Origin of the sequence: Exiguobacterium algae (assembly GCF_018617875.1) — a bacterium.
GTDB classification, from domain to species: domain Bacteria; phylum Bacillota; class Bacilli; order Exiguobacteriales; family Exiguobacteriaceae; genus Exiguobacterium; species Exiguobacterium algae.
The window spans coordinates 54617-110805 of record NZ_JACSKZ010000005.1 but is presented as its reverse complement, the minus strand read 5'-3'; the positions used below and the strand labels follow the sequence as shown (position 1 = coordinate 110805).

Sequence of the window (56189 nt, the reverse complement as noted above, 5' to 3'; positions counted from 1 at the left end):
AACATAAAAAAAGCACCCTTCCTCAAAGAAGGATGCTTGAATCTTATGCTTCGTTACGCTCGTCGATGGCTTGAGCCGCTGTGATGAGCGTCAACTTGTAGACGTCTTCTTCGTTACAGCCACGTGATAAGTCGTTCACCGGTTTGTTGAGACCTTGAAGAATCGGACCAATCGCTTCGAATCCACCAAAGCGTTGGACCATCTTGTACCCGATGTTCCCTGCTTCGAGACTCGGGAAGACAAATACGTTTGCGTTCCCCGCAACGTCAGAACCTGGTGCTTTTTTCGCCGCTACGCTAGGGACGAATGCCGCATCAAACTGGAGTTCCCCATCGATTGGGAGGTTCGGTGACTTTTCTTTTGCAAGGCGAGTCGCTTCGACGACCTTCTCTGTTTCAGGTGATTTTGCTGAACCTTTTGTCGAGAAGCTGAGTAAGGCAACTTGTGGATCGATTCCGAACGTTTTTGCCGTTGCCGCTGATAAGAATGCATTTTCAGCGAGATCGGCTGCGTCCGGAGCGATGTTGATTGCGCAGTCTGAGAAGACATACTGCTCATCATCACGGACCATGATGAAAACGCCCGATGTTTTTTTGATGCCTGGTTGCATCTTGATGATTTGGAGAGCCGGACGGACCGTATCGGCTGTCGCATGCATCGCTCCTGAAACGAGCCCTTCCGCTTTTCCAGTGTGAACGAGCATCGTTCCGAAGTAGTTGACGTCTGAAGTAAGAAGCTCACGTGCCTGTTCGACCGTCGCTTTTCCTTTACGACGCTCAACGAACGATTCGACGAGGACATCGATGTCTTCGTATGTCGCTGGGTCGTATTGTGTCAAACCTGAAAGGTCAAATCCATGCTTCGCAGCGACCGCTTCGATGTCCACTTTCGCGCCGACGACGATCGGCTCGACCATTCCGTCTGCCTTCAATCGAACAGCGGCTCCGAGAACACGCTCATCGACACCTTCCGGGAAGACGATGGTCGGACGAACCGGGCTGACTTTCTGCTTCAACGTTTCAAATAATTTCATAACGAATGGACCCCTTTTCTCAATTTACATCAATAAATCTATTGGCTTTGCTGTTGACTTGTGTCTTTACGCGTTTTCAATTATACACAGTACCCTTTTCAAAATAAACTATTCTGCCCATTTCGTCATAAATCGCTTGAAATCAATCATTATATGGATAGAACAGTTGCGACAAAACCACTGATACAGCTTATTCTGAAGCCGTTTTCATTTTCATTTCCAATACTTCTTTACCCGATTCCGATTGTGATTACCCTCACAGTGTTTCAAATTTGCCTGTGTCCGAAGTCTGTATGATAAAATAAACAGCGAAGCCAAGTCCCGAAAGGAGTTTTTTTATGTCAGAACGTCCAGTACCGACAACCAATACGCAACACGCCGCCGCCACATTAGACGGTTGGTATTCACTTCATGATTTCCGTACCATCGATTGGGCCCGACTCAAGCTCGTCGATGCGGCAACACGTCAGGAAATGATCAAGGAATTCACGGATTTCCTTACTTCGCTTGAAGAAGTCGAGACTCGTGGAGAAGGGAGTCATGCTTTCTACTCGATCCTCGGTCAAAAAGCGGACCTCGTTTTGATGGTCCTCCGCCCGACGTTCAAAGAGCTCGAGGAAGTGGAGCGCGCGTTCCGCCAAACAAAACTATATGATTATATGATTCCATCTTATTCTTATGTCTCGGTCATCGAGCTCGGAATGTACCGTAGTACGGGTGAAGAAGACCCGTATCAAAACCCGCATATCCGCGCACGCTTGTACCCGACGTTACCGAAGGCAGCTCACATTTGCTTCTATCCGATGAGTAAAGCACGCCGCGACGGGGACAACTGGTACATGCTCTCCATGGATGAGCGCAAAGACCTCATGTACCGCCACAGCATGATCGGTCGTAGCTACGCAGGTAAAATTCAACAGTTCATCGGCGGGTCTACCGGATTCGACGCATGGGAATGGGGCGTCACGCTCTTCGCAGAGGACTCGCTCCAATTCAAGAAAATCGTCTACGAGATGCGCTTCGATGAAGTAAGCGCGAAGTATGGCGAGTTCGGAGACTTCTACGTCGGAAACATCCTTCCGAAAGAAGAGCTCGGCACTTTCTTTACTGTTTAAAGGTTTATGTGTATAACACCTCGGGAATCATGAGTAGTGAAGGCAAGTTATCATGATCAACGAGGTGAACAACGATGCGCGTGTTCAAAGAATCAGATCGAGACACTGCGGAACGTTTAGATTCGTTCATCGAACGAATGGCACCGACAGCAGAATTGGTTCAACATCGATTTGAAGAGCAATTGAAACATACACATACACAGCAAAAGGGTCAGGCAAACGCCTGACCCTTATTTTTCGACACCGACTTTGAGCGTTTCTCCGAGTAACTTCGCCAATTCGAGCATCCCGAACTGCCCGACTCTTGCTTCCGCGTCCGAATTGTAGTTCGTATTCGTGTTGACATCGTAGGCGTAGACCTCGCCGTCCCGGTCACGAATGATTTCAATTCCGGCAATGTCGATTTGATTGTTCATTAAGAAGTGTTCCAATTGCGGAATGATGGGGTCATCGAACCCTTCAACGATCTCAAACTTGGCCGGTGGCGTCTCTCCGACCGGGCAAAATTGATCTTCGATGGAGCAAGCGTCTGCCGGACAGAGCTCAAACCCTTCCGAAGTGTCGACCCGTACCGCATACAAGAACTTTCCTCCGATGAACTCACATCGCGTGATATACGGCTCCGGCGCTTCGATATACTGCTGAATCAACGTGATGCCGTCGATCGAATCTTCGAACGAGGGACCGTAGACGTACTGACGGAGGCTCTCAATCGTATGGAACAATTGGACCCCGAGACCTTTTCCGGCCCGGTTATGCTTCGTAATGAATGGGAACATGCCCAATCGCTCTGCCGCTTCGATAATCTGTTCTTTTCCGACAGCTGCGATTGTCTTCGGCACCCGGATGCCTGCTTTTCGAAGGGCTGTGTATTGGTTCACCTTACTGACCTCAAGTCGAATCGCTCGCGTACCGTTCAACACCTTCCGGCCGTTCGCTTCTAACCAAGCCAGCACGCCTTCTGTCAGTTCCGGTGCATAGCGATGACCGCGTGTGTGGGACGACGCACTCATCCGATTATAAAAAACACCTTCTGGTGGCGGCGAATCAATGTCGATCACACCGCGGTCTAAATGCCACAACTCGTAAGGCAGGTTTAATTGTTCGAGACGTTTGACGAGATGGTTCGTCCATTCGTCATTCTCATGCAACACATGAATTTTTGACATCGTCATCCCCCTTTATAGATGTCCCTACTTTACCACATCTATAACATACAATTCCAATATGCTTTATCAACAATCTCTGTTCCTGAATCTACATCATGCATGATGATACAATGAAAGGAATACGTGACGTATCGGAAGGAAGTGTTTCTTTTGCCTGGACCTACGATCAGTACAGACATCCTGATCTTGTTATACGGCCTTTTACTCGTTGCCGGAGTACTGGCCACCCGGATTTCCTCTCGTTTCGGACTCCCCGCCCTTCTCCTCTTCATGGGGATTGGAATGGTCGTCGGAAGTGATATAACCGGGTTTATTTTCTTTGATGATTCCAACCTCGCTCAACTCATCGGGGTTGCGGCACTTGTCGTCATTTTGTTCGAAGGTGGGCTGCAGACGAAATGGTCGTCTATTCGAAGCGTCCTGGCCCCAGCGATTTCACTCGCGACGTTCGGGGTGTTGGTGACGACGGCCGTTGTCGCCACCGCCGTTCATTTCGTGTTTGATTTTGGTTGGATCGAATCCTTCTTGTTCGGTGCGATCATCGGATCTACTGACGCGGCCGCGGTTTTCTCGGCATTTAAAGGAAAGAACATTTCGCCGAAAGTCGGAGCCACGTTGGAAGCGGAGTCTGGTTCCAACGACCCGATGGCCATGTTTTTGACCATTCTCGCACTCGATTTCATGACCACAGCGGATACAACGGTATGGGACGGCATCTGGATGTTCCTCCTCCAAATCGTTGTCGGTGCACTTGCCGGTATCCTGCTCGGTCAACTCTCACGCTGGATGATCAACCACTTGAAATTGGATTCTGGTGGGCTGCATGCCGTTTTGATGATCTCAATGGCTTTTTTGACATACGGGGTCGCCGCTTACTTTGAAGGAAGCGGACTCTTGGCCGTCTATCTGGCAGCCATGACGATTGGGAATGCACATACCGCTCATGAAGTGACAATCGTCCAGTTTTCAGAAGCTCTCGCCTGGATCATGCAAATCATCATGTTCGTCATTCTTGGACTGCTTGTCTTCCCAAGACAGCTCGTTGAACCCGATTTGATGTGGAAAGGGCTACTCGTCTCCTTCGTTTTAATGTTCCTCGCTCGACCGATTGCGGTTTACCTGTCAACACTCGGTATGGCGTTCACATCAAAAGAAAAACTCTTCATCTCTTGGGCTGGATTAAAAGGGGCGGTCCCGATCGTCCTGGCGACGTTCCCGCTCATCGCCGGTATCGAAGACGGGCAACTCATCTTCAACGCCGTCTTTTTCGTAGTCGTCACGAGCGCCTTGATTCAAGGAACAACGCTCACACCGCTCGCTTCCCGGCTAGGTCTATTGGGTCCGGAGAAAATTCGTTCCCCTTATACGATTGCACTCGTTTCGAGCAAGCGGTCTCAGTATCAGCTGATCGCCTACGTCGTCACAGACGCGTCATCGATGATCGGAAAGACGCTGGCGGATATCACGTTACCCCCGAATACGGTGGTCAACGCCATCGTTCGGAATGACTATTTGATTCCCCCGAACGGGCAGACGATGATTGAACCGGGTGACCTGTTATATGTTCTCGCCTCCTCGTATCGCCATGACCAACTCGACCAAAAGTTTGGCGAAGACGGTCTTGAACGAATCGATCCTTAAAAGGAATCACGAAAGGTCACGCCAAAAAAGCGTGACCTTTTCTAATGAATCGATATTTCATTCACTCGTCATATTGCAAGTCGTGTCGTTCCACTTGTTGCAGAGCGCAATTTAGTTAAGGGTCTTTCGATTAAACCGGAACATGTTTCGCTGAATGAATGAGAGCACCGACTTCCTCCATCCGATTTTCGTGTAACGCCTCGACGATGAAACTGCCGACGACCACCCCATCGCATACCGTTCCGAGCGTTTGAACTTGCTCAGCGCGATGAACACCAAATCCGGCAAGTACCGGAACCGGGGATTGTTCGACCAGCCCTCTCAGATGATCGAGCAGTTCCTCCGGAAACCGATCCGCCTTCCCCGTCGTCCCTTTCAATGTCACGGCGTAGACGAATCCTTCCGCCTTCTTTAACATTTCCTCTGTCCGTTTGCGGTTGCTCGTCAAGGTGACCAATTGGACGACGGCGACATCATGCCGGTTGATTCCATCAAATAAGCGCGTCCCTTCCTCGAACGGAAGATCCGGAATAATGACCCCACTCACGCCACACGCTGCGGCCCGATCAAAGAACGGTTGAATCCCATATCGGAACACCGGATTCAAGTAAGTCATGAGGACGATGGGGACGTTGAATTGACCTTTTCCTTCTATTAAATGGTTCAATACTTTTTCGAGCGTCACGCCGTCAGACAAGGCACGCCTTCCCGCCGCCTCGATAACCGGTCCGTCTGCGACCGGATCGGAGAACGGGATGCCTAGTTCAATCGCCGTCGCCCCCATCTCTTCTAATCGGACGATCGTCGGAATGAGTTGGTCGAGCCCGCCGTCACCGGCCATGATATATGGGACGAAGGCCGCCCCTTCTCTCTGTCGAATCGCAATCTCTAGTTTCATCGTGTCGCCACCTTCTCCCGGATTGTGTGGACATCTTTGTCTCCTCGTCCCGATAAACAAATGACCAATATTTCCTCTTCTCCCATCGTCTGCGCGAGCGTCTCTGCGTAAGCGAGGGCGTGCGAAGACTCAAGTGCTGGAATGATTCCTTCCTGTCGACTGAGGGCGAGACACGCATCGAGTGCCTCGTCATCCGTCACGGCCGCATAACGCACCCGTTCGATATCCTTCAAAAAACTATGCTCCGGTCCGACACCTGGATAATCGAGCCCGGCTGAGATCGAATGTGCCTCCTCGATTTGTCCGGCCGCGTCTTGCAACACATACATGAGCGAACCATGCAGGACACCGACCTCCCCTTTTGTAAGGGTCGCCGCATGCTTATCGGTCTCAATGCCGCTTCCTGCCGCCTCGACACCGTAGAGCGCGACCGACTCATCGTTTAAGAACGGATAGAACATCCCCATGGCATTGCTCCCTCCGCCGACACAAGCGACGACGGCGTCCGGTAGACGCCCTGTCTGTTCGAGGATTTGACGGCGTGTCTCTGTCCCGATCACACTTTGGAAATCACGTACCATCTGAGGAAACGGATGCGGTCCAAGTACGGAACCCATCACATAATGTGTATCATCGACATGTTTGACCCAATAACGAAGCGCTTCATTGACGGCGTCTTTTAACGTGCGACTGCCTGATTTGACAGGTACGACTTTCGCACCAAGCAATTCCATCCGAAACACGTTCAACGCTTGGCGCTCGACGTCGACCTCCCCCATAAAGATGGTACATTCCAAATCGAGTAACGCACACACCGTCGCAGTCGCGACACCATGTTGACCGGCACCCGTCTCAGCGACGACTTTTTGTTTCCCCATTCGTTTCGCAAGGAGCGCCTGCCCGATCGTGTTGTTGATTTTATGGGCGCCGGTATGATTCAAGTCCTCACGTTTCAAATAGACGTTCGTCCCGAGACGGCGACTCAAGTTCGACGCATAATAAAGTGGTGTCTCACGTCCGACATACTCCCTTAGCAGTGACGCAAACCGTTCATGGAACACTGGGTCTTGCTTCGCCTCTTCGTAAGCGACCTCTAATTCTTCGACCGCCTGCATGAGCGTTTCCGGAATGTACTTTCCACCGTATTGTCCAAATTTCCCGTTCACTGGTTGTGCATACATCTCGTTTCCTCCTTGGCACGTCGAACGAACGTGCGAATTTTTTCAATATCTTTTACACCGTCCGTCTCGACACCGCTCGAGACATCGACGCCGTCTGGTTGAATCGTTTGAATCGCTTGTCTCACATTATCTGGAGATAGCCCGCCCGCTAGCCAAAACGGACGCTGTGGTCGGACCATTGAGCTCCAGTCTAATACTTGCCCACTTCCCGGGGTCGGGTGGTCCATCAACCGCACATCTGCCTCCTCTTCGCTCGATGCATCGATAATCGGTATTCCGAAGATTCGAAGGTCTTCTATTGATTGCGTCCGATGGTGAATTTGTAAATCCGTCAGCCCTACTTCCATCGCTTGTTCGATGTCTTCCATTGAAGGACTTAAAAACACACCAACGATTCGTACCGATTGTGGAATTTGTGCCGCTAGTTCCTTTGCTGTTGTCACGTCGATTTGACGGGAACTCGGTGCGAATACGAAGCCGACGGCATCCGCTCCCGCTTCAACCGCTGCCTGGACAGCTTCCTCTGTCTTTACTCCACAGATTTTAACGAACATGTTTTCAACTCCTCGAGTAACCGGGTCGGGTTTTCTTCACGCATGAGTGCTTCCCCGACGAGAATGGCGCTTGCCCCGGCTTCTTGTAGGCGCGCAGCCGCCTCGACCGTACTGACGCCACTTTCACTGACGAAGGTGACGTCGGGATAGCGTTTCATCAAATCAATCGATGTCTCGAGGGATACCTCGAACGTCTTTAAGTCTCTGTTATTGATGCCGATCAATACGTCATCAAGTTCGAGTGCGATACGCAACTCCGTCTCGTCATGTATTTCAACTAAGACGTCGAGACCGATGGAGCGAGCGTATCGCGTCAATTCGTGGAGACGCTTCGGATGAAGGGCCGCCACGATGAGAAGGGCCACACTCGCTCCGTAATGCTTCGCATAGTCGAGTTGTCGTTCATCGATGATGAAATCTTTACAGAGCACCGGGATCGTGACGACCTCGGCGACTTGTCGCAAATCGTCAAAGGACCCGTTGAAATACGTCGTGTCTGTCAAAACGGAGATCATCGTCGCACCGGCTTGTTCGTATTGACGAGCGCGTTCGGCGACGTCGACCGTTTCCCGAATCATTCCTTTCGAGGGAGACGATCGTTTGATTTCCGAGATGATGTGGAACCCTTCATTCATTCGACTCAAGAGAGCGATTGGCTTTGTCACAGCCACATCGATTGGCTGCATGCGACTAACCTCTTCGATTTTCGTTCCGATGATTTTTGTTAAATAACTCATGCCTCTACCTCCGTACGTTGTAAGTGTTGTAATACGCGCAAGGCGTGTCCTTCATCAATGCTTCGTTTCGCCTCGTTCACTCCCGCACGGAGCGTTGAAGTCGTCCCATACGTGCAAAGAGCCAGTGCTGCGTTCAATAAGACGACGTCTCGCGCCGGACCTGTTTCTCCGTTCAACACGGCGAGAAGTGTCGCAGCGTTCTCTTCCGGTGTGCCCCCGCGTAATGCTTCGAGCGGTGCCCGCATCAAGCCGACATCCCGTGGGTCGACCGCGTAGCGCGCCGTCTGTTCCCCATCGAAGAAGTACACGTCGTTCACACCGGCAAGACTCGCTTCGTCGAGACCACCTGCACCGTGGACGACCATGCCACGCTCCACGCCGAGATGACGCATTGCGGTTGCCATCTTCTCGATTAGGGATGGATGATAGACACCGACAAGTTGTCTTTTCGGACGAAGCGGATTCGTAAGCGGTCCGATTTGGTTGAAGATGGTCGCCGTCGCCAGTCGTTTCCGGACCGGCATGACGTGCTTCATGATCGGGTGTACATGCTGGGCAAACAGGAAACTCAAGTTCGTCCTTCCTAAGTCGGCATGTACTTCTTCCGCCGTCTTCACGATTGGAACGTTCAATGCCTCGAGGACGTCGGCACTCCCCGATCGACTCGATACACTTCGATTCCCGTGCTTGGCGACCGGAATACCGAGACCGGCCAGAACGAACGCGACGGTCGAGCTGATGTTGAACGTGTGCGCCCCGTCGCCGCCAGTGCCGCACACATCAAGTACCGGTAAATCCGTTGGGGGGAACTGTGCCGCTTCACGGATGTACGCCGCGAGTCCCGCCATCTCTTCTGCCGTCTCCCCGCGTTCTTTCAGTGCGAGCAGCGCCCGTTCGATTTGGGCCTCATCCGCTTGGAACATTTCGCTTGCTGCCACTTTCATATCTGCTGTTGATAATGCGTTTGTCTCCAATTGTTGAATCATCGTCTGTTCCCCCTCTAAAAATGTGTATTAAAAAACTCCATACGACAGTCGTCGTATGGAGGACGGTTCTAGACCGCGGTGCCACCTCTCGTTGATTCCGAAGAATCCACTCTCCGATGCAATCACATCGTATCCCGATAACGGGGGAAGCCGTCACGACCTACTCTCTTCCTTCAGTCATGCTCTCATGAGTCCATTCACGCGGACGCCTCGGTCAGGATCCCACCATCCCTGACTCTCTGGACGAAACGTCTTCTCGCGCTACTCTTCTCAATCCTCGATTTGTGTTATTGAAACGAAAAAGGGGTCACCCGTCTCCTCATAGCTTACGCTACAAGAAGGACGAGTAACCCCGTGGTGCCACCTTCGTTGGTTCCTAAGAACCCACTTCACGGACAATCATCCGCTTCCCCGTGATAACGGTGGGTAACCCGCTAAAGCCTACTCAAAGTTCGGTTTAGAGCTCAGAAGTCCATTCGCGACGTCCTGTATACTGATTCACACCAACCATCAGCTCTCTGTCATACAAGATTCGTCGTTACTTCTCTTCGTCGACGCCTTTGTTCGTTTCAGTTAAGTTAACTCGTACTATACAGGCCCGCCCCAAGCCTGTCAAATAAAAAAATTAAAAAAACTTTGCCTCTATATGTGCCACTCAAAAACCGTCCACCTTCTCATTTTTTCGAATTGACACGTATTTTTTGTGTCTGCTATAGTCGTTCCCATCAACATTTCACTTTGCTAAAGGAGAATCGATTGTGGAAACAAACAAACTCAAACGAGAACTGTCTACGCGACAGCTCACGATGATTTCTCTCGGGAGTGCGATCGGGACAGGACTCTTCCTCGGAAGCGGTCTCGCCATTCAAACAGCAGGACCAAGCGTCCTCGTCAGTTATGCAATCGGCGCGTTCATCGTCCTGTTACTCATGGGTGCCCTCGCCGAGATGACAGTCGCCCACCCAACTTCGGGATCATTCGGGACGATTGCCGAACGATATATCCATCCGCTCGCCGGATTTTTGGTTCGCTATTCCTACTGGGTGGCGAACGTCCTTGCGATTGGTGTCGAAGTCAGTGCCATCGCCATTTACATGCAATACTGGTTTCCGGATGTGAACGGATTCGTATGGGTCGCCCTGTTCGGTGGATTACTCATTTACGTTAACGCCCGTCACGTTCATACGTTCGGGACGACCGAGTACTGGTTATCCTTCATCAAAGTGTCTGCAATCATGCTGTTCATCATCCTTGGTGCAGCGGCTTTATTCGGTGAACCCGGTTCTCCAGTCGAATCGTTAACAGCTGGCGATCAAGGCTTTTTCGCTTTCGGATTTTACGGGATGTGGGTGACAATTTTCATCTCCCTCTTCAGTTTCCTCGGAACGGAACTCGTAGCCGTCACAGCAGGAGAAGCAAAAGACCCGGACAAGGCGGTTCCACGCGCTTTGCGCGCAACCGTATTCCGTCTAGCCTTCTTTTACGTGATCACACTTGCCATCATGCTCATGCTCATCCCATGGCAACAGGCCGGGATTGACCAAAGCCCATTCGTCCTCGTCATGGAACGATTTGACGTTCCTGGCGCAGCAGGCATTTTGAATTTCGTCATCTTGATTGCCGCTCTGTCGGCGATGAATGCACAACTTTACGCCTCAACGCGCATGATGTATTCACTCGCTGAAGCGGGCGATGCACCAAACGTATTTAAAAAAGTGAGCAAAAACGGGATTCCGACAGCTGCATTGTTCGTTTCAACAGGCGGAATCGTCTTGGCAGCCCTGCTACAACTCTTCATGGAGTCGTCATACCCATTCTTGATGGGGATCTCGATGTTTGGAGCCATCTTCACTTGGTTGATGGTGTTCGTCTCTCATTTGTTCTTCCGTAAAAAATGGACAGGACGCAAACTTCCTGTCCGAATGATGGGGTATCCGTTCCTCCCGCTTCTCGGAGCGGTATTATTGCTCAGCTTAATGATCACGACATGGTTTACCGACTTCAACATTTTACTCAAGTTCGGTATCCCATGGTTGATCGGCTTGACCGTCATTTACTTCGTACGCGAGCGGTTGCGTCAAGCAAACCGTGTACCTGAAGACTTAGATCAGGCCAATTGATTCTAATCCCCCTCCAATGGATGGGGGATTTTTTCTGTACAAAAAGTCCCTTTCGCAATCGAAAGGGACTTGAAGGGTCGTTGATCAGAAGAACTGACGCGGGTTGACCGTGCTACCTGCACTCGTTGCCGAGTAAGAGTAGCCGCCTTTATGAATTTCAAAGTGTAGGTGTGAACCTGACGAGTTTCCTGTACTTCCCATAGCTCCGATATTCGTTCCTTGTGTGACACGTTGTCCTGCACTGACTGAGACCGAGCTCATATGCGCATAAACTGTCGTCCACACTTGACCATTGATGACATGGGCAATCATGACGTGGTTTCCATATGCACCACCCCATCCGGCACGAATGACCGTACCTGTTGCTGAAGCACGAATCGGCGTACCAACAGGACCTGCGATATCCGCTCCGTTATGGAACGAATAACCATACGCCCCACTTGCCGGTCCCCAACCTTGTGAGAAACGGCCATAAGCCGGCTGGATGAACATTGCACTCGATGGAGCCGGTGTCGAAGTCGTCACATTGCTTTGAGTCGTCTTGTTTGAAGTTGAAGAAGACTGGGTATTAGAAGTACTGCTCTGCTTTTTCTGAGCTGCCGCAGCCGCTGCTTTTCGCTCTGCTTCTGCTTTTCGTGCCGCTTCAGCCTTACGTGCTGCCTCTGCTTGGCGTGCTGCCTCTGCCTGACGCGCCGCCTCTGATTGGCGTGACGCTGCCGCTTGTCGCTCTGCTTCTGCTTGGCGAGCCGCTTCAGCCTTACGTGCTGCTTCAGCTTTTCGTGCCGCCTCGGCTTGACGCGCTTCTTCCGCCTTGCGCGCCGCTTCCTGGCGTGCCGCTTCTTCAGCACGGCGACGAGCTTCTTCTTCCTCACGGCGTTGTGCTTCGATTTCGGCAGCAATTGCCTCTTCTTGCGCCACTAACGTCGCTTCGATTTCCTGAAGGTCGAAGATTTGTGTTTCAAACTTGATGTTCTTCTCTTCGAGCTCTTTGATGCGCGCTTCGCGCTCTTTCATTTTCTTCTCGAGCTCAGATTGACGGACTTCGAGAACTTTTTGTTGTTCTACGAGTGATTCACGTTCTTCTTTCAAGTCCGCTTGCGCTGCTTTCAAAGACGCTTGCGTCGCTTCGTAATCATCAAACAATTCTTGGTCATTGCGCTGAATCGTTCCCGCTGAAATCATCCGCGTGACGAGGTCGGAGAAGTTCTTCGCACCGAAGATGAATTCTGCCCAGTTGATCGAACCGCCACCGTTCTTTTGCATTGTGGCCATTCGTTCTTTCATCATGTTTTCTTGCGCTTTCATCTTCTTCTGATAAGACTTGATGTCTTTCTCTAAATCCTCGATTTTCATTTCCGTGCGCTTGATCTCTTGACGCTTCATCGCGACATCATTGATGATGTCCTGCAATTGCGCGTCCATTTTGTTCACTTCTGCTTGAACCTTCGAGATTTCGCTCTTATTTTGTTCGATTTTTGAAGAAGTGTCAGCCTGGTTCTTCTTCACATCGTTACGTTTTTCTTGAACTTTCTTTTGTTGTTCCTGCTTTTCTTTAATTGAGGTCGAAGCATCCGCCACCGTGTGCGTGCCAATGAGCATCACTCCGAGTGTGAGTGTCGATACCGTGCGTTTCCAGTTCATGAACGGGGTACATCCTTTCTAAAATGACAAAACCGTGCGCCAGACAACTTACTTATTTCAATCGCTTCAGTATGTAACAAAAACGATAAAGAGTTGAGATTCAACAAAACTAATTATATCTAACTGCTAGAAATTTTCCTGTTAAAGTTATATTTCAATTTTATTACGCTGAAAATTGGGAAATACATAGGAAATGATAAAACTCTTTATTTATCAATATGTTATCAAAACACGATATTTGAAATGCTATCGTAATGTTTTATTAGAAAAGAAAACACTTTACCTTATTTTCAAATAATAATCACCTTCATTTTCTCTTCTTTTACCATTTATCGGCAGATGAAGAGCGAAGGTTGAATAAAAAAAAGCCTGTCCCCTTTCATCAATGAAACATGATTCGGGACAGGTCATTTTATTCGATTGCGGTCTTATAATTTGAATGCGCCAACGATGACAAAAACCCAGGCTGCGATGAACAATACTCCGCCAATCGGTGTGACAGCACCGAGTTTTGTAATACCGGTCAACGCCATGACATATAAACTTCCTGAGAAGAATACAATCCCGGCAAACATGAGCCAACCGGCGATGTTAAATTGACTGATACTGACGCGCATGAGTACCGACGCAATCCCGATGATTCCAAGTGCATGGACCATATGGTATAACACACCCGTCTGCCAATTGGCGAGCATATTTGGCGCCAACCGCTCTTTCAAAGCATGTGCACCGAACGCACCGAACGCCACTCCAAGTGCCATCAACCCGGCACCGATCATTAACAACCCTTTCATCCTATGTCCCCCTTATCTCACTCTGCGAGCTGGTAAATTCCACTTCCGATAGTAGGATATCACTCGTAACGTCGCTACGACAATTAATAGACCATATACAGGCAGCCCACCCTCCAGTTTGAGGTAATAGGTGATGACCGCAATCAAAATGGCCCAAATCGCATACACTTCCGACTGCAGCACGAGTGGTTTTCGCCCCGCCAACAAGTCGCGGACGACACCACCGCCAACACCGGTTAATACGGCCGCCGCAATCGCGGCCGATAGCGGAAGGTCGAGTTTAATCGCGACTTGCGCTCCCTGAAACGCAAACGCGACCAGACCGATGGCGTCGACGATGACCCCCCAGCGCTCCCAATGCGGCAAGACGACGCTCGGAAGCAGGAAGATGAGGAGCGCGACAAGAAAACATAAAACAAACAAGTCGTTTTGTTGCCAAATCAAACTGACGGGGTTCCCTAACAGGACGTTTCGAATCGCACCACCGCCGAAGGCCGTGATAAATGCGAGGAGCCACACCCCAAAAATATCGTATTTCTCATCCATCGCAATGATGGCACCGCTCGCCGCGAACGCAATCGTTCCGACGACGTTTAGTAATTCCCACTCCATGAACATCCCTTGCCCTTTCTGACACGTAATCTATGGTAAAGTTAAGTTACAAAAAATCTGATCAGTCGAGCGACTGTTGTAAAGGATGTCGGTATGTTTATGAAACGAATCGCTTTGTTCCGTATATGGATTATCGTCTCCATGTTCGCCCGATTTATTATCCGGCTTTACGCTTTTTCCCGTAAGCAACAGCAAGGGCTCGCCACGACAGAAGAGTATGAGGCGCTCATGCTGAAGCTGGCCCGTGAATATAAACGAAACGCACTCCGGCTCGAGGGCTTGTTGATCAAACTCGGACAGTTCTTATCCATCCGTGCCGATCTCCTGCCTCCTGCCGTCTTGAACGAGCTGTCTGAACTCGTCGACCGCGTCCCGTCTTCAGGTTGGGAAAAATCACGCGCGATCTTAGAAGCGGAATGGGGCGTCCCTTATACGCAAGTCGTGAAAGACGTCGGCATCGATGCCGTCGCTTCCGCTTCAATCGGGGAAGTATATGGGGCGACGTTACTTGAAAACGGTAAGCGGGTCGCCTTAAAAATCCAGCGCCCAAACATCGAAAAAATCATCCGCACCGACTTCCGCGCCATGCGAATCGTCACGACAATGTTGAAGCGCACTTCCCTCTCAAAATCAACCGACTTAGATAGCTTATATCGTCAAATGATTTTTGTCATCGGGGATGAGCTAAATTTTCAAACCGAATTAAAAAATGCCCTTTATTTCAAAGCGAAATATGCAGATAACCCGGATGTGTACATCCCGGATTATCATGACCACCTATGCACCAACCGGGTCTTGACAATGGATTGGGTCGATGCACGCCGCATTACCGACCTTGCCTTTCTAAAAGAGCACGGAATTGAGCGGACACCGCTGGCCGAACGGCTCTTCACCCTCGCCGCAGAACAACTTCTTTTTGGCGGGCAGTTCCATGCGGACCCCCATCCAGGTAACGTCCAGATTCGGGCAGACGGCACCATCATCCTGCTCGACTTCGGTATGGTCGGTCAAACTACTTCACAGGACATGGCGACGATCCGTAAAATTCTTCAGGCCTTCATCTCGCTCGACTATGACAGCGTCGTTGACGGACTTGAGGATTTACGCTTCCTTCTCCCGACTGCGAACAAACAAAATATCCGGCAAGCCTTAGAAAAAGCCGTCACGTTTTATTTAGAGACCGATATCGACAACGTCGATACAAAATTGATTGAGAAGGTGCTGCAGGATATCCAACTGCTCGTCAAGAACGAGCCGATTCAACTGCCCGCCGAATTCGCCTTTTTCGGCCGGGCCGCCTCGACCTTACTCGGAATCCTCCAAATCCTCGACCCGAAAATCGATTTGTTCACACTCGGCAAACCGATTGTCATCGAGTGGCTCGAGGAAGACGGGACGACGTTGCAAAACCGTTACGTCACGACCGGGATCAACTATGCGAAGAAATTATTGAATGTCCCGCCGCTACTGGATAATTACTTAAAAGAACCGACAAGAAAGCGGCTTTCCGAACAAGCGATGTTCCAACGTGAGCTGGAATCAAAAGAACTGCTCCATAGACAAACGTTCAACTCCGCGCTCATGATTCTCGGACTTCTTGTCGGACTTCTCGGCTATGTACAGCCTGATGATTGGCTGTTCTGGTCGGGTGGCGTGGTCGCTGTTCTCACCTACTTCAATTCGAGGCGCATCGGCCGTAAGATTCGTCACTTGGCGCGCCAGGATTTCCGTGTATGACCGAACCATCACCTTACGAGGTGATGGTTTTTTGATCAAACAGCCGCAATTTACCTTTCAATCCCGAGAGAGGATTCTGTCTTACGCTTCAGGAAAACGGGTATCCTCTAATTAGCTGTGCATTTTTCGGAAAGGGGATATCAAAATGCGTGAAGAGAAAAACTTCATCAATGGGGAATGGATTGAAACCGAAGAAACGCTGGAGGTGCGGAATCCGGCCACCGGGAACGTGATGGCCGTCGTGACCAAGAGTGAACCGAAAGAAGCCCGCCAAGCCGTCGATGCGGCTTACGATGCACTGAAGGACTGGCAGGCAAAAACAGCCGAAGAACGCGGGGCTTTATTAAACGAATGGCATCGTCTGATTGACGAGCATACAGAATCTCTTGCGAAAACGATGGTCGAGGAGCAAGGAAAACCGTTGAAAGAGGCCATCGGAGAAATCAAATACGCAAACGGCTTCATCGATTGGTATGCCAGTGAAGGAAGACGGGTGTACGGGGAAACGATTCCCGCTTCGTCGAATGCGAAGCGCATCCTCGCCATCAAACAGCCGGTCGGCGTCATTGCCGCAATCACACCTTGGAACTTCCCGGCCGCGATGATCACCCGGAAAGTCGCCCCCGCTCTCGCCGCCGGTTGCACGGTCGTCATGAAACCCGCTTCGGCGACACCACTTACCGCAATCGAGCTCATCAAACTGGCGGAGAAAGCCGGATTCCCGAAAGGCGTCATCAATCTCGTGACAGGAAAGGCGTCCGATATCGTCAACGTGTGGCAACAAGACCACCGGGTCCGGAAATTAACCTTCACCGGGTCAACGGAAGTCGGGAAGATGCTCATGCGTGACGCTGCGGATACGATGAAAAAGATTTCTCTCGAGCTCGGCGGGCACGCCCCGTTAATCGTGACAGCGAAAGCAGACTTGGATAAAGCGGTCCCGCAGGCCGTCGCCACGAAATTCCGAAATGGCGGGCAAACATGCGTCTGCGCGAACCGCCTCTATGTACAACGTGACATCGTCGACGAGTTCTCGGAACGATTCATCAAAGAAGTGGAGGCACTCAACGTCGGGAACGGATTGGACGAAGACATCGATATCGGCCCGTTGATTGATGACGATGCGCTCAGTAAAGTCGAAAAGCATATCGAGGACGCCGAAATTCGCGGAGGCGAAGTGTCGGGTGGTGAACATATCGAAGGACTGTTTATTCGGCCCGCCGTCATTCGATACGCGAACGAGGACATGCTCTGTATGAATGAGGAAACGTTCGGACCGGTCGCCCCGATTGCGACGTTCGATACGCTCGAAGAAGTCATCGAGCGCGCAAACAACACGCCGTTTGGCCTAGCCGCTTATTTGTTCACCCAAGACATCAACGAGGCCGTCTATTTGGCCGAGTCACTCGAGTATGGGATCGTCGGGGTAAACGACGGTCTTCCTTCGACACCACAGGCGCCGTTTGGCGGGTGGAAAGAAAGTGGCCTTGGTCGAGAAGGCGGACACCACGGAATCGATGAGTTTCTAGAAGTAAAATATATCTCGCTCGGATTATAAAAAAGGTCTGTCGCACGATGCGACAGACCTTTCTTTATGCGCTAATCCACTCAATCAAATCTTTTGGCGTTTGGATCACATGGTCAGCCATGGCCCACTCTTCTTCATTTCCAAAGCCGAACCCTGTCAGGACGACCGGAAAATCATGTGCACGTGCGGCTTCGACATCGGACTTGCGGTCCCCGACCATGATATAGTCGGCCTCTCCGTGACGGACCCGATGCGTCGTCAAAATGTCCGCTTTTTTCTCGCCACCGACTGACTCCAGACATTCAGGTGCGGTCATATATTGGCGAATCTGCTGTGTATCCAAAATCAGGTTCATGTAATGGACCCCGCAATTACTCGCTGTCGTGAGCGTGTGCCCTTGCTCATGCAAGGTTTCTAACAGCTCTCGAATCCCATCAAACAGGACATTCTGACCTTCAATTGATTTCTCTAACGTTGTATGACGAAGTCTACGAATGAGCCGAATCTCTTCGAGTGTCGCCTCCGGGATGACATGCTCCCAGAAAGCATTTCCTGCCAATCCATATCCGGAGCGTACGGCTTCCTCGCTTGGTTTTGGTAAGTGTGGAAGCTCATCCAGCGCATCATGGATTGCCTTTGTCATCGGACCGGTCGTGTCGACCAATGTTCCGTCAATATCAAACAAAATCACTGCCATTGTCTCGTTCTCCTCCTTCTTACTCTTCCCCTACCGTAGCAGAATCCCCTCAAATTCAAAAGTGAAAACGTCGTGACAAAAAAACGGCTGAACGTATTGTTCAGCCGTTTGCATCATCCGCGCCAGAAGCTCATTCCGCCTTTAACCGAATAAACATCTGTATAGCCGGCACTTTTCAACATGGCCGCAGCCCGTTGACTGCGCATGCCACTTTGACAAATCACATATACCGGACGTTCTTTGTCCTTCGGATAATTCGCTTGCGCATTTCCGAAACCTGACAACGGAACATTTTTCGCTTGTTTGATATGCCCACCACGGTATTCGTGCGGTTCACGTACATCAAGTAGTTGAATGTTTCGCTCTTCAGCGATTTTTCGTCTCAATTCGTCTGTCGATACAGTCTTGACGCTGTTCCGACGACTCCACCAAAAGTAAATCAATCCGATCACTACGGCTACAAAAAGAAAATCGAGCATGTCTACGCCTCCATTGTTCAATGTCATACATCCATTATACCCCCTATGGTATATAAGTCAATTCGTATGCCTTTAAAAAAAGCCATGCCTCATGGGCATGACTTAAAAATCCAGCAACGAATCCGATTTTGGTTTCTCTTCCTCTTCAACCGGGATTCCGAGAAATGCCGCCATTTGACGGTCCAGCGGTGGCTTGGTCGCTTGTTGTGGGGCCGCTTGTATTGGGGGTTGCGGGGATTCTGTTGTTTCCGCCAGCAACAGTTCACAATAGCCCATCAGTTTGGCCAAATGACGCTTTTGTACCTCACCATTTGACGATTCAATCTGTGCCATCACCTCACGCATTCGGGCAATGACTTGTTGTTCTGTAATCATCGTTCGTACACATCCTTTTCCTTTCCATTGTGCAGGAATTGCCTTTCCCTCCGCAAGTGTCATTCATTCGGTCGCGATGCCACCCAGTTCAAAAAGGCTTTGTAGTCAAACCGGACCTGGGCGGCGTAGAAATCCGCCCATCTCGATAGTTGGTGCACAAACAGCGACTTTGATGACCCGATCGCCTGACTAATATGCTCACTCGCACCATATTCGAGCACGTTCGACTTGGCATCCGCACGCGCATGGATTTTAGCCGTGATTTGCGCTTGAACGCGTAGCGTCTCGATCAGCGATTCCTCACCTTTTATATGTTTTGCCTTCACTTTACGCTTGTATGGAGAACGTTGACGGACGTAATATTCCTTTTCTTCAATCGTCAAGTATCCGAGATACGGGTCTTGACTATGCACCATGACCCGCTGCGCCGCGACGACACGGGCACCTTGGTGGGACAACCCGTCTTCGAACAACGGATGAGTCGGCAGGAACAAGGAAGGGACAGCGGACTGCGCTTCCTTCATCTCCAGGATGACATCCTCGTCGTGTTCGTCATCTGCCCCCTCGATCAAAATATAGTACCGTTCCAATCCGATCGATGCCGTCCCGCTCTGCAATTTGATGGCGATGTCTTTGATCGCGTAATGATCGGCATGGTGACGATGTGCGTCGGATAACGACGACAAATAACTGCCCCACGCCGCTTTGATTTTTTCTCGTGTCGCTTCGTCGACGGGAATCAAATCCTCACTCGTAGAAAAATAGCGGACTTCATCCCGCACTTCCGTTCGTTCCGCCAAAAATGCATCTTTTTTCTTCTCTGCTTTCTTGATTACTTTCTTAATCGCTTTGCACGTATTCGTCTTCGTGAACTGAATGTCTTCACTCTGCCCGCGAGCATGCTGCTCGATTGCATCCGCATAAGCACTGGCAAACGTCTCGATGGCTGCCTTGCCATCGAATCCCGATTCCGCCGCAAAGAGGTCCACCGAGACCGCCATCCGGAGCAAGTCGAACAAGTACGAGCCGATATACGCCTCATCAAAGTCGTTCACATCATAAATGATCGTTCCCGCACCGTCCTCAAACACCCCGAAATTCTCAAAGTGTAAGTCCCCTTGAATGAATGTCGGGTGGGATGGTCCGGTATCAAAGGCAAGCGGGACCTTTGCGAAATCGTAGTAAAACAGATGGGAACTTCCCCGGAAGAAAGAGAACGGACTCGTACTCATCTTGGCGTATTTTTCTCGCCTCGCCTCTTCAGAGAGGTGCCGAATCGACTGGTCATAAAAGTCGAGAACGGTTCCAATCGTTTGACTGCGAATCTCTTGCTTGATTGCTGTGAACATACCGTCCTCCCCTTCACTGGTCGAACAATCGTTTATATTCGCCGTACCCTTCTGCCTCGAGCTCTTCTACCGGGATAAAGCGTAAGGCCGCGGAGTTGATGCAATACCGCAGACCGCCGAGCTCTTTCGGACCGTCGTCAAACACGTGCCCGAGGTGACTATCGGCGTGCTTGGACCGAACTTCCGTCCGCACCATATGATGCGTCGTATCCATATTCAAATCGACCCGTTTCTCTTCAATCGGTCGAGAGAAGCTCGGCCATCCACAATTGGATTGAAACTTGTCATGAGACGTGAAGAGCGGGGTGCCGTCGATGATGTCGACATACAATCCTTCTCGCTCCTCGTCCCAATACTCGTTTCGAAACGGTGGCTCTGTCCCGTTCTCCTGCGTCACTTTATACTGAATTGGTGTCAGGCGCTCCCGTAATTCTTTCTGTTGCTTCTTATCGCTCCATGCCTCTTTAATGAATTTGGCACGGCCTGACCCGACGCGATACATCTCGTAACGGAACGGATTCTTTTTGTAATAGTCCTGGTGATAGTCCTCAGCCTCCCAAAACGTCTTCGCCGGTCGAATCTCGACTTCAATCGGACGTTCAAAACGGCCCGATGCCTCGACCTCCTGTTTAGAACGCTCTGCCGCATCCCGTTGTTCTTCCGAGTGATAAAAAATCGCAGGACGATACGATTCGCCCCGGTCGTTGAATTGCCCGCCTCCGTCGGTCGGGTCAATTTGACGCCAATAGATTCGGAGTAACTCTTCATAAGAAATGACTTCCGGGTCAAACGTGATTTCGACCGCTTCTAAATGACCTGTCGTCTCCGAACACACCTGCTGATACGTCGGATTGTCGACGTGACCTCCCGTGTATCCCGAGATGACTTTCTCTACCCCTTCATATTTATGAAACGGTTTGACCATACACCAAAAACAGCCTCCCGCAAATGTCGCTTTTGCCATCATAAACCCCTCCTTACTTTGTAATGTACCCGAAAATGTTCCGAGACAACAAAAAACGAGAACGGCAAATGTTCTCGTTTCAATCTTCTTCGACTTGATTCATATGTCGCATCACTAAAAATAAAATGACACCGACGATAGCCGCCCCCAATACGGTCAACGCCATATTATTTCGAGCCGATAAAGTATAAAAGATCGCTAATCCAATCAAGATGAGCGCAATCGGAATAAACGCTCGCTTAAAATGATCCCAGTAACGCACGGACAGTCCTCCTTTTCTTATATCATACCAAACTTTCGATTTTAGGATGGACTGTTCGCGCAAGAATCCACATAATCTTCAAGCAAACAAGGGATTTGAAGTGTTAGAAGGGAATAATCTGTGGGGGCATTCCCCATAAAAACAACTCATTACTATCGATATAATATGAAATGATTTATACTGTAACTAAATATTTCCATTCGGAATAAGGGGGGAGCTGCGATGCTCACAATCACGAATGCCTTCTTCATCAACCTATGTATCTTGTTCACACTCTTCACGATTTCTTTCTTACCTTTCCGCAACCGTCCGAGATTGACACCCCAGTCACCGCTCAAAGGACGTGTCTTACTTGGCGTACAGTCTGCAGTGATCGCTTTACTGCTTCTGGGCAACGCTTTATCGCTCGAAGGTGTGCTGATTGACTTACGCGCCATCCCAATCATGCTCGCCGTCTTGTTCGGCGGTTGGGTCAGCGGTGCAGTCGCCGGTCTCCTGTTTCTCATCGGCCGGTTTGTCGTCGTCACGTTGACCGATGGGGCGATGATTGGATTATACCTTGCGATTTTGACCATGGTTGCTTTAGTCGGGACGACCGGGATTCTTCGCAAATGGTTGGATAATACCCGCCGTACGCTTTTGATCTTCACAACAATCAGTATTGCGATTTTCGGTTCGGCGATCTATTTCGCCCTACCGCCCAACCTGTTCTATCCTGTTTTAATCGTCTATACCATTATGTCATATGGCGGCGCGTGCGCCGCGTACCGCTTATTGCTTGAGCTTCGTCGACATTTTGAAAGTGTGCAGCATCAGCAACAACTTGCACGTACAGATGCGTTGACGGGAATTGCCAATCGCCGGCTTTTAAATGAGGCAATGGCGAATCTGACGGTCGAGGCAGAAGAATATGCATTGATTTTAGTCGACATCGACCATTTCAAACGCGTGAACGATACCTATGGACACGATGTCGGAGACGATGTGTTGCGTGAGCTCGGCATGTTGCTCGTATCGGAGAGTGCGGAACGTCACCTTGTCGGTCGATTCGGTGGAGAAGAATTTTTAATTATTATGCCCCATGCGAATGTCGCAGAAGTGTCACACCTTGCTGAATCTATTCGAGAAAAGGTTTCAGCCTACCCGTTCGAAACCAGTGCAGGAACGTTACACATTACGGTTTCGCTTGGTGCTTGTCATTCGAACGATATCGAGACAGACAGTGTCTTAAAACATGCGGACGAAGCGTTATACCACGCAAAAGAATCAGGACGCAATCGTTTCATCCTCGCTTCGTGACGTCGTGAAGCGAGGATTTTTTTCGTGCACTCTCGCTTTACTTTCTCTGATTGAATCGTTAAACTAGGCTAGACTTTGGTTTATATAAGCAAGATACATCAGTGATTTAGTCAGAAAAGGGGAAGCATCGTTCATGTCAGTTTGGTTATCTTTATTTGGAATTATGTTCTTGGGAGCATTCGCTCTCGAGTATCAGCGTGGAAAGACACTACAACAGTCGGCTCTTGGGGGAGTCCGATCGATTAAACAAAATGTGTTCATCTTTTTACGGACATCGATTTCGATGATGATTTTCATCGGACCACTTCTTCTCATCTCTGGATTTGCCTTTCCGGAACTCGTGGCGTTTCACACCGTTCCAGCCTTCATCATTGCTGTACTCAGCATTGGGTTCGCCGAACGAATCATCGGGATGATTGTCGCGCCGCTCATTCGTACATTTTGGCACCAACGTGGTCGGTTGATGCCACTTTATCTGGATGCCGGGCTATATGTGGCATTGTTCTCAGTCCTGATCTTAGAGTTTCTCACGAACATTCCCGGGATTGAACTCCAGTCTCCGGTGATTGCGATTTTTTATGCATTTGCACTCTTTTATACGAGGTATTTATTCAGCCTTATTCGATTTACAGTTCGAAAAGGCGTGCCTTCAAACTGAGCAGAACACTCGCTACCACAAACGTATGTCGTTTGTGGTATTTTTTCGCCCTTCGTTGACAATGATAATCGTTATCATTTATACTGTGGATGTAGCTCTTCAAGAGCTTGGCGTGTACGTTCCCCAAACTCATCACGCCACGTGGACCCCCTCCACGACATACTTTTTGAAAGCAACGCGACAATCCCCATTTGTTGCATCCATACGGATTAAAACAAAACGAGCGCCCCCGTTGACGGGGACGCTCGTTTTTCATGTCAGGCGAACACTTCGCGTTCGATTTGTTTCAACTCATAAAACATTCCACGCTTCGCCATCAGTTCTTCATAAGATCCGGTTTCTATTACCCGTCCGGCTTCCATCACGACGATTTGATCGAACCGCTCCAATCCAGTCAAACGGTGACTGACGAGGATGAGGGTATTGTCCCCCGCCTGGCGGAACAATTCCGAGAATACATCCGCCTCTGTCCGTGCGTCGAGCGCCGACGTCGGTTCGTCCAATATCCAGAGCAAGCCGTCTTTAAGGAGGGCCCGCGCAATCGCGAGGCGTTGTCGCTCGCCCCCTGATAGATTTGCACCTTTTTCCAAAATTGGATCATCGAGCGCAACCGGCAGCCTGACCCTTTCCAGCGCTGCCTCGAGCTCACGGTCCGAAAAGTCACCGGAGAGGGCGAGGTTCTCTCGCACCGTCCCGTAAAAGAAGTGATTTTCTTGTAACACGACACTCGCATGATGCCAAATGGACTGCTGGGTCACGTCCTGAATCGGGTGGTCTTCAATCAAAATCTGACCATCCTCCGTTCGAACGAACGCGAGCAACAGTTGAAGAAGCGTCGATTTCCCGGAACCACTCGGTCCCACGATGACGGTTTTCGTTCCGCTCGGGATTTCCAAGGTCACATCCCGCACGACGTCACGAAGCGTATTCGGGTACCGGTACCGAACCGATTCAAATGAAAGGGCTGGTGCTGCGGTGAATGTCACGTCGGTTCGAGCCAATTCGGCTTCTACCATGTGCTCACTCGGCTCCACGACTTCGAACAGCCGGTCCGCCGCTTGTTTGCTATCTGCAAAATGACCCGGGAACACGGCCATCGGCGTCGTATTCTCGAATGCCGTGAGCGACATCATCACAAGCATCGCCAGGAACAAGCCATTCAAATCCCCTTCGACCGCTTGATAGGCCCCAATCGCCAATACGCCCCAAGAAACAAGGAGGGACGCCGCCACGACCAGAGAAGAATAGAAAAATTGATTCGTCGCATCACGTCGTTCCGCTTCCATGTACCGATGGCTCCGTTCAAGGATATCCTCCTTCGTCCGATCGAGCCGGTGATGAAGTTTCAAATCGCGATACCCGTACATCATTTCCGTCAACTGCGTCGAGACATCCCCTCGAAGTGACCGAATCGCTTGGTCATGCCGGGCGCGGACACGGGCAAATCCGAGCGGAATCAAGAAGCCTGTCACAAGCACCCCGACAAGAATCCAGACGCTCACTGCAATCGAGAAGTACGTGACGAAGAAAATGGTGCTTAAAAAGACGAGCACTAAAATGATCGGTGGATAAAACACACGTAAAAAATAGTTTTGCAGACTCTCCACGTCCCCGACGACACGGGCGAGCAAGTCCCCGCTGCGATACTTCGCAAAAATCGACGGGACGAGTGGTTCAAGTTGTCGATAAAACCGGACACGCAGCTCACTTAAAATCGTGAACGTCGCCCGGTGTGAGGACAGGCGTTCACGGTAACGGCTTCCTGCCCGGATGACACCGAACAATTTGATCAGGACGACCGGTACCATGAGCGCATAGAGCGGTGGCACGAGTCCGGCGCGCGAGACGAGATACCCACTCGCCGCAAACAAGGCCACGGCGGCCAATCCTGCCGCATAGCCGAAGAAAATCGAGAGGAGGATGTCTTTCTTCTCTCGCATCATCCATTTCGTAATCGTCCATAGCGAGTTCATCCTCTCACTCCTTTCTGAATCGTAAACAGTTCGGCATATTGCGGGACGCCAAGCAACTGTTCGTGAGTCCCTTCTGCAATCCGGATCCCGTCTTCCATGAACCAGATGCGATCCGCCTCTTTGATCGTATGCAGGCGATGCGCGACGGTGATGAGTGTCGCCCCTTGTGATAATGTCTCCATCGACTGACGCACGATGCGCTCGGTCTTCAGATCCAGTCCGGTCGTCGGTTCATCGAACAGCAGGATACCCGGTCGTTTCAAAAATGCACGGGCGAGCGCGAGCCGTTGGCGTTCCCCGCCGGACAGCCCATAGCCACCCTCTCCGATTTCTGTTCGCAAACCGTTTGGCAACTTTTCAATCAGCTCTGTCAAACCTGCCGCTGCCGCCGCTTCCCATAACGCCTCTTCCTCGACCACTTCTCCGAGTCCGATATTGTCCGCCAACGTGCCGGCAAACAAGTACGGGTTTTGTGAAATATAAGCGATGTTTCCATACCATGAGCTTTCATCGTAAGACTCAAGTGTTTTCCCATCGACCCGAATCTCTCCGGTTTTCGGCTTCAAAAGTCCTGACAAGACATTCAAGACGGTCGTTTTCCCGGAACCACTCGCGCCGACGAGAGCGAGATGCGTGCCGGACGGAATGTGGCCATTCAACTCCTGTAACGTGAAGCGCCCCCCTGTATATTCAAACGAGACATCTTTCAACTCGATGTCCGGAGTCCGCGTTTCAAGTTGCACGTCTCCCCATGTCATCCGGTCGTCGGGTGCATCGAGTACTTCAAAAATCCGTTCGGCTGCCCCGACACTGCCTCGTCCTGTGTGGAAGGCCCCTCCTAGGTCCTTGATGGCCAAATAATACTCTGGTGCCAGAACGAGGATGAGGAAGCCCGAGAAGAACGTCAGACGTTCCCAGACGACCATTTGGAGTGCCACTTCCAGTGCCACCACCCCCGTACTCAGCATGGAGATCAGTTCGAGCATCAATCCCGAAAGGAATGCGGTCTTCAGGACGACCATCGTCGCGTCACGGAAGTCAAGACTGCTTTTTTCAATCGCTTTCGCTTCCAATTCCGTACGGTTGTACAGTTTGAGCGTCGTCAATCCTTGAAGAACATCTAAAAATTTACCCGAGAACTGGTTCATCTTCTCCATCTGTTCTTCCGACTTTTTCTGGGTCGCAATCCCGATGATAATGAAAAAGAGCGGGATAAACGGTGCCGTCACCATCATAATGACCCCGGAGATCCAATGTTGGCTAAAGACAACGACGAGAATAAGGAGCGGGATGATGGAAGTTTGGATCACCTGTGGCCAATATTGACTGAAATAGGCATCCACCTCATCGACCGCGTCCATAAAGACGCTCACCTTTCTCCCGGATTGTCCGGATAAAGAGGACTCCATCGGGTTCGTCGCATAACGGTCCATCAATTGAAGACGTAACGATTGCTTTGCCTTCGCGGATAAACTCGCTCCGATTCTGCCGGAGACGTACCCGAACAAGGTCCGCACCAGTAGAGCCAGAACGAGCCAACCGAGCGCCGGTACAATCGATTCAAAGGATTCTTTTTTTAAAAATATGCGGTCGACGATGTCGACGATCAAATAAGCTTGCGCCAAAATCGACAACCCGATCATGATGGCAGAAACCACCAGGCCGAGCATATGCCGTTTTTCAGCAAACGCGAGTGCTTGCAGTCGTTTCACTGCGTTCATCCTTTCTTTACTAACCCTGTCTTCTCTTTGTGAGATTCATCACTAATTATACAATACGTCTGCAAGCTAAGCGAACCCTGCGCTCGTCCGAACATGTAAAAGACGCCAGCGCGATCGCGTGGCGTCAAACTGAATCCTGTTCAAAATATTCTGGGTGCCCGATGACCAGTTGATGGGCTTCCATCTGCAAGATTTCCTCTTTCCGCAGTTTCGATAAAATGCTGGATACCGTCTCACGCGATGTACCGGATAAGCGGGATATTTCCACAGCCGTGAATGGACAACGGACACGCACCCCTTTTTCATCCGGCTCGCCCAAGTCTTCAATCAGGAAATGAAGTGTATTGATGACACGTTCACTCGCACTCGGTGTGATGATTTCTTGAACGCGTCGTTCGTGAAGGTCTAAGATCCGGTTCATCTGTCCGATGACATACAACAACATCGTGGCGTTACGTGAGACAAATTGCTCGAACCGGTCGGTCGGGATGTAAATCACTTCGATATCCGTCACGGCCTCGGCAGAGTGACGATAACCCGGTTCTGAAAACAATCCGTTATAAGGGAAGAACTGTTTCGGCTTCAAATAATCAGCATATTGATGGGTCGCATTCTCGTTTAGCCGCTCCAACTTCACATATCCGCTCATCAGGAAGTACACGCGCTCCCTCGGGTCCCCTTCCATGAACAAGAGTTGACCTTTCCGGTAAGTCCGACAATACACATAGGGGAGCAATTGCTCCAATTCCCGGCTCGGGCATGTCTCAAAGAGAGGGAGCCGCCGTAAATCTTCTAGCGTCCATTTTCGTCTCATCTCAACTTCCTCGCTTCCACAAAAATCTCTCCTCTTCAGTATAAAGGAATTTTTTTTGAAAACGCTTTCAAATTCCGACAGTTTTCTGACATGACAAAGAGAGGGTTTCCCCTCTCCCGTCAATCGAGCATCAGTTCCATGATTGCATCTTGAAGGTCACGCTCGAGTTCAAGTGCGTGTAAATCGAACAACCACGCCTCTAAACGCGTTTTTGCCGCTGTCATCTGATACAGGCGATCTTTCAGGTCATACGAGATTTCAGCCCGGTCCAGGAAACGGTATAGACGGTCGAGACGATGGGCATTCTCTGTCACCTCGACTGGTAACTCCACGATCCGTTCTGATTCTACCTTACCTAGTTCGATTCGAAGCGTCTGCGTCTCAACGTCGTACGCTCCTTCTCCCGTCACCCCGCGGACGAGCAGGGTGATGGTCCGGTCTGAAGGCAACAAGGTCTGATCTCCGGATACTTGGACGTGCAGTTTCCGTTCGTCCCAGTCGAGCGTAAAGGTCGTCTCGACGAATCGACCGTTTTCATAATCCCGGTTCTCCCCTTCATCCTCATAGAGCGTGAACGTATTGGACGCACCCGGGAACAGGAGCACCTCCAACTCGGAAGGGTTCAGTGTCCCGTTACTCCCTGGCTGATGCTTCGTCATCGGTACGATTGCTCCTGCTTTGGCGAACACGGCCTGCTCATCGAGCGAACGGAACACGCGAATCGACTTGTTCCCGGCATAACGATGTCCGGTGAAGAAGTCGAACCAGTCACCTTTCGGTAACCAAACGTTCGATGAGGCGACGTGTAATTGTCGGTTCATCGGTTCGACAATCGGTGAGACGACGAGCTCGCTACCGAAATAATATTCGTTCGGAACCTCATACGCGATGTCGTCCTCCGGATGCTCGATATACATCGGCAAGATGAGCGGCAACGCATCTTTATGGTTTCGGCGGTTCATCGTATACAGATACGGGATGAGCTGGTGACGCAGGCGCAGGAACTGTTTCATCGAGCGCTCTGCCTCGAGACCGAATCGCCAAGGTTCTTTCCCGTTAAAGATACTAAACGTCGAATGGAGACGCATGATCGGGCTGAAGACCCCGTACGCGACCCAACGCGCGGCAAGCTCATCATCTTTTGAGCCGCGGTAGTGACCACCGATGTCATGACTCCACCAGCCGTACCCGATGTTTGATGCCGTCGCAGTAAAGTATGGCTGGAATGCGAGCGATGCCCAAGAAATCAATGTATCTCCTGAGAATCCGACCGGGTAACGATGGCTGCCGGGACCCGCATACCGCGAGAAGATGAGCGGTCTTTTTCCGTCCCTCGCGATGTCGACGGCATGATAGTGATTGAGCATCCACAACGGGTCCAATCCTTCCATCTTCGACGTCGACCCCTGCTGCCAATCGATCCACCAAAAGTCGACGCCATCCGCCTCATGCGGGTGGTGCATCTGGTCGAAATAAGCCTGGATGAACTGCTTATCGGAAAAATCGAACGGAATCCGGTTTTTCGTCTCGGGATCAATTCCCATCGCTTCCGCCATCGCCACGTACTGTTCCTCAAACGCCCGCACCCCGTCCGCCGGATGCAAGTTTAACGTGACCATCATCTCTTCATCCTTCAACCATTTCAAAAAGCCTTTCGGGTCCGGGAACAAATTCTTATTCCAAGTGTAGCCGGTCCATCCGCTCCCGTACTCCTCCGGTACGTCCGTCACATGCCAATCCATATCGATGACGCTGACCGAGAACGGGACGTCTTCTGATTTGAATCGTTTCATCAGGTTTTTGTATTCGAGTTCATCATATCGCCAATAACGACTCCACCAATTCCCGAGCGCTTTTCGCGGGAGCATCGGTGTCGGTCCGGTCAGCTGATAAAAGTCTCGGAGCGCCGTTTTATAGTCATGTCCGTAGCCGAAGTAGTACAAGTCATGCATCCCTTTTCGTCTCGGTTCCACAAAGTGGTCTTCGGTCATGAGAAACGAGGTCGAGTCGTCGATGACGGCGTATCCCTGTTTCGACAGAATCCCTTCTTCGAGCTCCGTCGCCCCATCCACATGGTCAAGCGTTCGCGCTGTCCCTTTCAACGTCCGTTTCGGACCATTGAACGTGTAGCGGCTATAATATGTGCTAAAGTTCCCTTTCACATCTACGTATAATGTGTTCGGTGCGAACGGTCCTTTCGTGTAGTAAAGATGGACATGGTCTGTAATGATCTGCAGTTCAGACTCATCTTCAATCACACGAAAAGTAGGAACATCGAAGTCCCGGTTCCAAACAACTTGCGTCGCCCGGTCCTCAAAAATTCCGTCCTCGGCGTACTCCATTCGAATCAATTGACTCGTCAAGACGGTAAAACGATAGCAACTCCCCTGTACGATGGCTTCTTCTTTCGCTTTCGGCTTCATCCATGGCTGGTATACATGATCCTCTTCAAATAGGCGCATAGGTTTGAGCGTTTCCGCTCCGTCACTTCCTTCCGAGTTTAGTGCAAACGTTTACACTATTTATGATAGCAAGCTTCATTTTGGCATACAACAATCCTTCCCGTTGACATGTCTCGAAAAACTAAAAAGTCGTGAACGGGATACGTTCACGACTTTCATTCATTGCTGGAGGCTGGGTGCGAGACGAACACGCGTCCCGGCGTCTCCATATACGGCCGCCAGCGCCTGATCGAGTGATGTGATAATCGCCATCCGTTGATGCCCCGACTCGGCGAACTGTAAGGCCGCCCGAACTTTCGGCAACATGCTGCCCGGCGCGAACTGTCCTTCGGCGATATAAGCCTCCAGTTGTTCTTTTGATGTTTCTTGAAGTGCCATCTGTTCCGGTGTGCCGAAATTGACGTATACGTTCTCCACGGCGGTCAGAATGAGAAGCACATCCGCATTGACGAGTTCAGCCAGTTTCGCGGCGGCAAAGTCTTTATCGATGACCGCCTCGATTCCGATATACCCTTCTGGCGTCTCCATGACCGGTACGCCGCCTCCGCCTGATGCGACGACGATATGACCCGCATCGACGAGGTCGCGAATGACGGCATGCTCAGCGATTTCAATCGGGACCGGACTTGGAACGACACGACGATACCCACGTCCTGCATCCTCTTTGAATACAAGTCCCGTCGTCCGTTCCAAATGCAGGGCGTCCGCCTCCAAATAAAACGGTCCGATTGGTTTTGTCGGATGGTGGAACGCACTGTCGTTCGGGTCGACAACACTTCGTGTGACAAGCGAAGCGACAGAACGTTCAAGCCCACGCGCACGGAGCGCTTTTGTCATCGCATTTTCGAACCAGTAGCCGATCATTCCTTGTGTCATCGCGCCACAAACGTCAAGCGGCATGGCCGGGGTCGCCTGACTGTCTGAAGCAGCCTGTTGCAACATCAAATTCCCGACTTGAGGTCCGTTTCCGTGTGTGATGATGACTTCCACACCTTCTGCGACGAGCGCGGCAAGCGATTCAGCCGTCGCTTCGACCGCACGAATCTGAGCTTCCGCCGTTGCATCCTTCCCTTGTTGGATCGCATTGCCTCCTAAAGCGATGACCACTCGTTTCTTCTCCATATCTCATTCCCCCGTTCAAATGACTGAGATGTTACCTGAAACAATCCGAACGACTGCGAAGATGGCGAGAACCGTCAGTAATCCTGCGACGATCCACTCCGTTTTAGACAACGACTTGATTCCATTCTCACGCTGGGCTTTTACGTAAAGCAATGTGCCCGGCGCATAGAGAAGGGTCGTGAGCAGCAAGTAATCGATACCGGCCGCATAGATGAGCCAAATACCGTAGATTGAAGCAACGAGACCGACAGTCAAATCAAGTGTCCGGCGTTCACCGGCGTTATACCCGATTCTGTTTTTCGAGACTTTCACTTGATAGAAGGCCGAGAAGACATAAGGAATCAAAATCGCACTAGAAGCAAGTGAGAATGCAAAATTATAGGCGGCGTCAGAAATCAGGAATGTGAACAAGAAAAGCTGAATCAAACCATTGGTGAGCCACAGTGCATTGACCGGAGCCTGGTTTTTATTCTCTTTTGTAAACCATTTCGGGAAGACGCCGTCTTTCCCTGCGACAAACGGGATTTCAGCGGCAAGTAACGTCCAACCAAGCCAGGCTCCAAGAACCGAGACGACCAGACCGCCGTTGATCAGCATCGCGCCCCACGGACCGACCGCCGATTCCAATAGATAGGCCATCGCCGGCTGCGAAGCGTTTGCCACATTTTCAGGTGTCATGAGACCGAGCGACATGACCGAGATCAACAAGTAAATGACGAGTGTCCCCAGCAAGCCGATGACGGTTGCCTTTCCGACGTCCGAACGCTTGCGGGCACGACCCGACAGGACGACCGCCCCTTCGACACCGATGAACACCCAAAGGGTCACGAGCATCGTGGAAACGACTTGGTCCCGGACACTTCCCCATGAGAAACCGCTTTGTCCCCAAAAATCGAAGGTGAAGTTTTCGAGGTTAAAGAAGAATAATGTAATGGTGATAAATGCAAAAATCGGAACGAGCTTCGCGATTGTTGTCACAATATTGATCATGGAGGCTTCATGGATCCCGCGCAAAATCAACGTGTGAACGAGCCATAACATCATCGAGGCTCCGATAATGGAGGCAATGTTTTGCCCTCCCTCAAAGACCGGGAAGAAATAGCCGATTGAGCTAAACAGCAATGTGGCGTAGGCGACATTTCCAAGCCAGGCGGAAAGCCAATAGCCCCAAGCGGAGTTAAATCCGACGAACGAACCGAACCCTGCCTTGGCATAACTGTAAATCCCGCCATCCAGATCGGGGCGCCGCATCGTCAAGTTTTGAAAACTGAGACCGAGCGCAATAATCCCAATTCCGGTGATGACCCATCCAATTAAGATAGCACCCGCATTTGCACCTTGTGCCAAGTCGGCAGCCAAGTTGAAGGCGCCCCCACCGATCATCGATCCGACGACAAGGGCCGTTAACGCACCGAGACCTAAACGTTGATCTTTCTTTGCAGGATGTACTCCAGCCGAACCATTTGAATCGTGCTCTAGCTTCATAGACATTCAACTCATCCCTTTCGATTAGTTTGAATGGGAGGGAGAGCCCCTCCCCTCCTCAACGATCAAGCCATTCGCGCGTCTCGGTAAGCGTTGCCGCCATTACCGCCTTAATGGTGTGCATCCGGTTCTCCGCTTCGTCAAAGACGTGAGAGTGGCGGCTTCGGAAGACTTCGTCCGTCACTTCCATTTCAGCGAGACCATATTGCTCATGGATGGCACGTCCCACTTCCGTCTCTAAATCGTGGAAAGCCGGTAAACAGTGGAGGAACATGACGTCCGGGTTCCCTGTTTTCTCTAACATGTCCATATTCACTTGATAAGGACGGAGCAGTTCAATCCGTTCTGCAAATTCCGCTTCCTCACCCATCGATACCCAAACGTCGGTATAGATGACATCGGCACCTGCGACCGCCTCGTCGATACTTTCTGTCAACGTAATCGTTCCACCGGTCTGGGTGGCGACAGAACGGGCATAGTCGACGATTTCGTCAGACGGCCATAATGTTTTCGGAGCACAGATACGCATGTCCATCCCGACTTTGGCACCACCGATCAGAAGGGTGTTGCCCATATTGTTCCGGCCATCGCCGACATAGACGAAACGTGTGCCGGCCAAATCGCCTTTTTGTTCTTTCACCGTCAGGAAGTCGGCTAAAATTTGTGTCGGATGGTACAAATCGGTCAGCCCGTTCCAAACCGGCACACCCGCGTCCCGGGCAAGCCCCTCGACGGTCTCATGTGCGAAGCCACGGAACTGGATGCCGTCAAACATGCGACCGAGGACGATGGCCGTATCGCGGACCGACTCTTTTTTACCGAACTGAATATCGTTCTTTCCTAAATACTCAGGGTGCATGCCTAAGTCGATGGCCGCGACTGTGAACGCACAACGCGTACGCGTCGATGGTTTCTCGAACAGTAAGGCGATGTTTTTCCCTTCACAAATCCGATGCGGGATCCCTTGTTTTTTTTGACGTTTGAATGCAGCAGACAAGTCGATCAAATAATTGATTTCTTCACCAGAAAACTCGTTTAACGATAGAAAATGACGACCTTTCAAATCAAAATTGAACGTTGTGGACATACTGCTTCCTCCTTATCAAGTAGCTAGATTAGATATCTTGGCGGATAATCGGACAGCTCATGCAACGTGGGCCCCCACGGCCACGTGATAGTTCACTCGACATGATTTCGATGACCTCGACCCCTTCTTTGCGAAGTAGTTCGTTCGAGACGTAGTTCCGGTCGTAGGTGACGACGACACCTGGGGCGATGGCCAGTGTGTTCGACCCGTCATTCCATTGCTCACGCGCAGCCGCGATTGGATCGCCGCCACCACATGGGATCAGCGTCGCATCGTCCAGACCGAGCGCATCTTTCAAGACTTTTAACAAATCCGTATGCTGCGTGATGTGAAGCTCTCCTTCTGCATTCAAAGAAAGCTCAAAGATATTCATTTTTCCTTCAGGTCCTTGGATAAACGGGTGAATCGTGAACTTGTCATGGTCGACCATCGTAAAGACGGTGTCGAGATGCATAAACGCTCGTGATTTCGGAATTTCGATGGCGATGACTTTCTTGAAGCTGTCCCCGTGCCGGAGCAAGTTGAGCGCGACCCGCTCAATGCCCTGGGCCGTCGTCCGTTCTGAAATGCCGATTGCGACGACTTCTTTGGACAGGACGAGCTCGTCTCCGCCCTCCATGGCAAACCGGTAATCCCGGTCAGACCAGATTGGTACGTCATGCTTCGCGAAACGTGGGTGATAGCGCATAATATACTGCGTGAAGAGTGATTCACGTCGCCGCGCCGGTTCTTTCATCCGGTTAATCGATAGACCATGGCCAATGGCGGCTGCCGGGTCGCGCGTGAAATAGAGGTTTGGCATAGGATCCAAATAGAAGGGGTACGTATCTTCAATCATCTCATGAAGATGGCGGCGTTTTTCCGGCTTGATTTCCGACTTGCGGATTCCGGCCATGACCGTCTCAATCAATTTCTCATTGTCGTAACCAAGTAGATATTCCTTCAACGTCTCATATGAACCATTGATGTTGGATTTTGACTCCGACAGGATGTCGGCGACGAATTTCTCACGCACACCTGGTAGTGAGAGCGTCTCAGCCATCAGTTTTTCTAAATAAAGGACTTCCACACCTCGATTTTGGAGTGCACTTGCAAAGTAGTCGTGTTCTTTTTGAATGACCGGAAGATGAGGGATATCATCGAACAATAACCGCTCTAAATACTCTGGCGTCAAGTTCTCCAGTTCCCTCCCCGGCCTCTTCAGTAAGACCGTTTTTAGTTCTCCAATTTCTGAATACACATGAATCGGATGTTTCAGCGTCGTATCTTGTGAAATCGGTTGATTCGTCATTGAGATCATCTCGCTTCCTCCTTGTGATTCGGGTGTGTTACTACCCTTACCTTATCACTTTACCAAATTTGCGAAGGTCTAATCCGACGCACCCGGTGTGGGGTATTCCACATTCCGGTGCATAAATGAACAGGATTGTGAATGAACAAACAAGGAACGATGAATCAGGGGCGTGACAGGGTATAAATCGGTGTATGCATAGTGCATACACTTGGCCAAAAAAATGATGAAAACTTTTTTTCTTGGGACGCGTCATGACATAATATAAGAAATCTTGGAGTGAGGAAGTGAACGTATGAACGTGGAAGAGACGGAACAAAATCAGCATCAGGCTCAACTGCATGTGCTCATTCAAAAAGGAGATCCCGAAGATTTCCGTGACTTGTTCCTCTCGCTTCACCCGGGGGAACAAGCGGATTTATTCATCGAACTCGATTCAGCGGCAAGACATTTCGTGTATCGGACGGTCTCACCGGAAGTGTTTACCGACTTATTCGAAAAGTTGACACTCGATGAACAATGTCAGTTCATCCAAGAGATGCCCCTGCCTTATGCGGTCCGCATCCTGAACGAGATGTATTCAGACAACGCCGCCGACTTGATGCGAGAGCTCCCGGACGACTTCATGGAAAATCTGTTTGAAAAAATGGATGACCTGGAAGAACGCGAGGTCAAAGATTTGATGCAGTATCCTGAAGATACTGCCGGTTCCATCATGACAACGGAATTTGTCGTCTTACAGGCGAATAAAACCGTTGGCCAGACACTTGAAGAACTTCGCGAGCTCGGACCGGACGCCGAGACGATTTATTACTTATACGTAATCGATGCGACCGGTCAGCTCGTCGGCGTCGTCTCGCTTCGGGATTTGATTGTCGCTGCCCTCGATGCGAAAATCGAAGATATCATGGGCTTTCGTGTCGTATCGGCAAACGTCATGACCGACCAGGAAGACCTGGCGCGCATCGTTCAAAAGTACGACTTGTTGGCGCTCCCGGTCATCGACGACCAAAATAAACTGCTCGGGATCATCACGGTCGACGATGTGCTAGACGTCATCGAGCGTGAGACGACCGAGGACTTTGAAGAACTGTCCGCCACGAAAGGATCGTCGGACATCAACATGAGCCCGTTCGCCGCAGCGAAGAAACGTGCCCCGTGGATTGTGAGCCTCATGTTTCTCGGGATGATCACCGCGTCGACAATCGGAGGGTTTGAGGACACGCTCGAAACGATCGTGCTACTCGCCGTCTTCATGCCTCTCGTCATGGGTTCTGCCGGTAATGCGGCCACCCAGTCCCTTGTCGTCGCGGTTCGTTCCATCGCGCTCGGTACGATCAATCGGAAGAATGTTGCGAAGATGATTCGGCGGGAATTTGGCACCGGCGTCATCTTAGGACTCGCCTGCATGGTCGTCATTTTCGGCGTCATCACAGTCTTGTATGACAGCGCGTTGATCGGCATCATCGTCGGGGTATCGATTTTTGCAGCCCTTAGCGTCGCCACCATCATCGGCACCCTCGTCCCGCTCCTGATTAACCGGTTGAAGTTGGACCCGGCCGTCGCCTCCGGTCCGTTCATCACGACCTTGATGGATAACCTCGGGCTGATCATCTACTTCACCGTGGCGACCTCGATGCTTCAGTTTTTATAAAAACGATATGTACCCCTATAAATTTAGAGAGCAGGTGCCATTTGTATGACACGGATTCGCCCCTATGCAGAACATGACTTTGAACAGATTCAAGCATTGAACGAGGCTGAAGGATGGGACCAGCTCGTCCGACAGAACGACTTGACGAAAGAAGCCTGGCGCCAATCGAACGTCGCCTTTGTCATCGAGTCACATGAAGGGGACGTGGTCGCGTATCTCCACGGATTGACGGATACGACAGTCAGCCTGTACGTATGCGAGCTCCTTATCGCCCCGTCCCATCGGAGACAGGGTCTCGGCGAACAACTGCTCCAACACGTTCATGCGCTCTATCCCGATACACGTCTCGAGATGCTCGCAAGTTCGTCGTCTCACACCTACTACGAACAATTGAAGTTCCGACCGTTTTACGGATTTCGAAAAACGATTCAAGAATAGGAGGAATGGTTATGCAGCTTGCACTCATCACAGGCGCTTCTCGCGGCCTCGGCCGTGCCATCGCAGAAGAATTACAAACGAGAGGCTTTGAAGTCGTCGGGCTTTCCCGTTCGCGTGCGGAAGACGTCAGCTATCGTCAGGTGGAGGTCGATTTATCGAGCAGTAGCGGAATCGAACAAGCTCTCGATACAATCAGCCCCGTCCTCAAGCTGGCAAAATCAATCCTTGTCGTTCAAAACGCCGCCTTGATCGAGCCGGTCCACCGTGTCGGGGAGTTGGATGCAACAAAACTGACGGCACACGTTCATACAAATCTGCTCGCACCGATGCTATTGGCCAATGCGCTCCTTTCGTTCGACATCCCCACATCCTTTATTCACGTGACGTCCGGAGCTGCCAAGCGTCCGATTTCGGGCTGGAGCGCTTATTGCGGGACGAAGGCCGGGCTCGACCGCTTCACAGAGACGCTTGCCCTCGAATTAGAAGGAACACCTCATCGAGCCGCTTTGTTCAATCCAGGGGTGATGGATACCTCGATGCAGGCTGAGATTCGTTCGTCCACAAAAGAGGCGTTCGCCGACGTCGAGCAATTTCGTTCCTACGAAACGGAAGGAAAATTACGTTCTCCGGAAACCGTCGGTCGCGTGCTCGTGGAAGCGATGATCGACCAGCCTTTCGAGAATGGGAAGACGTATTCGATTCACGACTTGATCAAGTAATTTACCAGGTATAAAAAAAGACCACCCTTCCCTGTTCAAACCGACTACACTACAGTCAAATGAACGAAGAAAGGGTGGAACATGATGAAAACAATTGCTGGAGGCTTACTACTGTTCGGTCTATTCAGTCTCGCCTTGTCGCTCACAATGATCGGAGACACGGCCATTGTCGGGGCAATGGTGAGCGGGGTCGCCCTACTAAGCAGCGTCGGTCTTTTTTTCGGTGCGACCGAGCTCGCCCGTGTCCGTCACGATTTGCTTCACGACCAAAAAACGTCTTTCCCATCAAAATGAGGGAAAGACGTTTTTGATTCAATCTTCTTCGTACTCATCTAACAAGTCATCGACATCATACTCTTCGAAGTCCTCTTCATCGATAAAGATGTCACGGTCGTTGACGACATGAATCGGGCCATTGGCCACATCGATTCGAATCGTCCACGCCCAAGGAATGCGCAATCGGCTATATACGCCTGTCCAGAATTCCATCGATTCTTGCTCATATCGTTCAAACTCCGACAAGAGTTCTTTGAACGATACCCCGGATAGCTGGAAGTTTGAGTCCTGGATTCGCTGAAGCGCATGATGCTTCGCCTCGAGCTCCGCTGCACGGACCATTTCTTCGGCAGTCGCCATCTCAAGAATCGTGCCGTCTGGCGGTAGGATATCGTACACGTTAAACAATTCGCCTTCTTCTTCCACATCTACATCATCAAACTCATAGTCATCGTGCCGCATGCTACATTCCTCCTCACTCTAGTTGAATCTATTTCATTATACCATTCCACCCACCTCACAACCTAAACATTCGTGCATATATTTCGTCTCAAGGGGAAACAGTGATACAGTGGAAGAATTCAAAAGAAAAGAGGTAGATGAAGATGAACGAATCATTCCAAGCGCTCGTCCTAGACAGACAAGACGATCAGCTCCATGCCAACGTAAAAGAAGTGAAAATGGACGCCCTCCCAAAAGAAGAGGATGGCAATGTACTCGTCGAGGTGTATTACTCTGCCCTCAACTATAAAGATGCCCTCGGTCTGACACAGCCAGGAAAAATCATCAACCAATATCCATTCATTCCAGGATGCGAATTTGTCGGTAAGGTCATCGCCTCCGATCATCTGGATGTGAAGGTGGGCGATGAGGTCATCGCAACCGGATTCGGGATTGGGGAACGTCATTTCGGCGGGTTCAGTCAATACGCCCAAGTGCCGGGTAACTGGCTGGTCAAATTACCGAAAGGGATGGACATGCGCCATGCGATTACCATCGGGACTCCCGGATTAACTGCTATGCTCGCCATCGATGCGTTGGAACAGGCAGGAGTCAGCCCGGGCGAGGAAGTCCTCGTCACCGGCGCTACGGGAGGGGTCGGCAGCTTTGCGATCGCCTTGCTTCATAAACTCGGGTATCACGTCATCGCCTCGACTGGGAAAACGGACTCTTCGTACTTGCGGGCACTCGGTGTCGAAACAATCATCGACCGAAGCGAATTGGAAGGAGCCGTTCGTCCCCTTGCCAAACAACGGTTTGATGCCGCCATCGACTCAGTCGGCGGGAACACCCTCGCCAACATTTTGAGCCAAATTCGTTATGAGGGGGCCGTCGCTGCTTGCGGGCTTGTCGGTGGAGCCGACCTTCCGACGAGTGTTTATCCCTTTATTCTTCGCGGTGTCAAGCTCATCGGGATTGATTCGGTCATGCAACCGATGACGCGCCGAACCGATGCATGGAAACGACTCCATGAGTTAGTCAGTGTTGACGTGTTGAATGATATGATGCACGAAATTCCGCTCCATGATGTCCCGCGTCATGCAGAATCCATGATGCGCGGTGAATTGAGTGGGCGAACCGTTGTTAGACTTCGTTAATCGAAAAAAGGGCCGAATCGTTCGATTCGGCCCTTTTTTATGCTCTGTTTTAGGAGGGGCGTTTACTTGGAACACCGTCAGTCTAACTCCTTGTTCATACGGCGGGTTCCTGCCCCTTTAATTTTTTTAGTTCATCAAGCAAAATGTCGGATTCATTGAACGGGATGGCTTGTCGACCGACCCGCTCCACATGATCGTGTCCTTTCCCGACGACCACGACACGCTTTCCTTCTAACGCTTGAAGCGCAGCATGGCGCAACGCGTCTGCTCGGGCTTCAAATGTGACATAACGCGTGTTGGAGTCGATACCTTTCAGTAAATCCGAAATGATTTTTTTCGGATCTTCTGTTCGTACGTCATGTACCGTCACAATCAATTCATTGGAATAGAAGCTCGCAATCCGCCCCATCTCTTCGCGCTTTGTCGGGTCACGGTCTCCTGCCGCACTCAGCACAACGACCAATGACCGATCTTCTCCTTGAAGCGTCGATAAACACTTTTCAAGTCCGTCCGGTGTATGGGCATAGTCAATGTAAATCTCGACATCTTCCGTATCCAAGCGTTCCAATCGTCCTTTAGGCAAAGTCAGCGCCGGCACGTTTGAAACAATCGTCCGCAGAGCCATGTCCGATGTCGTGACAAGTCCGATCGCCGCTGCCAGATTGGCCGCATTGAAAGCACCCATGAAGCGAATCGGCACTTCAATTTTAAACTCTTTCATTTTCACAAGTACCGTGTCTTCCAGCCAGATGACCTGAATATCCGCCGGCACTTCTTCTGTCGTACTGTACATGATGCGATGCCTTGTCGGGGCAAACGAAGCCATGATGCGACTCGCATCATCTTGAGCATTCAAGATGATGGCATCCCCATCCGTCAATTCGACCTGTTCGAACAATCGGGCTTTCGCCCGGGCATACTCGTCCATAGACCGATGGTAATCTAAATGATCATGCGTCAAATTCGTGAAGGCTGCGGCGTGAAAGTGAATCCCTTCCACTCTGCCTTCCATCATGGCGTGAGAAGACACTTCAAGTACACAATCCGTCACACCTTCATCGACCATGTCGGCGAGTATTCGATGTAAGACGATTGCTTCAGGTGTCGTATTCGCCGTTTTCAGCGTTTTTTCATTATATCGGGCACCAATCGTACTGACGATCCCCACTTGACGTCCCGACAGACGAAGTAAGTCATACGTCAATGTCGCGGTCGTAGTCTTTCCGTTCGTTCCTGTGACACCGTAAACACGCATCCGATGAGACGGATGGTCATAAAACGCACTAGCAACCGTTCCTGCCGTCCGTTTCGTGTCCGGGACGACAATATTCGGAACTGTAAGATCGAGTGGATATTCCGAGATGACCGCACTCGCACCCTTTGCGACGGCGTCTTCCGCAAATTCATGTCCGTCAACCGTGTAGCCGCGAATGCAGAAAAATAAATCCCCTGAATTGACCTTTCTGGAATCTGTTTCGATTCCGGTCACCCATGGATCATGCCCGATGTCATCCATCTCATTTCCTAAAATGGCGGATAAACGTTTCGTTCTCATGCTGCGTACTCCCTTTCTCATGGGTGTTTCTAGGCTTTTCACCTTATCGTCATAGTACTAGATTTGAATGGCATTTGAGATGACAAGTATATTACTTCCCGTTTTCAAGAGAAAACAATCGTTTCACTAAAAAAACCTAGCGGTTTCTCACACGCCAGGTTGTTCCATTGCAACAAGAAGTTCATATTTGTTTCAAGTTTCAAAGGGTATAGCACACGACTGTCACATCGAATCCGTCATATCCCCCGTTGTACTCAACTGATTTCTTCCATCCGACTTTTTCTTCGATCGATAGCGGGGAGACAAGCGAGAACCTGATCGATACAGAATGTTCGCTTGGCGTGCTTTGAATAGTCCCAGGCGATGACGTGTTGTCCTTGAATTTTAATCAGTTTCACCCGCCGTTTCGTGAATACACCATGGCGGTCCACATACATCAATTCTGTCACACGACCTGAACGCATCCATCGGATCAACTCTTCTCTCATATTGTTCCCCTCCTTACTCTTATTATACAGAACGTATGTTCCTATATCCAGTTACAAGCTGTTCGTTTCGCCTGATTTCCCGTATGATGAATACGCATCGAAGTTTAAGAGAGGAAGATTCCACATGACTTATTTATTATTAGTCGTCCTGGCCTTATTTTTGTTTGGAGGCATGATTTTTTCTGCCATGGCGCTGCCAAAACTGCGCAACATTTTGTTCAACAGAGGAAATTTGTTCGACCAGCAGAGCGAACGGGTCACTTGTCCCCATTGTAAGACGACGTTCAGACGTGCTCCGGGCAATACGCAGACCTGTCCGAAATGCTATACGTCATTCTAAATGACAAGCCAGCATGCTCGCGTGCCTTTATGAAAAATCAGATTGTCGCAGCACCTCTAAAATCCCGGCCGCGTACGCCTGACTCGTCACCCGACGATGGAGATGTTTGGCCTGACTCGTACCATTCTGAAGAACATATCCGTGTCTCACCGTTCGAAGCATCTCTAAATCGTTCCCGCTGTCGCCGAACGCATATGCCTGATCAAGCGCAAAACCAAATCGTCTGCTGACGTATTCGATGCTCGCCGCTTTCCCCGCCCCTTTCGGAATGAAGTCAACATCATATGCTCCCTCCGGGTCTCCGGCTCGAGGGTTACATTGACTGATGTTGACCTGAATCGCATGAACGGATGCCCGTTTAGCAATTTGCTCGATGACTTGCGGGTCGTCCCCCTTGTAGTAATAGCTCCGAATCCATTTACTTTTCCCAAAGCCCGCCTGACGCTCCAGTTGAATGTCGAAAAGCCCGCACTCTTCTACCAGCCGGTCCACACGCTTCGCAAAATCAATCGGGAAGCCTTGCGTGTAGGCATCATCTCGCTCCCACTCCCCCTGCTCAGTCACCTGGTACATCTCCGTCCCTAAATTTGCTGCAACCCGATGGGGCCAGTAGCGCAAATCTCCCCGCTTCGCTTTTTCCTGTAAAGAAGCAACCGAACTCCCTGTGACCCAGATTGTAGAAAACCGATGGGCCCGTTCCTCTAAAAAGTTTTCAAGTGCTCGTAAATGGGCGAGTTGTTCACTCGTGCATGCGTGCGGAAAATAAGTCTCGTCAAAATCGAAGCAAAGAAGTGTCTTTCCCTGCTGTGAAAATCGTTTCATAGTTAGCCTCCCTTGAGTCTTCATACCCCTTGCCGTATAGTGAACGTATACAGAGGAGGATGTCAGATGAAACAACGACTCAGTCGATATTACTGTCAGTATAGCGGAATCATCATGGGCTTTGCCCTCGTCTTCGTTTTCCTGTTCGGTTTGCGGAGCTTTTCGCTATGGGGAGCGTTCCTCCCTTCTCCTTATCCATTTTTATGTACCCTTTTGACTTCAGTATTGTTCAGCGTCACGGCTTATTTCGCATTGGATCGCCTTCGAATGCTGTTCTTTAAACACTTACCCGCCACATCCCAAACGTGTTCCACGACCATACAAAAATCGTAACAATCACCGAATCGCCGCATTCGGTTTTTTTGCTATGATGAAACAAAGGAGTGACGCATCATGAGAAAGCCAAAGATTGGAATGATTGGTCTCGGCAGCATCGCCCAAAAGGCGTACTTGCCGATTTTGACGAACAGCACGACGTATGAACTAGTCGGCGCATATTCCCCTACAGCGTCCAAACGGGAAACAATTTGTCAGGCGTTTCGAATGGAGTCGTTCACCGGACTTCCCGAACTCGCCTCATCCATTGACGCCGCCTTCGTACATAGTTCGACTGAAACCCATTTCGAGATTGTCTCGTACTTATTATCAAAGGGCATCGATGTTTACGTCGATAAGCCGCTCGCCGCGACACTCGACCAAGGAGAACAACTCGTCGAACAGGCCGAACGTCAAGGACGTAAACTGATGGTCGGTTTCAATCGCCGGTTCGCCCCGATGTATCAACGCGTAAAAGAAGAAGGTCCATTCCACACGCTCGATATCGCCAAACACCGCGGGGATGGGATCCGTCCCGTCCGTTATGACATGACTTTGCTCGATGATTATTTGCACGTCATCGATACGCTTCGATTCCTGGCGGGAGATCAGCTGCAGCTCGTCTCCGGTCATATCGAAAAAACAGAGGCGAACGAACTGCACTTCGCACGACATCTGTGGAAAGACCAACACGGTCTCCATACGACAATGATGCATCGGAAAGCTGGCGTCAATCACGAACTTGTCTCAACGATTCGGGACGGACAGCGACTGACGGTAGAAGAAATGATTACGCTCCAACGCTTCGAGGCGGGCTCTCATCAAGTTGAGACGTTCGGTTCATGGGACACGCTCTTGACACAGCGCGGATTCCAAGGAGCCATCAATCACTTCATCTCGGCGCTTGTTCACGACACGCCAATCACGACAGACGGTCGCGAGGCATTGGAGACGCAGCGGCTTCTCACTGATTTATTTTAATTTGCTTTTACAGAACGGTTCAATTCAAGTAAAACGCGTAAATACCAATCGATGAACACAATTAAGGGGGACACATTTATGGATTTCTTTTTTTATGTGACGGCTATGGTGATTGTCGTTTCGGCAATCGGTGCCAATACCATTATCCGGACGAGCGCCTACCGCGTTGAGCAGCAACGTTTAAAAATCGAGGAAGAGAAGCTCGCCCTGAAGCGGATGGAACTCGAGATGAAACGAGAGCAAGACAAAATCGAGCATCACGGGTTTTAAAATAACGGTCGAACCGACATCGGTTCGACCGCTTGCTTTATCCGTTATGGCGCTTGAGATGTGTTACGGGGATTGATTGGTTTTGACGACGTTCGGCCAACGTCGACCACGTCACCGCCGTCATGATACAGGCTGCCCCAATAAAGAACTGGATGTTCAAATCTTCCTTCAAGACGAGCCACCCGAGATATCCGCCGACGAGCGGTTGAAAGAAGAAAAAGAGCGATCCGACACTCGCGTCCATCAGCTCCAACCCTTTGTTCCAAAAGAAGAAAGCACCCGCTGTCGAGACGACTCCGATATAGAGAACACTGAGCCACAGGATACCGTTCAACTGGGGCAACCCGACTTGTGCCACTTCCATCGCCATGAGGGGCGTCATCAAAAGGAATGCGATGCCGATGGCAAATGTCGTGATGGTGAGCGAGGACAACGTCTGTGTCGCCACTTTCACATATACCGACATGAGTGCCCACGTGACAGCAGCCAGCGCCAGAACGACACTTCCCAGCATATAAGTCCGGTCCACTTGCCAACCGACGACAATCATCACCCCGAGCGTGGCCAGGACGAGCGAGCCGACTTTCACCGGCGTGAGTCGTTCTTTTAAAATGAGACGCGCGAACAACACCATGAAAGCAGGAGTCGCCGCCGTCACAAGTGACCCGGTATGTGCATCCGACAGCTTCGTTCCGATAAACTGAAACGAGATTGACGCAACGTATCCGATGATACCAATCAGCCCGATCCACTTCCAATCCGCTCGACGAATCGGTTCTCGCCCGAACTTGAACCAAAGCAACCATAACACCGTGAAGGCCACCGCATAGCGTAACCAGACGAACGTGAACGGTTCAATATAATCCAGCGCATATTTACTGACGACATACATCCCGCCCCAAATGCTCGCAGCCAGTGTCAAACTGAGTGCCCCCAGCCATTCTTTTCGCATGTCTCCCCCTCCTTGATGGCGACTATATACGACGCTTGTCAGGGATTCTCCTCTATTTTCATTGTCATTCCTCACAAAAACGCTTACAATCGAGGCATAGATGAATGAAAGGAGGGAGAAAGGTGAAATTTGTCGGACGTACGCATTGGACAACTGAACATTTGTACATTTTGCGTGCGATTTTTCACGATGTCGCGTAATCAAGGGACCCGTCTGTCCTTTTTTAGACATTGCTGAATATACGACAAAGCGCCTCTCTCTCTAAACCGAGCGCTTCTTTGCGCTCGGTTTTTTTGATAGGCCTCATCCTTAGGAGGAACCTACTATGTTACTTGATTTGCAACACGTACAAAAACAATTCGGCGGCCATGCCGTCTTGACTGATGCGAACCTGTTTGTAAACGACCATGAGCGAATCGGACTCGTCGGACGAAACGGGAGCGGCAAGACGACGTTGATCCGCCTCATCGTCGGGAGCGACGCAGTGGACGCCGGCACCATCTATCGGAAGCAACGACTCCATATCGGCTATTTGGCCCAAATTCCCGCCCATCCAGGACGCACCGGACGAGACGTCTTATACACGGCGTTTGAAGAAGTGATGCGCCTCGGGGAAAAAATGACAGCACTCGAGCAGGAAATGGCTACTGGCGGTGAGATGGAACGCCTGCTTGAATTGTATGGGGCCATCCAGACACGTTTTGAGAATGCAGGCGGTTACGTCATCGAATCGAAAGTGAACGCGATGATTGAAGGGCTTCGACTCACCCCGTTCGTCGATCAGTCGTTCGACACATTGAGCGGTGGGGAGCGAACAAAAATCGGTCTTGCGCTCGCCTTGCTGCAGGAACCTGAGCTGCTCATTTTAGACGAACCGACGAACCACTTGGATTTAGAGGCGATGGCCTGGCTCGAATCTTATTTACGCGAATATCCGTCGACGCTTCTCGTCGTATCACACGACCGCGTCTTCCTGGACGCCGTCGCGACGCGGATTGTCGAATGTGAGGACGGGGAGCTGACGAGCTATAACGGCAACTATTCAGACTTCACTGCCCAAAAAGAAAAACGTCTGCTCGACCAATTCCATGCCTATACCGAGCAGCAAAAAAAGATTAAAAAGATGAAAGAGACGATTCGCCAGCTGCGGCAATGGGCCAACGAAGGCAACCCGCCGAACGAAAAGTTTTACCGTCGCGCCAAATCCATGGAAAAAGCACTCGAACGAATTGAACGGATTAAAAAACCGCAGCTCGAAGCCATCCAACCGGATATCGAGTTCACGGCGAACGGAAGGACCGGCCGGGACGTATTCGAGGTCCAACAGGCGACCGTCGCGTTTGATCGTCCCCTCTTCCATGACGTCACGTTTTACACCGGACACGGGGAACGGGTCGCCATCGTCGGACCGAACGGGAGCGGGAAATCGACGCTGTTGAAGCTGTTACTCGGTACGCTCGAACCGGACAAAGGGATTGTGAGACGGGCAGAGCGTGCGAAAATCGGATATTTGTCCCAGCACATCGAGTTCGATGAGACACACCGGTTAATCGAAGCCTTCCGCGACCGGATTGCGGTCGATGAAGGGAAAGCGCGACATTTGCTTGCCCGGTTTCTCTTTTACGGGGCCAGTGTCTTCAAACCGGTCAGTACGCTCAGCGGCGGTGAAAAAATGCGGCTCATGCTCGCCATCCTCGTCCATGAAGACATCAACGTGCTCGTTTTGGACGAACCGACGAACCACCTCGACATCGAGTCGCGTGAGGCACTCGAAGAGGCGATTGAACGTTTCCCCGGAACCGTCGTCACCGTATCCCATGACCGTTATTTCCTAAACAAGCTCTTCCCGATTACGTACTGGTTGGACGGGACGATGACCCGCTTTGAAGGTTCTGTCGCTTATGCGCTCAATAAGCGGATGCAGTCTTTCAGCGAGGAGATCACTTTACCTTTACTGAAAGAGAAACGGAAAAAAACTGATCCGAAAGTACAGACTGCTGCAGAGGAAGAACAATTGAATCGCCTCGAAGAAGCACATCGTCATCTCCTCGAAAAAATGAATGAGACGAACGATCTTGAAGAGCTGATGACACTCCAGCAACAAGCCGATGCCATGCAAAGTGAAATGGATGACTTGATGACTAAGATTCTCGAATCACTCTGAATAAAGCGACGCCCCATTCAGTCTGGGCGTCGCTTTTGATCAAACCAGCTTTGTGTGATCAACCCGATGATTCCAATCGTCATCAGTATATAGGGAAGCCATCGATAGATTCCTTCCATATGTCCTGTTGTGACTAATAGGATTCCACTTAAAAGCGTCCCCAACCAATAGATTTTCGGCATCCTTTCCCTCCAAACCGCTTTTATCTTGCCATATTCTATCACAAAAAAAGCGCCAACTCGTGGCGCTTTTTTTGCATTCTCTAGGAACCGGACTCTCAACCAATCAAGCCCCGCTTAATCGACCGTCCCAATTACAATTTGGTTTCCTAGAGACGTCCAAACAAGGGCGATCTCATTTCAGCCTAATGTTGTCTATCGGTCAAACTGCCTGTACTCATTCGACCCGAGGACAGAAAAACAGTTGACTCATCGACCCGTTGATTGAAATGTGCTGCCACAATGTTTGGCACCTTATTCGTCCACATGCGACGTGGATCATTTGAGATTCCATCTCATTGCTTTTGTCTGACTTGTATGACGTTACCGTCTACAGCGGCCGACCGTTCATCAATCGGAATATGATTCACGTTCGAATGGACTTTTCCCATACACCCCCGAAGTTGCCTTATGGTTGAAATCGGGTCCAACCTCGACTCTTCCATCGTTCCCCGATCAACTTTGGTAAGTGAATGGTTACATTAGTACAATATCCGTTTTTCACGAAACTCAATCCTTGTTCACCATATCTTCAAAAAGTTACAAGTAATTTTCGAGCGCATAGGCGACACCATCCTCTTCCACGTCTTTCGTAATATGCGTACTGATGTCTTTCAGCGCGTCCACCGCATTTCCCATCGCAATTCGCGTTTCCGCGACCTGAAACATGGAGATGTCGTTCAAATTGTCCCCGATTGCGACGATTTCTTCTGCCGCCACGCCATAATGCTCAGCCAGTTGTTTAAGTGCCTGCCCTTTACTCGCTTTTGGATGCCCGATCTCAATTTTCGTCCATCCTCCCGCCGTAATTAAAATATCATCACGCGGTTCGAACAGTTTACGCAAGCGGTGCAGTTTTTGGCGGTCAAACGAGTAAATGAACACTTTATATACTTCGTCCCGATCAAAGTCGATGTCCTCCATCGAGTCCATATAGGTCAGTCCGAACTGCTCGTTTTGAATTTCGATTTCGCGCTTCGCCCATTCCCGGGTAAAGGATTGATCGTGCGGCAGAACTTCAGCCAGCTCATGCATCAACAAATCCGCCCCGGACCTGAACACTCTCACCCCTTTATTCGTGTAAAACTCGACGTACGCCCCATGCGACCGTGTGATTTCCCAAAGCTCCCGAACGACTTCTCCCGGCATCGCATGATAATAAATACGTTCGTTCTCGTAAAACGCAATCGCCCCGTTCCCCGATAGCATCGGACAGGTCAGCTGATTCCGTTTAGACAGTTCTTCCATATCGTGAATCGACCGTCCGGAGCAAAATGTGACGAGGTCGCCCATCTCTTGGCGACGCCGGACCGCTTGCTGATTCGCTTCCGAGATGACACCCGATCGGGATAATAACGTCCCGTCCAAATCGATGGCAATCAGTTTCATCTTCTCTCTCCTTTCCTGTTTCATTCACCCTTATTGTTCCCGATATGGCGCATCATCCAACATCTGTCGCATCCATCGCCCGACCTTACTCATTCGGTTTTCGATTTTCGAAACATATAGACTCCTTTTGAAAAGAAGTAGGTCACCGTGAACAGCACAGCACCTGCCAGATTGAACTTGAGGTACACCGCCATCACATCCTGAAACGTTTCAAGCGGATACGCACCACTGATCATTAAAACGGGTAAGACCGTCACATGCATGACGCCATAATGAACGAGTGCCTGTTTTCGAAGCGTCCACTCTTCCATTTGATAGATGACACTCGTCAGACCGAGAAAAAATGCAACTCCTCCGTAGAGGGCATCACTGCGTATCGCCTCCGATTGCCCGTTCCACTGATGAAATAACGCAAGTAAACCAAACAGCAACCCCATCTTCGTTCCACGGATTAATCCCTGTTTCCATAATTCCATAATGCTTCCCCCTCTTTCCTTGTTATTCCATACGGGATGATCACGCCGAACGTTTCAATTCTTGGGAAAGCGTTCGCGTGCCTTGCCGTATATTGACTTCCCTCGACCCGATTGCTACGCTTTTGACAACGCTTGTTTGCTTTAAAGGGGGATATGGGGATGAAGAACGATTTCACACGTGCGTACGCACAACAACGGGACGAACAGGATGCGCTTGCGCCTTACCGTGACGAGTTTTATTTGCCGGAAAACGGGATCTACATGGACGGGAATTCGCTCGGTCTATTGTCGAAACGGGCCGAAAAGGCTTTACTCGAGTCACTCGCGGATTGGCGGGAACTCGGAATCGACGGCTGGATGAACGGGCGTCATCCTTGGTTCAACTTATCTGAGGAACTTGCAGCACTCAATGCACCGCTCGTCGGGGGCAAGACTGAAGAAGTGATGGTCACCGGGTCGACGACGGTCAACCTGCATCAACTCGCTGCTTCTTTCTTTAAACCGGAAGGCAAACGGAAAAAAATTTTGGCGGACACGCTCACGTTTCCGTCTGACATTTACGCCTTGAAAAGTCAGCTCGCGCTTCGCGGACTTGACCCGAACGAACATTTAATCCGAGTGGATAGCCCGGACGGACGTTTCTTACGAGAAGAAGACGTAATCGCGGCGATGACGGACGAGATTGCCCTCATCGTGCTCCCGACCGTCCTTTACCGTAGCGGACAAATCCTGGATATGAAACGCCTGACACGAGCAGCGCACGAGCGCGGAATTCTCATCGGGTTTGACGCCTGTCACTCCGTCGGGGCCATTCCGCACGACTTCCACGACTGGGGAGTGGATTTCGCTTATTGGTGCAACTACAAGCATTTGAATGGTGGACCGGGTACTGTCGGGGGCTTGTTCGTTCACGAGCGGCATTTCGGCACGACGCCGGGACTTGCCGGCTGGTTCGGCTCACGCAAGGATAAGCAGTTTGATATGGACCATACGATGACACCTGCCGAGCATGCCGGTGCGTTCCAAATCGGGACGCCGCATGTCATGAGTCTCGCACCGCAACTTGGTGCGCTCGCGATGTTCAACGAAGTCGGCATGGAGGCGATTCGCGAGAAGTCGCTCGCCATGACGTCATACATGATGGAGTTGATCACAGAGTATTTAAGTCCGCACGGTTTTGTGATCGGCAGTCCGACCGAACCGGCCCAGCGCGGTGCACACCTTAGTCTCGAGCACCCGGAGGCGGCCCGCATCTGTAAGGCGCTCAAGCAGCACCGGATCATCCCGGATTTCCGTGCGCCGAACATCATCCGACTCGCACCGGTCGCACTGTATAACACGTTCACGGACGTGTACGACGTCATCATGACATTGAAGAAAATCATGGACGACAAAGAATACGAGGCGTTCGAGAACGTCCGTGAAGTTGTCGCATAAGGGGGTCCACCAATGAGTGAACGAATTGAACATAACGTAGAAAAATCGATTCAAACCGACTTTTCAAAAGCAATGTCGTACGGGGACTATTTACAGCTCGATCCGATCTTGTCGAGCCAGCATCGCCTGTCGGATCATCACGATGAAATGCTCTTCATCATCATCCATCAGACGAGCGAGCTATGGATGAAGTTGATTTTACATGAACTGACGGCGGCGACGAGTGCCATCACGAACGGTGAACTCGAACGCTCATTCAAAATGCTCGCCCGTGTCTCCAAGATCCAGCAACAGCTCATTCAATCGTGGAGTGTCCTCGCGACATTGACACCGGCCGAATACTTGGAGTTCCGGGACCAGCTCGGGTCGTCATCCGGCTTCCAATCGTACCAAAACCGCCAAATCGAATTTGCGCTCGGTTTTAAAAATGCGCGCACACTCAGCGTCTACGCCCATGACGAGACACTTTATCCATTACTCGAAGCATCGCTCCAGGCACCGAGCATTTACGATGTCACAGTTCGCGAGATGCACCGTCGTGGCCTTCACATTGACCAAAGCGTACTCGATCGGGACGTGACACAGGATTGGGAATGGAACGAAAGTGTGGAGAAAGCATGGGTCGAGGTGTATCGGGACGTCGACAAGTACTGGGACTTGTACGAACTCGGGGAGAAACTGCTCGACATCGGGAGTCAGCAGCAGATGTGGCGCTTCAACCATATGAGTACGGTCGAGCGGATCATCGGTCAGAAAATGGGGACAGGCGGATCATCGGGTGTGAACTACTTGCGCCGCGTTCTCGACCACCGCTTCTTCCCTGAGCTTTGGACGGTTCGAACTTCATTATAAGAGGAGTTGATTCGGATGACTTGGATCGATGTATCACAACCGCTCCATGCCGATGTAACGACATGGCCGGGAGACACCACATTCCAATATGAGATTGCTTGGCCGATGTCCGAGAGCGGATCGGTCAACGTCGGGAAAGTGACGATGAGTCTGCATACGGGCACGCATATCGATGCCCCGTTTCACTTTGATGACGCCGGAAAGCGCGTGATTGACCTCGACCCTTCCCTCTATATCGGTCCGGCCCGTGTCATTCACTTGCCGGGCAAGATGAAAATCGAGGCAGACGATTTAAAAGGCTTTGACTTGACCGGGGTCGAACGACTGATTTTAAAAACAGATGGCTGGCCGGACAAAAGCGTCTTCCCGGATGCGATTCCGGAGCTCACGCCTTCTTTGGCAGACAAGCTCGGAGAACTCGGCATCTTTTTGATTGGGCTCGACTTGCCTTCTGTCGATGCAATTGACAGTAAGGAAATGGCCGCCCATCATGCCCTTGCGCGTAACGGGGTCCATATATTAGAAGGTCTCGTCTTGGACGATCTCTTGCCGGGCGACTATGATTTGGTCGCAGTGCCGCTCCCACTCGTAGAAGGTGACGGGAGCCCGGTCCGCGCTTTGATGCGCCCGATGTAACTGTAAAGACAGCCTGCAACAGGCTGTCTTTTTTGGTGTATGTAAAAAGCTCACCTTCCATGAAACGAAGGTGAGCTTGCTTATTATTTGATCAATTCGAGCTCGACCGGAATGTTTTCTTCCACTGTCTCGCCTTTCAGGTGTTTGACTGCCGCCTCAACGCCAAGTTTTCCAATTTCAGAAGGTTTTTGTGCGACCGTTGCTGCCATCGTGCCTTCTTCGACCGCTTTGACTGCATCATCTGTCGCATCGAACCCGATGACTTTTACGTCTTTCATCCCCGCTGCATCGAGCGCCTGGACAGCACCGAGTGCCATCTCATCGTTATGCGCGAACACGGCGACGATGTCTTTGTTGTCCTGAAGGATGTTCTCCATGACCGTGAGCCCTTCCGCACGGTCGAAGTTCGCTGATTGTTTCGCTACGACTTCAAGCTTGCCATCAATCGCTTCATTGAATCCTTGACCACGGTCACGCGTGGCAGAAGCTCCCGGGATCCCTTCTAATTCAACGACTTTTTGGCCTTCTCCAATCAACTCGATCATGTACTCACCGGCAAGTTTACCGCCTGCCACGTTATCTGATGCAACGTGAGCCACAACTTCGCCCGTTGCAGCGTTACGGTCGACTGTGATGACCGGTACACCAGCATCATTCGCCGCTTGGACCGCTGCTCCGACTGCTTCCGAGTCGGTCGGGTTAATTAAGATTAAGTCCATTCCCTTTTGAATCATATCTTCAACATCATTGATTTGTTTAGCCGCATCATTTTGTGCATCCGCGACCGTGAGCGTTGCATCCATTTCTTGCGCTTGTTCTTCCGCCCCTTCTTTCAATGCGACGAAGAACGGGTTGTTCAACGTTGAAATGGAGAGACCAATTTTATAATCCCCATCTTTCGTCTCCGCTTCCGAGCTTGTCCCCGGTTGTTCCGTCGAACATGCTGCCATAAGTACCATTGTCAGTGCGAGTAGCCAAGCTGCCCATTTTTTCATCTTCTTTTTCCCCTTTCATTCATCAAGCGTTTTGTCGACGATCTAGTAATACCGCAAATAATATAACTGCACCTTTTACGACGAGTTGGAAAAATGATGAGACGCCGAGAAGGTTCAATCCGTTATTCAACGTTCCGATGATGAGTGCCCCGATTAATGTCCCGACGATCCAACCGCGACCGCCAGCTAAGCTCGTTCCCCCGAGAACGACTGCCGCAATGGCATCCAATTCATACGATGCCCCGGCCGTTGGCTGGGCGGAGTTGAGACGTGAGGTCAAAATGATACCGGCGAGTGCCGCCAACATCCCTGACAAAGAATAGATCATGATTTTTACTTTGTTGACGCCGATTCCCATCAACTTGGCTGCTTCTTCGTTACCACCGATTGCATACGTATGGCGCCCAAACGTCGTCTTCTTCAAAATGAAGTACAATACCCCGAACGCCAGAATCATCGTCAGCGCCGGAATCGGGATGACCCACAAGTAACCACGACCGAGCATTTCAAACCATGAAGAATCGCCGAGTCCTGTAATCGGTCGACCGTCTGTATAGACGAGTGTCAGCCCCCGATAAATCGTCATCGTTGCAAGTGTCGCGATAAACGGTGCCACTTTTCCGAACGTGATGACCGCCCCGTTGAATGCACCGAGCACTGCTCCCGCGATTAATCCTAGCGCGACCGCCATGACCGCATGCTGTCCATCGACCATCATTCCGGCCACAAGCGCGGACGAAAGAGCTAAAATCGAGCCGACAGATAAATCAATGCCACCGGTCAAAATGACGAACGTCATCCCAAATGCAATCAAAGCATTGATGGAGACTTGTCGTAACACATTAAAGATATTGTTGAGTGATAAAAAACCTGGTTCGAGCGCGGTCACGACCACGACGATGGCGAGTAGCCCGAACAGCGGACCGAGTTTTTGCCCCCACCCTAGGCGGTGTGGACGTTTTAATGTGGTTGGTGCCTGTAATTCCATTTCATTGCCCTCCTGTCGCATACGTCATGACTTTTTCCTGCGTCGCCTCTTCTTTCGGAACCGTCCCTGTGACGACCCCTTCCCGCATGACGACGATCCGGTCACTCATTCCGAGTACTTCCGGTAGATCGGACGAAACGAGGATGATGGCAACGCCCGCTTCCGCCAAATCACACATGATGTTATAAATTTCTTTTTTAGCCCCGACGTCGACGCCTCGTGTCGGTTCATCCAGGATCAAGACATCCGGTTTGACCCCTAGCCATTTCCCGAGGACGATTTTTTGCTGATTGCCTCCGGACAACGATTTGACCTTCTGCTCCATCGAGTGGTGTTTGACATGCAGTTTCTGTAAGTACGTTTCGGCAAACGCTTCTTCCTGTTTTTTCGAAATGACCGTTCCTTTTGTACGTTGTCCGAGAGTCGGTAACGATAAATTTTCTCGTAAAGAGAAATCAAGCAACAGTCCTTCCCCTTTTCGGTCCTCCGTCAAGAAGGCGATTCCATGTTTGATGGCATCGGAGGGGGTTTTTATGCGAATCGGTTTTCCTTTCAGCTTGATCACACCCGCCTGATGGTGGTCCGCTCCGAATAACGCCCGCATCACTTCCGTCCGTCCCGCTCCCATCAACCCGGAAAATCCGACGATTTCACCTGCCCGAACATTGAAGGAAACATTGTGGAACCGGTTACCTACCAACCCGTCGACTTCTAGTACGACGTCTCCTATGTTCGCATCCCGCTTCGGATAACGCTCACCGATCTCACGTCCGACCATGTCGCGGACCGTTTCTTCAAATGACGTCTCTCGAATCATGCGCGTGGAGATCGACTGGCCGTCC

General features: G+C 50.7%; 56 protein-coding genes and 2 other annotated features (1 of these 58 cut by a window edge). Of the genes, 21 read left to right on the top strand and 35 right to left on the bottom strand.

Going from position 1 to position 56189, the window contains the following annotated elements; genetic code table 11:
• Positions 1 to 43 precede the first annotated feature (43 nt).
• The gene (pta, locus tag KNP03_RS11805) at positions 44 to 1033 is read right to left on the bottom strand and encodes a phosphate acetyltransferase (RefSeq protein WP_214829499.1); all 990 of its coding nucleotides are present in this window, start codon (positions 1031 to 1033) and stop codon (positions 44 to 46) included.
• A gap of 338 nt (positions 1034 to 1371) precedes the next feature.
• Here pta and hemQ point away from each other — a divergent pair, with 338 nt between their 5' ends.
• Both hemQ and KNP03_RS11795 read left to right on the top strand, forming a co-directional pair.
• Positions 1372 to 2148 carry a hydrogen peroxide-dependent heme synthase gene (gene hemQ / locus KNP03_RS11800; RefSeq protein WP_214829498.1) on the top strand — a complete coding sequence of 259 codons (777 nt, stop codon included), beginning with the start codon at positions 1372 to 1374 and terminating at the stop codon, positions 2146 to 2148.
• 74 nt (positions 2149 to 2222) lie between these two features.
• Positions 2223 to 2375 carry a hypothetical protein gene (locus KNP03_RS11795; RefSeq protein WP_214829497.1) on the top strand — a complete coding sequence of 51 codons (153 nt, stop codon included), beginning with the start codon at positions 2223 to 2225 and terminating at the stop codon, positions 2373 to 2375.
• A gap of 3 nt (positions 2376 to 2378) precedes the next feature.
• Here KNP03_RS11795 and KNP03_RS11790 read toward each other — a convergent pair whose 3' ends face one another.
• Positions 2379 to 3317 carry an ATP-grasp domain-containing protein gene (locus tag KNP03_RS11790; RefSeq protein ID WP_214829496.1) on the bottom strand — a complete coding sequence of 313 codons (939 nt, stop codon included), beginning with the start codon at positions 3315 to 3317 and terminating at the stop codon, positions 2379 to 2381.
• Between the two features lie 150 nt (positions 3318 to 3467).
• Between KNP03_RS11790 and KNP03_RS11785 the strand changes: the two genes are divergently transcribed.
• Entirely contained in the window at positions 3468 to 4958 is a 1491-nt protein-coding gene (locus KNP03_RS11785) for a potassium/proton antiporter (RefSeq protein WP_214829495.1), read from the top strand.
• Between the two features lie 130 nt (positions 4959 to 5088).
• Here KNP03_RS11785 and trpA read toward each other — a convergent pair whose 3' ends face one another.
• From trpA to trpD, 5 genes are read right to left on the bottom strand one after another with little or no spacing between them, the layout of a single operon-like run.
• Entirely contained in the window at positions 5089 to 5856 is a 768-nt protein-coding gene (trpA, locus tag KNP03_RS11780; protein ID WP_214829493.1) for a tryptophan synthase subunit alpha, read from the bottom strand.
• A complete protein-coding gene (gene trpB, locus KNP03_RS11775) occupies positions 5853 to 7037 on the bottom strand; it encodes a tryptophan synthase subunit beta (protein WP_214829491.1) in 1185 nt (394 codons plus the stop codon). Before trpB ends, trpA begins: the two co-directional genes overlap by 4 nt.
• A complete protein-coding gene (locus KNP03_RS11770) occupies positions 7019 to 7591 on the bottom strand; it encodes a phosphoribosylanthranilate isomerase (RefSeq protein ID WP_214829489.1) in 573 nt (190 codons plus the stop codon). Before KNP03_RS11770 ends, trpB begins: the two co-directional genes overlap by 19 nt.
• Positions 7567 to 8328 carry an indole-3-glycerol phosphate synthase TrpC gene (gene trpC, locus KNP03_RS11765; RefSeq protein WP_214829487.1) on the bottom strand — a complete coding sequence of 254 codons (762 nt, stop codon included), beginning with the start codon at positions 8326 to 8328 and terminating at the stop codon, positions 7567 to 7569. Before trpC ends, KNP03_RS11770 begins: the two co-directional genes overlap by 25 nt.
• Positions 8325 to 9314 (bottom strand): anthranilate phosphoribosyltransferase, encoded by a 990-nt coding sequence (trpD, locus tag KNP03_RS11760; protein ID WP_214829485.1) that lies wholly within the window; start codon positions 9312 to 9314, stop codon positions 8325 to 8327. Before trpD ends, trpC begins: the two co-directional genes overlap by 4 nt.
• A 55-nt stretch (positions 9315 to 9369) precedes the next feature.
• Positions 9370 to 9601, bottom strand: a binding site (T-box leader).
• Positions 9602 to 9649: 48 nt separating this feature from the next.
• Positions 9650 to 9878, bottom strand: a binding site (T-box leader).
• 194 nt (positions 9879 to 10072) lie between these two features.
• Between trpD and KNP03_RS11755 the strand changes: the two genes are divergently transcribed.
• A complete protein-coding gene (locus KNP03_RS11755) occupies positions 10073 to 11434 on the top strand; it encodes an amino acid permease (RefSeq protein ID WP_214829483.1) in 1362 nt (453 codons plus the stop codon).
• Positions 11435 to 11518: 84 nt separating this feature from the next.
• Here the strand turns inward: KNP03_RS11755 and KNP03_RS11750 are convergent, their stop codons facing one another.
• The 3 genes from KNP03_RS11750 to KNP03_RS11740 all read right to left on the bottom strand — a co-directional run bounded on the left by KNP03_RS11750 (position 11519) and on the right by KNP03_RS11740 (position 14487).
• Positions 11519 to 13075 (bottom strand): murein hydrolase activator EnvC family protein, encoded by a 1557-nt coding sequence (locus KNP03_RS11750; RefSeq protein ID WP_214829481.1) that lies wholly within the window; start codon positions 13073 to 13075, stop codon positions 11519 to 11521.
• Between the two features lie 428 nt (positions 13076 to 13503).
• Positions 13504 to 13869 carry a DUF423 domain-containing protein gene (locus KNP03_RS11745; protein WP_214829479.1) on the bottom strand — a complete coding sequence of 122 codons (366 nt, stop codon included), beginning with the start codon at positions 13867 to 13869 and terminating at the stop codon, positions 13504 to 13506.
• 12 nt (positions 13870 to 13881) lie between these two features.
• Positions 13882 to 14487, bottom strand: a complete 606-nt coding sequence (locus KNP03_RS11740; protein ID WP_214829477.1) for a trimeric intracellular cation channel family protein — start codon at positions 14485 to 14487, stop codon at positions 13882 to 13884.
• A gap of 93 nt (positions 14488 to 14580) precedes the next feature.
• Here KNP03_RS11740 and KNP03_RS11735 point away from each other — a divergent pair, with 93 nt between their 5' ends.
• Complete coding sequence (locus tag KNP03_RS11735; RefSeq protein WP_214829475.1) at positions 14581 to 16218, top strand: ABC1 kinase family protein; 1638 nt, start codon at positions 14581 to 14583, stop codon at positions 16216 to 16218.
• Between the two features lie 145 nt (positions 16219 to 16363).
• On the top strand, positions 16364 to 17776 hold the full coding sequence (locus tag KNP03_RS11730) for an NAD-dependent succinate-semialdehyde dehydrogenase (RefSeq protein ID WP_214829474.1): 1413 nt from the start codon (positions 16364 to 16366) through the stop codon (positions 17774 to 17776).
• Positions 17777 to 17810: 34 nt separating this feature from the next.
• Here KNP03_RS11730 and KNP03_RS11725 read toward each other — a convergent pair whose 3' ends face one another.
• The 6 genes from KNP03_RS11725 to KNP03_RS11700 form a co-directional block, all read right to left on the bottom strand.
• Positions 17811 to 18443 (bottom strand): HAD family hydrolase, encoded by a 633-nt coding sequence (locus KNP03_RS11725; protein ID WP_214829473.1) that lies wholly within the window; start codon positions 18441 to 18443, stop codon positions 17811 to 17813.
• Positions 18444 to 18556: 113 nt separating this feature from the next.
• A complete protein-coding gene (locus tag KNP03_RS11720; protein ID WP_214829472.1) occupies positions 18557 to 18922 on the bottom strand; it encodes a rhodanese-like domain-containing protein in 366 nt (121 codons plus the stop codon).
• A 102-nt stretch (positions 18923 to 19024) separates the two neighbouring features.
• Positions 19025 to 19297 (bottom strand): DUF5327 family protein, encoded by a 273-nt coding sequence (locus KNP03_RS11715; protein ID WP_214829471.1) that lies wholly within the window; start codon positions 19295 to 19297, stop codon positions 19025 to 19027.
• Positions 19298 to 19356: 59 nt separating this feature from the next.
• Positions 19357 to 20646 carry a DUF2252 domain-containing protein gene (locus KNP03_RS11710; protein ID WP_214829470.1) on the bottom strand — a complete coding sequence of 430 codons (1290 nt, stop codon included), beginning with the start codon at positions 20644 to 20646 and terminating at the stop codon, positions 19357 to 19359.
• Between the two features lie 13 nt (positions 20647 to 20659).
• A complete protein-coding gene (msrA, locus tag KNP03_RS11705) occupies positions 20660 to 21610 on the bottom strand; it encodes a peptide-methionine (S)-S-oxide reductase MsrA (RefSeq protein WP_214829469.1) in 951 nt (316 codons plus the stop codon).
• Between the two features lie 79 nt (positions 21611 to 21689).
• The gene (locus tag KNP03_RS11700) at positions 21690 to 21872 is read right to left on the bottom strand and encodes a hypothetical protein (protein ID WP_214829468.1); all 183 of its coding nucleotides are present in this window, start codon (positions 21870 to 21872) and stop codon (positions 21690 to 21692) included.
• 222 nt (positions 21873 to 22094) lie between these two features.
• Between KNP03_RS11700 and KNP03_RS11695 the strand changes: the two genes are divergently transcribed.
• Complete coding sequence (locus tag KNP03_RS11695; protein WP_214829467.1) at positions 22095 to 23171, top strand: diguanylate cyclase; 1077 nt, start codon at positions 22095 to 22097, stop codon at positions 23169 to 23171.
• 133 nt (positions 23172 to 23304) lie between these two features.
• The gene (locus tag KNP03_RS11690) at positions 23305 to 23829 is read left to right on the top strand and encodes a hypothetical protein (protein WP_214829466.1); all 525 of its coding nucleotides are present in this window, start codon (positions 23305 to 23307) and stop codon (positions 23827 to 23829) included.
• A gap of 257 nt (positions 23830 to 24086) precedes the next feature.
• On the opposite strand, the gene cydC is transcribed toward KNP03_RS11690, so the two are convergent.
• The 8 genes from cydC to arcA all read right to left on the bottom strand — a co-directional run bounded on the left by cydC (position 24087) and on the right by arcA (position 35751).
• Positions 24087 to 25802, bottom strand: a complete 1716-nt coding sequence (gene cydC / locus KNP03_RS11685; protein WP_214829465.1) for a thiol reductant ABC exporter subunit CydC — start codon at positions 25800 to 25802, stop codon at positions 24087 to 24089.
• Positions 25799 to 27523: a thiol reductant ABC exporter subunit CydD gene (cydD, locus tag KNP03_RS11680; RefSeq protein ID WP_214829464.1), complete on the bottom strand. Its 1725-nt coding sequence runs from the start codon at positions 27521 to 27523 to the stop codon at positions 25799 to 25801. Before cydD ends, cydC begins: the two co-directional genes overlap by 4 nt.
• A 124-nt stretch (positions 27524 to 27647) precedes the next feature.
• Positions 27648 to 28337 (bottom strand): Crp/Fnr family transcriptional regulator, encoded by a 690-nt coding sequence (locus tag KNP03_RS11675; protein WP_214829462.1) that lies wholly within the window; start codon positions 28335 to 28337, stop codon positions 27648 to 27650.
• A gap of 119 nt (positions 28338 to 28456) precedes the next feature.
• Positions 28457 to 30799, bottom strand: a complete 2343-nt coding sequence (locus tag KNP03_RS11670) for a glycoside hydrolase family 31 protein (RefSeq protein WP_214829460.1) — start codon at positions 30797 to 30799, stop codon at positions 28457 to 28459.
• A 159-nt stretch (positions 30800 to 30958) separates the two neighbouring features.
• The gene (gene arcC, locus KNP03_RS11665; protein ID WP_214829458.1) at positions 30959 to 31921 is read right to left on the bottom strand and encodes a carbamate kinase; all 963 of its coding nucleotides are present in this window, start codon (positions 31919 to 31921) and stop codon (positions 30959 to 30961) included.
• A 15-nt stretch (positions 31922 to 31936) separates the two neighbouring features.
• Positions 31937 to 33412, bottom strand: a complete 1476-nt coding sequence (arcD, locus tag KNP03_RS11660; RefSeq protein ID WP_214829456.1) for an arginine-ornithine antiporter — start codon at positions 33410 to 33412, stop codon at positions 31937 to 31939.
• A gap of 52 nt (positions 33413 to 33464) precedes the next feature.
• Complete coding sequence (argF, locus tag KNP03_RS11655; RefSeq protein ID WP_214829454.1) at positions 33465 to 34493, bottom strand: ornithine carbamoyltransferase; 1029 nt, start codon at positions 34491 to 34493, stop codon at positions 33465 to 33467.
• A gap of 28 nt (positions 34494 to 34521) precedes the next feature.
• A complete protein-coding gene (gene arcA / locus KNP03_RS11650) occupies positions 34522 to 35751 on the bottom strand; it encodes an arginine deiminase (protein WP_214829612.1) in 1230 nt (409 codons plus the stop codon).
• A 328-nt stretch (positions 35752 to 36079) separates the two neighbouring features.
• On the opposite strand from arcA, the gene mgtE reads away from it, so the two are divergent.
• From mgtE to KNP03_RS11630, 4 genes are all read left to right on the top strand, one after another.
• A complete protein-coding gene (mgtE, locus tag KNP03_RS11645) occupies positions 36080 to 37438 on the top strand; it encodes a magnesium transporter (protein ID WP_214829452.1) in 1359 nt (452 codons plus the stop codon).
• Positions 37439 to 37483: 45 nt separating this feature from the next.
• Complete coding sequence (locus KNP03_RS11640) at positions 37484 to 37876, top strand: GNAT family N-acetyltransferase (protein ID WP_214829450.1); 393 nt, start codon at positions 37484 to 37486, stop codon at positions 37874 to 37876.
• A gap of 11 nt (positions 37877 to 37887) precedes the next feature.
• Positions 37888 to 38595: an SDR family NAD(P)-dependent oxidoreductase gene (locus KNP03_RS11635; RefSeq protein WP_214829448.1), complete on the top strand. Its 708-nt coding sequence runs from the start codon at positions 37888 to 37890 to the stop codon at positions 38593 to 38595.
• Between the two features lie 84 nt (positions 38596 to 38679).
• On the top strand, positions 38680 to 38889 hold the full coding sequence (locus tag KNP03_RS11630) for a hypothetical protein (protein ID WP_214829446.1): 210 nt from the start codon (positions 38680 to 38682) through the stop codon (positions 38887 to 38889).
• Between the two features lie 18 nt (positions 38890 to 38907).
• Here KNP03_RS11630 and KNP03_RS11625 read toward each other — a convergent pair whose 3' ends face one another.
• Positions 38908 to 39333 (bottom strand): hypothetical protein, encoded by a 426-nt coding sequence (locus tag KNP03_RS11625; RefSeq protein WP_214829444.1) that lies wholly within the window; start codon positions 39331 to 39333, stop codon positions 38908 to 38910.
• A 143-nt stretch (positions 39334 to 39476) separates the two neighbouring features.
• On the opposite strand from KNP03_RS11625, the gene KNP03_RS11620 reads away from it, so the two are divergent.
• Positions 39477 to 40469: an MDR family oxidoreductase gene (locus KNP03_RS11620; RefSeq protein ID WP_214829442.1), complete on the top strand. Its 993-nt coding sequence runs from the start codon at positions 39477 to 39479 to the stop codon at positions 40467 to 40469.
• 94 nt (positions 40470 to 40563) lie between these two features.
• Here KNP03_RS11620 and KNP03_RS11615 read toward each other — a convergent pair whose 3' ends face one another.
• Positions 40564 to 42024, bottom strand: a complete 1461-nt coding sequence (locus KNP03_RS11615; protein WP_214829441.1) for a UDP-N-acetylmuramoyl-L-alanyl-D-glutamate--2,6-diaminopimelate ligase — start codon at positions 42022 to 42024, stop codon at positions 40564 to 40566.
• 254 nt (positions 42025 to 42278) lie between these two features.
• Positions 42279 to 42512 carry a hypothetical protein gene (locus tag KNP03_RS11610; RefSeq protein ID WP_214829440.1) on the bottom strand — a complete coding sequence of 78 codons (234 nt, stop codon included), beginning with the start codon at positions 42510 to 42512 and terminating at the stop codon, positions 42279 to 42281.
• A 124-nt stretch (positions 42513 to 42636) separates the two neighbouring features.
• Here KNP03_RS11610 and KNP03_RS11605 point away from each other — a divergent pair, with 124 nt between their 5' ends.
• Positions 42637 to 42852, top strand: coding sequence for a hypothetical protein (locus KNP03_RS11605; protein ID WP_214829439.1), 216 nt, complete (start codon positions 42637 to 42639; stop codon positions 42850 to 42852).
• Positions 42853 to 42879: 27 nt separating this feature from the next.
• Here KNP03_RS11605 and KNP03_RS11600 read toward each other — a convergent pair whose 3' ends face one another.
• Positions 42880 to 43674, bottom strand: a complete 795-nt coding sequence (locus KNP03_RS11600; protein ID WP_214829438.1) for an HAD-IIB family hydrolase — start codon at positions 43672 to 43674, stop codon at positions 42880 to 42882.
• 66 nt (positions 43675 to 43740) lie between these two features.
• Here KNP03_RS11600 and KNP03_RS11595 point away from each other — a divergent pair, with 66 nt between their 5' ends.
• From KNP03_RS11595 to KNP03_RS11585, 3 genes are all read left to right on the top strand, one after another.
• Positions 43741 to 44007, top strand: coding sequence for a hypothetical protein (locus KNP03_RS11595; protein WP_214829437.1), 267 nt, complete (start codon positions 43741 to 43743; stop codon positions 44005 to 44007).
• 60 nt (positions 44008 to 44067) lie between these two features.
• A complete protein-coding gene (locus KNP03_RS11590) occupies positions 44068 to 44970 on the top strand; it encodes a Gfo/Idh/MocA family protein (protein WP_214829435.1) in 903 nt (300 codons plus the stop codon).
• Between the two features lie 78 nt (positions 44971 to 45048).
• Entirely contained in the window at positions 45049 to 45240 is a 192-nt protein-coding gene (locus KNP03_RS11585; RefSeq protein WP_214829434.1) for a hypothetical protein, read from the top strand.
• Positions 45241 to 45277: 37 nt separating this feature from the next.
• On the opposite strand, the gene KNP03_RS11580 is transcribed toward KNP03_RS11585, so the two are convergent.
• Complete coding sequence (locus KNP03_RS11580) at positions 45278 to 46192, bottom strand: DMT family transporter (RefSeq protein ID WP_214829433.1); 915 nt, start codon at positions 46190 to 46192, stop codon at positions 45278 to 45280.
• A gap of 325 nt (positions 46193 to 46517) precedes the next feature.
• On the opposite strand from KNP03_RS11580, the gene abc-f reads away from it, so the two are divergent.
• The gene (abc-f, locus tag KNP03_RS11575) at positions 46518 to 48356 is read left to right on the top strand and encodes a ribosomal protection-like ABC-F family protein (RefSeq protein WP_214829432.1); all 1839 of its coding nucleotides are present in this window, start codon (positions 46518 to 46520) and stop codon (positions 48354 to 48356) included.
• A 17-nt stretch (positions 48357 to 48373) separates the two neighbouring features.
• On the opposite strand, the gene KNP03_RS11570 is transcribed toward abc-f, so the two are convergent.
• The 3 genes from KNP03_RS11570 to KNP03_RS11560 all read right to left on the bottom strand — a co-directional run bounded on the left by KNP03_RS11570 (position 48374) and on the right by KNP03_RS11560 (position 50439).
• Positions 48374 to 48538 carry a hypothetical protein gene (locus KNP03_RS11570; protein WP_214829431.1) on the bottom strand — a complete coding sequence of 55 codons (165 nt, stop codon included), beginning with the start codon at positions 48536 to 48538 and terminating at the stop codon, positions 48374 to 48376.
• A gap of 576 nt (positions 48539 to 49114) precedes the next feature.
• A complete protein-coding gene (locus tag KNP03_RS11565; RefSeq protein ID WP_214829430.1) occupies positions 49115 to 49963 on the bottom strand; it encodes a Cof-type HAD-IIB family hydrolase in 849 nt (282 codons plus the stop codon).
• A gap of 89 nt (positions 49964 to 50052) precedes the next feature.
• Positions 50053 to 50439, bottom strand: coding sequence for a DUF3021 family protein (locus KNP03_RS11560; RefSeq protein WP_214829429.1), 387 nt, complete (start codon positions 50437 to 50439; stop codon positions 50053 to 50055).
• Positions 50440 to 50598: 159 nt separating this feature from the next.
• On the opposite strand from KNP03_RS11560, the gene kynU reads away from it, so the two are divergent.
• From kynU to kynB, 3 genes are read left to right on the top strand one after another with little or no spacing between them, the layout of a single operon-like run.
• Positions 50599 to 51876 carry a kynureninase gene (gene kynU / locus KNP03_RS11555; protein ID WP_214829427.1) on the top strand — a complete coding sequence of 426 codons (1278 nt, stop codon included), beginning with the start codon at positions 50599 to 50601 and terminating at the stop codon, positions 51874 to 51876.
• A gap of 12 nt (positions 51877 to 51888) precedes the next feature.
• Positions 51889 to 52728 (top strand): tryptophan 2,3-dioxygenase, encoded by an 840-nt coding sequence (gene kynA / locus KNP03_RS11550; protein ID WP_214829425.1) that lies wholly within the window; start codon positions 51889 to 51891, stop codon positions 52726 to 52728.
• A 15-nt stretch (positions 52729 to 52743) separates the two neighbouring features.
• Entirely contained in the window at positions 52744 to 53364 is a 621-nt protein-coding gene (gene kynB / locus KNP03_RS11545; RefSeq protein ID WP_214829423.1) for an arylformamidase, read from the top strand.
• 83 nt (positions 53365 to 53447) lie between these two features.
• Here kynB and rbsB read toward each other — a convergent pair whose 3' ends face one another.
• The 3 genes in view from rbsB to KNP03_RS11530 are tightly spaced (at most 22 nt apart) and all read right to left on the bottom strand, a layout consistent with a single transcriptional unit that may run on beyond the window.
• Positions 53448 to 54359 (bottom strand): ribose ABC transporter substrate-binding protein RbsB, encoded by a 912-nt coding sequence (rbsB, locus tag KNP03_RS11540; protein WP_214829421.1) that lies wholly within the window; start codon positions 54357 to 54359, stop codon positions 53448 to 53450.
• A gap of 22 nt (positions 54360 to 54381) precedes the next feature.
• The gene (locus tag KNP03_RS11535; protein WP_214829419.1) at positions 54382 to 55347 is read right to left on the bottom strand and encodes an ABC transporter permease subunit; all 966 of its coding nucleotides are present in this window, start codon (positions 55345 to 55347) and stop codon (positions 54382 to 54384) included.
• 1 nt (position 55348) lies between these two features.
• Positions 55349 to 56189, bottom strand: partial view of a sugar ABC transporter ATP-binding protein gene (locus KNP03_RS11530; RefSeq protein ID WP_214829417.1) — the 3' portion only. 638 nt of this gene lie beyond the right edge of the window; the window shows 841 of its 1479 coding nt (coding positions 639–1479); its start codon lies off the right edge, out of view — the gene reads right to left on this strand; it ends in the stop codon at positions 55349 to 55351.

What these genes read in the sequence shown, in the direction of transcription:
- pta (WP_214829499.1), bottom strand. Translation starts at nt 1,033, where the DNA reads ATGAAATTATTTGAAACGTTGAAGCAGAAAGTCAGCCCGGTTCGTCCG.
- hemQ (WP_214829498.1), top strand. Translation starts at nt 1,372, where the DNA reads ATGTCAGAACGTCCAGTACCGACAACCAATACGCAACACGCCGCCGCC.
- KNP03_RS11795 (WP_214829497.1), top strand. Translation starts at nt 2,223, where the DNA reads ATGCGCGTGTTCAAAGAATCAGATCGAGACACTGCGGAACGTTTAGAT.
- KNP03_RS11790 (WP_214829496.1), bottom strand. Translation starts at nt 3,317, where the DNA reads ATGTCAAAAATTCATGTGTTGCATGAGAATGACGAATGGACGAACCAT.
- trpA (WP_214829493.1), bottom strand. Translation starts at nt 5,856, where the DNA reads ATGAAACTAGAGATTGCGATTCGACAGAGAGAAGGGGCGGCCTTCGTC.
- trpB (WP_214829491.1), bottom strand. Translation starts at nt 7,037, where the DNA reads ATGTATGCACAACCAGTGAACGGGAAATTTGGACAATACGGTGGAAAG.
- KNP03_RS11770 (WP_214829489.1), bottom strand. Translation starts at nt 7,591, where the DNA reads ATGTTCGTTAAAATCTGTGGAGTAAAGACAGAGGAAGCTGTCCAGGCA.
- trpC (WP_214829487.1), bottom strand. Translation starts at nt 8,328, where the DNA reads ATGAGTTATTTAACAAAAATCATCGGAACGAAAATCGAAGAGGTTAGT.
- trpD (WP_214829485.1), bottom strand. Translation starts at nt 9,314, where the DNA reads ATGATTCAACAATTGGAGACAAACGCATTATCAACAGCAGATATGAAA.
- KNP03_RS11750 (WP_214829481.1), bottom strand. Translation starts at nt 13,075, where the DNA reads ATGAACTGGAAACGCACGGTATCGACACTCACACTCGGAGTGATGCTC.
- KNP03_RS11745 (WP_214829479.1), bottom strand. Translation starts at nt 13,869, where the DNA reads ATGAAAGGGTTGTTAATGATCGGTGCCGGGTTGATGGCACTTGGAGTG.
- KNP03_RS11740 (WP_214829477.1), bottom strand. Translation starts at nt 14,487, where the DNA reads ATGTTCATGGAGTGGGAATTACTAAACGTCGTCGGAACGATTGCGTTC.
- KNP03_RS11735 (WP_214829475.1), top strand. Translation starts at nt 14,581, where the DNA reads ATGAAACGAATCGCTTTGTTCCGTATATGGATTATCGTCTCCATGTTC.
- KNP03_RS11730 (WP_214829474.1), top strand. Translation starts at nt 16,364, where the DNA reads ATGCGTGAAGAGAAAAACTTCATCAATGGGGAATGGATTGAAACCGAA.
- KNP03_RS11725 (WP_214829473.1), bottom strand. Translation starts at nt 18,443, where the DNA reads ATGGCAGTGATTTTGTTTGATATTGACGGAACATTGGTCGACACGACC.
- KNP03_RS11720 (WP_214829472.1), bottom strand. Translation starts at nt 18,922, where the DNA reads ATGCTCGATTTTCTTTTTGTAGCCGTAGTGATCGGATTGATTTACTTT.
- KNP03_RS11715 (WP_214829471.1), bottom strand. Translation starts at nt 19,297, where the DNA reads ATGATTACAGAACAACAAGTCATTGCCCGAATGCGTGAGGTGATGGCA.
- KNP03_RS11710 (WP_214829470.1), bottom strand. Translation starts at nt 20,646, where the DNA reads ATGTTCACAGCAATCAAGCAAGAGATTCGCAGTCAAACGATTGGAACC.
- msrA (WP_214829469.1), bottom strand. Translation starts at nt 21,610, where the DNA reads ATGGCAAAAGCGACATTTGCGGGAGGCTGTTTTTGGTGTATGGTCAAA.
- KNP03_RS11695 (WP_214829467.1), top strand. Translation starts at nt 22,095, where the DNA reads ATGCTCACAATCACGAATGCCTTCTTCATCAACCTATGTATCTTGTTC.
- KNP03_RS11690 (WP_214829466.1), top strand. Translation starts at nt 23,305, where the DNA reads ATGTCAGTTTGGTTATCTTTATTTGGAATTATGTTCTTGGGAGCATTC.
- cydC (WP_214829465.1), bottom strand. Translation starts at nt 25,802, where the DNA reads ATGAACTCGCTATGGACGATTACGAAATGGATGATGCGAGAGAAGAAA.
- cydD (WP_214829464.1), bottom strand. Translation starts at nt 27,523, where the DNA reads ATGAACGCAGTGAAACGACTGCAAGCACTCGCGTTTGCTGAAAAACGG.
- KNP03_RS11675 (WP_214829462.1), bottom strand. Translation starts at nt 28,337, where the DNA reads ATGAGACGAAAATGGACGCTAGAAGATTTACGGCGGCTCCCTCTCTTT.
- KNP03_RS11670 (WP_214829460.1), bottom strand. Translation starts at nt 30,799, where the DNA reads ATGCGCCTATTTGAAGAGGATCATGTATACCAGCCATGGATGAAGCCG.
- arcC (WP_214829458.1), bottom strand. Translation starts at nt 31,921, where the DNA reads ATGGAGAAGAAACGAGTGGTCATCGCTTTAGGAGGCAATGCGATCCAA.
- arcD (WP_214829456.1), bottom strand. Translation starts at nt 33,412, where the DNA reads ATGTCTATGAAGCTAGAGCACGATTCAAATGGTTCGGCTGGAGTACAT.
- argF (WP_214829454.1), bottom strand. Translation starts at nt 34,493, where the DNA reads ATGTCCACAACGTTCAATTTTGATTTGAAAGGTCGTCATTTTCTATCG.
- mgtE (WP_214829452.1), top strand. Translation starts at nt 36,080, where the DNA reads ATGAACGTGGAAGAGACGGAACAAAATCAGCATCAGGCTCAACTGCAT.
- KNP03_RS11640 (WP_214829450.1), top strand. Translation starts at nt 37,484, where the DNA reads ATGACACGGATTCGCCCCTATGCAGAACATGACTTTGAACAGATTCAA.
- KNP03_RS11635 (WP_214829448.1), top strand. Translation starts at nt 37,888, where the DNA reads ATGCAGCTTGCACTCATCACAGGCGCTTCTCGCGGCCTCGGCCGTGCC.
- KNP03_RS11630 (WP_214829446.1), top strand. Translation starts at nt 38,680, where the DNA reads ATGAAAACAATTGCTGGAGGCTTACTACTGTTCGGTCTATTCAGTCTC.
- KNP03_RS11625 (WP_214829444.1), bottom strand. Translation starts at nt 39,333, where the DNA reads ATGCGGCACGATGACTATGAGTTTGATGATGTAGATGTGGAAGAAGAA.
- KNP03_RS11620 (WP_214829442.1), top strand. Translation starts at nt 39,477, where the DNA reads ATGAACGAATCATTCCAAGCGCTCGTCCTAGACAGACAAGACGATCAG.
- KNP03_RS11615 (WP_214829441.1), bottom strand. Translation starts at nt 42,024, where the DNA reads ATGAGAACGAAACGTTTATCCGCCATTTTAGGAAATGAGATGGATGAC.
- KNP03_RS11610 (WP_214829440.1), bottom strand. Translation starts at nt 42,512, where the DNA reads ATGAGAGAAGAGTTGATCCGATGGATGCGTTCAGGTCGTGTGACAGAA.
- KNP03_RS11605 (WP_214829439.1), top strand. Translation starts at nt 42,637, where the DNA reads ATGACTTATTTATTATTAGTCGTCCTGGCCTTATTTTTGTTTGGAGGC.
- KNP03_RS11600 (WP_214829438.1), bottom strand. Translation starts at nt 43,674, where the DNA reads ATGAAACGATTTTCACAGCAGGGAAAGACACTTCTTTGCTTCGATTTT.
- KNP03_RS11595 (WP_214829437.1), top strand. Translation starts at nt 43,741, where the DNA reads ATGAAACAACGACTCAGTCGATATTACTGTCAGTATAGCGGAATCATC.
- KNP03_RS11590 (WP_214829435.1), top strand. Translation starts at nt 44,068, where the DNA reads ATGAGAAAGCCAAAGATTGGAATGATTGGTCTCGGCAGCATCGCCCAA.
- KNP03_RS11585 (WP_214829434.1), top strand. Translation starts at nt 45,049, where the DNA reads ATGGATTTCTTTTTTTATGTGACGGCTATGGTGATTGTCGTTTCGGCA.
- KNP03_RS11580 (WP_214829433.1), bottom strand. Translation starts at nt 46,192, where the DNA reads ATGCGAAAAGAATGGCTGGGGGCACTCAGTTTGACACTGGCTGCGAGC.
- abc-f (WP_214829432.1), top strand. Translation starts at nt 46,518, where the DNA reads ATGTTACTTGATTTGCAACACGTACAAAAACAATTCGGCGGCCATGCC.
- KNP03_RS11570 (WP_214829431.1), bottom strand. Translation starts at nt 48,538, where the DNA reads ATGCCGAAAATCTATTGGTTGGGGACGCTTTTAAGTGGAATCCTATTA.
- KNP03_RS11565 (WP_214829430.1), bottom strand. Translation starts at nt 49,963, where the DNA reads ATGAAACTGATTGCCATCGATTTGGACGGGACGTTATTATCCCGATCG.
- KNP03_RS11560 (WP_214829429.1), bottom strand. Translation starts at nt 50,439, where the DNA reads ATGGAATTATGGAAACAGGGATTAATCCGTGGAACGAAGATGGGGTTG.
- kynU (WP_214829427.1), top strand. Translation starts at nt 50,599, where the DNA reads ATGAAGAACGATTTCACACGTGCGTACGCACAACAACGGGACGAACAG.
- kynA (WP_214829425.1), top strand. Translation starts at nt 51,889, where the DNA reads ATGAGTGAACGAATTGAACATAACGTAGAAAAATCGATTCAAACCGAC.
- kynB (WP_214829423.1), top strand. Translation starts at nt 52,744, where the DNA reads ATGACTTGGATCGATGTATCACAACCGCTCCATGCCGATGTAACGACA.
- rbsB (WP_214829421.1), bottom strand. Translation starts at nt 54,359, where the DNA reads ATGAAAAAATGGGCAGCTTGGCTACTCGCACTGACAATGGTACTTATG.
- KNP03_RS11535 (WP_214829419.1), bottom strand. Translation starts at nt 55,347, where the DNA reads ATGGAATTACAGGCACCAACCACATTAAAACGTCCACACCGCCTAGGG.